Here is a 55,128-nt window from a genome sequence, read left to right on the forward strand (position 1 = left end):
GCCGACCCGATCACCGCCTACCTGGCATCGGGCTACTTCGAAAAGATCGCCGCCGAACGTGTCGGCGGCGACCAGGCCGGATGGGGAGCCTGAACCGTTCGGGGCATAATCGGTTCCGTGCGCGTGGGAATCGCCCACCATTTCGGCTGGGCCGTCGCCGTCACGGCATCGGACGATCACCGGGTCGCCGACCGCCGCCGGATCGAGCTGGTCGAGCCCGGCGTGCCCGTGGCGCCGATCCACACCGACGGCAAGTCGCTCGACGACGACGCGGCGTCCGAGTTGGTGGCCACGGTGCGGGCGTCGGCGACGCGGGCGGCGTCGGCCGCGCTGGACGAGCTCACGTCCGCGCTGCCCGCGCCGGTCGTCTCGATGTCGCTGCGCGCCTGGCCCGCAGGCTTCCCCGCCGACATCGCCGTCCAGCGTCGCGTGCCGTACGAGGCGCGCGCCGACTCGGTCATGTACCGCCAGGTGCTGGCCGAGCTCGCGCACGAACGCGGCTGGGACGTGCACCTCTTCGATGCCAGGACCGTCGAACGGCAGGCGGCCGGCATCCTGGCCGGGCGCGCCGACGAGGTCCTGAACGGCCCGCGGAAGACGCTCGGCCCGCCCTGGGGCAAGGATCAGCGCATGGCGCTGGCCGCCACGATCGTGGCGGCCGGGATCAGGACGCCGGCCTGACGGCGGGCCCGGGATCGCGGGGATCCCGGGCCCGGTCGTGCCGCCGTGGCCCCCGCGCCCGGGGGCCACGGACGTCTCGGTCAGTAGTGCGGGTTGTTGGTCACGGGGATCTGGATGCTGATCGGCAGGTCGCCTTCGGACAGGAACAGCAGGGCGCCCAGGCGGAGGATCTCGTCGAAGGCCCAGTAGGCCTTCTGGAGGGCTCCCGGCGCGTCCTCCAGCGAGAGCAGCCCCTCGCGGACGGCGACGAAGGGCTCCCAGGCCGTCTGGAAGATCGGGTCCCACAGCGGGTCCTTGCGGATCTTCAGCCAGCCGGCGATCTCGTCACCGAGCACGTAGCGGGTGAGCGAGCCGAGGATGGGCTTGGTGAGGAGCCCGCCGTCGAGGATGGAGCCGAGGTTGAGGAGCATGTCGGCGAGCTTGATGCCCTCCGGCGTCGGCGCCAGGATCGGGGTCAGGACCTGCTGGGCCTGGGAGTTGGCCTCGTCCCACGACTTGGGGATGTACTCGTCCCTGATGCCGAGCATGTGCGCGCACACCTGCCAGGAGTGCAGGAACGCCTCGGACTCGGCGGCGGGGATGGGCACCTTCCACTTGACCAGGTTCTGCATGACGGTCGTGGGCAGGCTGTGCCAGGTGACCATCATGTCCGCCTGGCTGATGGGGATCTGCTCGTCGGCGACCTTCGACCAGTACGCCGACTTGGGGAGCAGGTGACGCACCCCCGCGTGCGCCAGCCGGGTCTTGACGCAGGTGACGACCATCTCGCCGTCGGGCTTGTAGGCGTTCGACGTGCCGATGTCGTATCCGAGTTTGGCGGTCTTGGTGATGCGGTCCTTCATGTCCGCACCGCCCTTGGAGTAGTACACGGCGCGGGCCTCGCGGGGGATGACCGTGCTCATCATCCCGCTGGCGAAGCCGTAGGTGACGCCGAGGTAGAGGCCGCGCTTCTCGTTGAAGTCGACGGCGGTGGCGAGCTTGCCCTGGTCGGCCCAGGCGGGCATCTGCCTGGCCCGTTCCATGAAGTCGCGCAGGTCGGCGGGGAGCCCGGACGGCAGCGGCTGGCCGTTCTTGGTCCACTTCTTCAGTTCCTTGTTGACCTGGGGCACGACACCCCGGTCGAGGAGGGAAGCGACGAGCTGGTCGGCCTCCGGGTCCCAGACTCCGCGCGGGTCGGCGCCCACGCCTGTGCCCGCCACCGAACCCTTGGGTGACCACGTCCACGCCTGTGCGGGGTTCGCGACGCTCAGCGCGCCGACCGCGCCCAGCGTTCCGCCCGCCACCAGCACGTTACGCCTGCTGGGTTTGTCCATGCCTTCGCTCCTCCTCGGGGCCGAGAGCGTCGATCCTGATACGATGAAACGCATCTTGCGTCCGCGTATCATCGACAGCGAGTCCAATGACAGCACAACGTGTCGGGCATCACAAGACCTGATCGTCGAACCTGATCGTTTCGGCGGCCGTGCGATGGGCGAGGCAGAATGGGTTGGCTCTGGCGGAGAACGAGGAGGAGACCTTGGAACCGGCGCAGTCCTTCCTCATGACGGGCACGGGCCCCGAGTCGCTGCTCGAACGCGCGTACGTCGACGCGGTCGAACGGGTCGACGACCGGGACGAGACCCGCACGCGGATCCTCGACGCGGCCCACGAGCAGCTCTGCCGCATGGGCATCCAGCGGTCGACCATGGAGGACGTGGCCAAGCGGGCCGGGGTCTCGCGGATCACGGTCTACCGGCGGTTCGCCACCAAGGACGCGCTGGTCGAGCAGGTCGTGCTCCGGGAGTTCCGCAAGTACTTCGACGAGTTCCTGGACGACATCGAGCGGGCCAGCGACGCCGCCGAACGGGTGGTGCTGGGCTTCGTGAGCTCGTTGCGCGCCATCCGCGGCAACCCGCTGATCGGCGGCCTGATCACCGCGGAGCCGGATCTCGTCGTCTCCTCGATGATCAACGACGGCGGGCGGACCGTCGCCACCGTGCGCCAGTTCGTCGCGGGCCAGCTGCGCCACGAGCAGCGGGCCGGCACCGTGGCGGACGACCTGGACGTCGACTTCGTGGCCGAGATGATGGTCCGGATCTCCGCCTCCTTCCTCGTGATCCCCAGCCACCTCATCGACCTCGACGACGACGAGCAGCTGGCCGCGCTCGCCCGGCGTTTCCTCGTCCCCATGCTGGATCCCGGCGCCTCCGGCGTCCGCCCGCTCCAGACCTGACCGGCTCGCGGGCACGGCCGGGACAGGCCACCTCCGGCATGAAGTCCCGCGCGGGCAGGACCAGCATCCTGCGTTCGGCGACGAACGCGAGGAAGTCCTCGGTGCCGGGCTTCCTGGTCTCCGCCGGCGGGACGACCCGGGTCTCGATCTCGGCGCCCGGTTCGGGCTTGGGCTGCTGCCGGTGCACGAGCGCGCCCGCGTGCGCGAGCTCGTGGGTCGGCGTGCCGCGCGTGACGCCGTGGCCGAGCACCACGTCGTCCCCGATCGAGTAGGCCGCCGCGGCCAGCCGGACGGTCAGGGCCTCCGCCGCGGGCCCGGAATGCACCCGCACCCGCACCCCCGCGAGCGAGGCGCCGACCGCGGCCCCGCGGTGCGCTCCATGGGCACAGACGCTGCCGCAGGCCCGTCACCACCGCGTCACCGGCCACCGGCGGACTCGGACGTCCGCCTGACCGGGACGGACGTCCCCGAGCGACTTCCAAGGTGGAATGCACGTGCATTCGTCCGTGCATCTGCTCTTGCATATGCAAGTTTGGTCCAGGATGATACATCTCGGACGCCGACGCCTCACCCCGCGCGCGCCGTCCGCAGATCCTGCTTCGTCGGTCGCCAGGAGAGCCGGGACATGGAGATGTCGCCCGCAATGCATCGCACGATCGTGTGCGTCGACGTGGAGGGGTTCGGAGATCGGCGCCGTACGAACTTCGACCAGTGCGCGGTCAGGGCGGCGCTGTACCAGGCGCTCAGCGACGCCTGCGCCGGCTCGGGGGTCGTCTGGCGGGAGTGTTACCGCGAGGACCGCGGCGACGGCGTCCTCGTCCTGGTCCCGCCCGAGGTGCCCAAGAGCTTCCTGGTGGCCTCGTTCCCGGACAAGCTCGCCAAGGCCCTCGCCGCCCACAACCGGACGTCCACCCCGCAGACGCGGATCCGGCTGCGCATGGCCGTCCACGCCGGCGAGGTGCACTACGACACGTACGGCGTGGTCGGCAGCGCGATCAACCTGACCTTCCGCCTGCTGGAGGCCGCCGAGCTGAAGGCCGTCCTCGCCGCCTCCTCCGGCGCCGTTGCGCTGATCGGCTCCGAATGGTTCTTCGAGGAGGTCATCCAGCACAACCCGGCGGCCCAGGCCGAGCGCTACCGGCCCGTCCACGTCCTGGTCAAGGAGACCCAGGCACGTGCCTGGCTGCGCCTGGTCGACGGCTCGTCCGGCGGGCACGCCGCACCCGGAAAGCCGGGACCCACGGTCGCGCGCATGGTCCTCGGCGACCGGCGGCGCGAGCCCGAGCGCGCGGGCCCGGCCTTCCCCACCGGGCAGACCGGGGCGCCGACCTGGACGCACGACTACGAGGACCTCCTGTCGCCCAGGGCCAGGCTCTGCCTGGAGCTGGAACAGTCCGCCGCCCTCATCCGCGGCTACGAGGTGCACGCCGTCCCCGAGCTCCTGCAGACCCCGGACTACGCGCACGCCGTACTCCGGTTCGAGCATCCGCACGATTCCCCGGCGGGCATCACCCGCCGCGTCGACCTCCTGATGTCGCGCCAGCGCACCCTGTACGGCCCCGAACCCTGCCGCCTCTGGGTGATCATCGACGAGGCGGCCCTGCACCGCCGACGAGGCGGCACCGCCGCCATGCGCGAGCAGCTCGTCCACCTCGTCAAGGCCGGTGAGCTGCCGCACATCTGCATCCAGATCATGCCGCTGAGCACGGGCGCCGCCGCCGACGGCACCCTCACCCTCCTGCGCCTCCCCGACCCCGGGCTCCCCGACGCCGTCTATCTCGAAAAGCTCACCCGCGGCCTGCACCTCGACCGTCCCGCCGACGTCGAGCACTACCAGCAGGTCGTGCACCGCCTCTGCATCCTCGCCACGCAGCCAGCCGCCACCAACGAGATCCTCCATCGGATCCTCCAGGACCTCTGACCGCGAGGCCGGGTCATCCAGAGTGCGGACGGGGACGAATCAGCGGCGATGACAAGGAGGTCGCCGATGACCCATGAGCAGATCCCGGCCGTCTCCCTCGACATGGCCGACCACCACTTCGGGGCCGTGCTGCGCGACGGGGCGGCCGAGTTCGGGGCGCTGGAGCTGCGCGACATGGCGGCGCTGCGCGTCCACGCCGCGCACGTGGAGGCGCGGCTGGCGGCGTTCTTCGCCGGCGACGAGGCGGGCGGACGGCGCGCGGACGGCCCCGCCGGGCACCGCGACCGGGGCTGGACCCGCCACCGCGACGACGACGGCGGGCTCGGCTTCGAACGGATCGGCCTGGCACGCTTCGACGACCCCCGGCAGGCGCGCGCCGCGGGCGTCGCCGACCGGTACCTGCCGCTGTTCCAGGACGTCAACGCCTGGCCCGGCGAGCCGCTGCGCGGCGTCGTCCAGCGGTACCGCGACGTCGCCGTCGAGATGTCGGGCGTGCTGCTGGGGAGGCTCACCCGGGCGTGGGGGATGCCGCGGGGCGCCCTGTCCGGCGACGGCCCCGACCACACCCACCTCGCGCTCACCCAGTACTACCCGCGCGCGGACGTCTCCCCGGACGACCCGGCGTTCGCCGCGCGCCGCGACCGCAGCCTGTTCACCCTGTTCACCGAGAACGGCGAACCGGACTGCCTGCGGATCGAGCGGGCCGACGGAGCCTGGCTGACGTACCGGCCCAAGCCGAACGCGGTGCTGCTGGTGTTCGGCACCACGGCCGAGAACCGCACCGGCGGGCTGGTGCGCGCGTGCCGGTACCAGGTCCTGCCGCCGCGTCGCATCACCCGCGTGTCCACCGAGGTCTCCTACCTCCCCAGCCTGGCCGCGCCGGCGCGGGACGGCGCCGCCGAGACGGTGGGCGACGTGCTGCTGGAGGCCATGAGCACCTCGCTGCCCTGACGCCGGGGGCGTGGCCGGGTCAGGGGCGGCGGCGGGCCGGTTTCCGGCGGGTGGCGTCCAGGAGGGCCTGGGCCTGGACGGTCGGTTCGGCGGTGGGGCCGAACGCGCGGAGGCAGGACTGGTGGGCGTGGGCGGCGGCCGCCTCGGCCTCGGCGTTGCGGCCGAGCATCAGCAGGATCCAGCCGATCAGCTGCCGGGTGTCCAGGGTGTCCTCGTGGTCCTCGCCGAGGGCGGTGGACTGGTAGGCCGCCAGCTCCTGCGCGACGTTCATGGCCTCGGCGTTGCGGTCGAGCATGTGCAGCGTCCAGGCCAGGGTGCTGCGGCTCAGCAGCGTCGCGGGGTCGTTCGGGCCGAGGGCGACCTGGCGGTCCGCGGTGACGCCGGTGGCGATCGGCAGGGCCTCCTGGTAACGCTCCAGCATGTAGAGCGTGCGGGAGAGCAGGTGCCAGCTGTCGAGCGTGGCGGTGTCGCGCTGGCCGAGGACGCGGGTCCTGGCGTGCGCGACCGCGGAGACGATCGGGAGCGCCTCGATCTCCCGGTCGAGGTCGTAGAGGGCCTGGGCCACCAGGTGCTGGGCGGCCAGCGCGTCCGGGTGCTCGACGCCGAGGAGGCGGACACGTTCGCGGGCGACGTGGTCGGCCAGCGGGAGCGCCAGCTCGGGGCGCTGCCGGTCGAGGTGCTCGGAGGCGACCTGGTACTCCTGCGCGAGCGGGGCGTCCAAAGCCTGCGCGGGCGGGGGCGCGGGTGCGGGCGCGTCGCCGCGCAGGGCCTCCAGGGCGCGGGTGACGGTGTCGGCGTCGGCGGGGCGGTCGGCCGGATCCTTGGCGAGCAGGTCGAGGACCAGCCGGTCCACGTCCTCGGGAACGGCGGGGTTGACGGCGCGGGGCCCGGACGGGGCGAGGTTGAGGTGCGCGTTGATGAGCGCCGGGACGCCCTTGTCGGTGAGGAAGGGCGGCCGGCCGCACAACATCTGGTGGAGCAGGCAGCCCAGGGCGTACAGGTCGGTACGGCCGTCGATCTCGCCGGTGGAGATCTGCTCCGGGGCCATGAAGATGGGGCTGCCGACCACGGCGCTGCCGGTGAGGCCGGTCGCCGACTGCATGAAGCGGGCGATCCCGAAGTCGCAGATCTTGATCCAGCCGCCGGTGGTGAGGATGAGGTTGGCGGGCTTGATGTCGCGGTGCACGATGCCGCGGGCGTGGGCGGCGGCGAGTGCGCCGCTGATCTTGGCGGCGTGCGCGAGGGCCTCGTCGACCGGCAGGCCCTGCGGCCGGCGGGCGAGCACCTTGACCAGGTCCTCGCCGTCGAGCAGCTCCATCACCAGGTAGAGAAGCCCGTCGTCCTCGTCGATGTCGTGCACGACGGTGATGCCGGGATGCTGGAGCGCCGCGGCGAGCTGGGCCTCCCGGCGGAACCTGGCCACCGCGTCGGGGGCGGCGTCCGCGGCCACCGGCAGGAGCTTGACCGCCACGGGCCGGTCGAGGCGCAGATCCACGGCCCGCCAGACCTCGCCCATGCCGCCCCGGCCGATTCGCACCTCGAGCCGATAGCGGTCACCCAGCACGCGCTGCTCGTACACCACCACTCCTTTCGCGTCCGCACCCAGCATTGAACACGCATGGCATTGAACACGCATGGCATTGAACACGCATGGCGGGGGCAAGGGCGATTCGGGTCCTCAGGCGCGGTGGAGGCCGGGGTGGGTGTCCCAGTGCAGCAGCGCCAGGTGGCGCCAGGTGGTCTCGTTCGCCTGCGCGAGGGTCAGGCGGCCGTCCCGCCGGTGCTGGTGGTCGGCGGCCTGGATGAGGGCGCGCATGCCGGCGATGCCGATGAAGTTCATCGCCCCGGCGTCGACCGTGACGTCGGTGCCGGGCCGGTCGCTGGTCAGGTCCACCAGGGCCCGTGCGAACAGCTCGCTCGTCCGGGCGTCGACGTCGCCCTCCACGTGCAGGAGGGGCGGCGGGCGGCTCATGTTGAGGTGCAGATCACGGGCAGTGGCGCGGGGTTGCCTCACGGGTTCCTTTCACCGGTGGTGGCGCACCGGACGCGGTCGCTTCATCGACCAGCGTGACAAGCGTCCGGCGATGACGCAACGCCCGTGGACCTGACCAGCGCGAACGTGACGGCTAGGTCCGGCGGAGCCAGATGGAGCCGGGCTCCTCCGCCTTCAGGGAGGCGGGGATCAGCGCGTGGTGCTCCTTCCAGAGCCAGGAGGAGAACAGCAGGATCTCCCAGTCCCCGTTGCCGGCCAGGAAGGCGTGCAGGAGGTAGTCCTCGGTCCAGTCGCGCCCCTCCCGCAACCAGGCCGCCGGGTATTCGAACGGCCAGAACACGTCGTGAACGTGCACGACGACGCCCGCGGCCAGCCGGGGCAGCACCTGGAGGAAGAGCCACACCACGTCGGAACCGGCCTTGACCACGTGCGTGGAGTCGATGAACAGGATGTCGCCCGCGCCGAGCGAGGCGTACGACTCCAGCGGAACGTCCTGGACCGGCCTCTCCACGATCTCGACCCGGTCGTCGTCACGGAGCACCGAACGCAGCCGGTCGGCGTACGGCTCCACGCAGGTCAGCTCGACGTCCTCGACCGTGTCGAGCAGCAGCGCGGTCGAATGCCCCGAGCCGATCTCCATCACCCGCCGGGGGCGCAGGTGCCGCGCCATCGCCCGGTAGACGGCCGCGTCGGCGGCGTCGTACATGCCGTTGCCCGGCGCGTAGCGCGGCCCCTCGAACGGCGCGTCCAGCGACGGCAGGAACTCCTCGGCGAGCGCGAGCTGGGCCTCGGCGCGCAGGTCGACTCCCGGCGTCCCGTCGTTCCGGACCGACGGGTCGTCCCGGGCCGACAGCGCGCGTTCGACGTCGCCCGCCGCCGTGAGCGGCGAGTAGAAGTGCCCCGGCGGCACGTAGGGCGGCCTGCTGATCGTGGCGGGCAACGTGCGGGCGACCCGCTTGACGTGGCGCGGCAGGGAACTCCTCATCAACGCTCCTCATCAGGTCGATGCGATCACGAACGCGGGAGCGGGGGAGATCGCCTCACTCTCCCACAGCTCCCCGGCCGTACCCGTGGCCACTATCTGCCGGTAAGTCCGAATCAGAAGGGCCTTGACTTCTTCCTGACTCCCCGCTTCACTGCCTGGCTCGCACACTGGCCGAACTAGGCCAGTAATCACTGGCAAGATTTGTGGGAGGGTGGGAGCCGCGGGGGCCTCCCACGAAGGCGGTCATCACATGCGTTCACGTTTCCGCAGGCCAGGAATCATCGCCGCGCTCAGCCTGGCGCTCGCCGGCGTGATGGTGGCGGCGCCCGCGCCGGCGTCCGCCGCGACCGGTACCGCCACCTGCCAGGGCGGCGCCGCCGAATGGCGGGTCGACTACCAGGTGGTGGACTCGGCGTACGGGCCGGTCCTCACCGCCACCGCGTTCCAGCGCCGCGCGCTCCCGGGCGGGAGCTGGACCGACGCCGCCGCCCAGACCTGGTGGCTGCGCCGGGACAACCTGCCCACCGAGTCCCTCGGCGGCTTCACCCAGCACACCGGCGGTCTCGCGGCGCTCCAGGGCGTCCCCGTGGTGACCTACCTGTCGCCGCGGTTCGTCGCCCCCGACGGGGCGTGCACCGTCTACACCCATCCGTTCGCCAACGGGACGGCCGGGCAGCCCAAGGTCGTCGCCGTCGGCGACAGCCTGACCGCCTCGCTCAACGACGCGAGCTACAACCAGACGCACCTCCAGGGATACATCCAGGGCAACCTCAACGCCGCCGGCATCAGGACCGAGGTCGAGGGCCAGAGCGGCCGCTACTGGCTCGCGCCGCCCGACTCCGGCGGCCAGCCGCGCACCGGGCTCGCGAAGGCGGACCTCGAGCTCCTCGACGAGATCCGCGGCCTCCTCCCGCACGGCCCGCAGGGGTACGTGATCGCGCTCGGCGCCAACGACGCCGGCCAGGTCGCCTGGATCGGCGACGCGGCCCAGCGGCAGGCCCGCATCGACGCCGCCAAGGCCGCGATCGGCCAGTACGTGTCGACGCTGACCGCGGCGGGCAAGTGCGTGGTGTTCATCACGCCGCCCGACAACCTGGCCCACTACTGGGGCTCGGACCCGTGGCTCTACGCCTGGGCCGCCCAGCAGCTGACCGCGGCGATGCGGGACATGGCGAACGCCTCGGCGACCGACCTGATCAAGCTCCAGGACTTCGCCGCGCACTCCTGGAACCATCACAGCTACTCGCCGGGCGATCCGCAGGTCTGGTTCGGCGGCGACGACATCCATCTGAACGAGATCGGCAGGCTCGCCTACACCGGCGAGTTCACCCAGGCCGCGCAGCAGTGCGCCTGACGGGCGCCGTGCGGCGGAGTCTGACGGGCGCCTCCGGGGCGGGGACGAAAGGCGGTCCCTGAGGCGCCGGGGCTGCGGCGGAACGCCGGGCCGGGCGATACTGGCGGCGTGATGTCGGAGAACCAACCAAGCGAGGACCGTGCCCGGCTGGTGCTTCCCCATCTGCGGCTCGATGACCTGCTCGTGGAGCTGCAGACCCGGCTGGAGGCCGTGCGCGGCACGCGCGACCGGGTGCACGCGCTGCTGGAGGCCGTGGTCTCGATCGGCGGCGAGCTGGAGCTGGCCACGGTGCTGCGGCGCATCACCGAGGCGGCCACCACGCTCGTCGACGCGCGCTACGGCGCGCTCGGCGTGATCTCCGAGGAGGGCGAACGCCTGGTCGAGTTCATCACCGTGGGCGTCTCCGACGAGGAGATCGACGCGATCGGGCACTGGCCGCACGGGCACGGCATCCTGGGACTGCTGATCAAGGAGCCGCACGCGCTGCGCCTGCCGGCCATCGCGGCGCACCCGGAGTCGCACGGCTTCCCGGCCAACCATCCGCCGATGCGGCGGTTCCTGGGCGTGCCGATCCGGGCGCGCGACGAGATCTTCGGCAACCTCTACCTGACCGAGAAGAACGGCGGCGGCGAGTTCGACGAGGAGGACGAGGTCGTCCTCATCGCGCTGGCCACCGCCGCGGGCGTCGCGATCGAGAACGCCCGGCTCTACGAGCAGACGCGGCGCCGGGAACGGTGGCTGGAGGCGTCGGCGGAGGTCTCCACGGCGCTGCTGTCGGGGACCGACCCCGGACGGGTCGCCGAGCTGGTGACCAGGCGGGCGCGCGAGGTCGCCGAGGCCTCGCTGGCGACGATGGCGGTCGCCGACGAGGCGCGCGGTGAGTTCGTCGTGGTGGCGGCCGAGGGCGAACGCGCCGCCGACCTGCGGGGACTGCGCGTCCCGATCGAGTCGACGGCCTCGGCACCGGTCTTCCGGGGCGGCGGCTCGCGGCGCCTGGACGACGGCCGGGAGGAGGCGGCGCGGGCGGGCGGCCTGCCGGACCTGGAGGTCGGGCCGCTGCTGATCGTGCCGCTCGGCGTCGGGACGGCGGCCCGCGGCGTGATCTCCGTGGCGCGGGCGCCGGGCCAGGTCCCGTTCGACGAGGCCTCGCAGCGGCTGCTGGAGGCGTTCGCGGGCCAGGCGGCCATCGCGCTGGAGCTGGGCGAGCGGCGCAACGACGCCGAGCGCCTGGTGCTGCTGGAGGACCGCGACCGGATCGCCAAGGACCTGCACGACACGGTCATCCAGCGGCTGTTCGCGACCGCGATGATGCTCATGAGCGCCATCAAGATCACCGAGAGGCGGGACGTGGCGGTCCGGGTCCAGCGCGCCGTCGACGACCTGGACGAGACGATCCGCCAGATCCGTTCGTCCATCTTCGCCCTGCAGACCCCGCCCGAGGCCAGGCAGACCCTCCGCGGCCGGCTGCACGAGGTGGTCGACAGCGCCGCGGGGAGCCTGGGCTTCGCGCCCTCGGTGCGGCTGGACGGCCTGCTCGACACCGCCGTGCCCGACCACGTCGGCGAGCACCTCCTCGCGGTCGTCCAGGAGGCGCTGTCCAACGTCGCGCGGCACGCGCGGGCCCGCCGCGCCTCGGTGGCGATCGACGTCGCCGGCGAGCTGACCCTGCGCGTCGAGGACGACGGGACGGGAGTCCCCGAGGGCGGTCGCCGCAGCGGCCTGGCCAACATGGAGGCCCGCGCCGCCGACCTGGGCGGCACGTTCTCCATCGGCCCGCGCGAGGGCGGCGGCACCGTTCTGACCTGGCAGGTCCCGCTCCCCGGCGCCTGATCCGGCGACCGACGCCGTACTCTCCCCAAGGCCGCCGGGGCCGGCGACCCGGCCACGTTCGCCGACCCGTCCGAGCCGACGCCGGCCTAGGTCAGGGTGAGCTCGGGCGGCGGCGCGTCCTCGTGCGGGCGGATGCGGGTGCGGACCACCAGCCCGTACGCGCACACGGCGAGGCCGAGCGCGCCGACGACGGCGAACGGCGCGGCCGGGCGCCAGTGGTCGAACAGGTAGCCGCCCAGCAGCGAGATGCTGAGGATCCCGGCGCTGCCGCACAGGGCGAAGACGCCGTACGCGGAGCCGCGCACGTCCTTGGGCGCCTGCTGCGCGAGCAGGGGGCCGCTGGAGACGATCCCGGCGACCTCGCCGAGCCCGATCGCGACCGCCACCGGGATCATGCCGGGACCGAGCGGGTCGGAGATCAGCAGCGCGGACAGGTAGGCGCAGCCGGCGATCGCCAGCGCCATGACGACCGCGTTCTGCCGGCTCATCCGGTCGCTGAGCCGGCCGAAGATCGGCGCGCCCACCAGCGCGGCGGTCTGGGCGATCGCGACCGTCAGGCCCGCCCGGGCGACCGCGTCGGCGTTGCTCATGCCCGCCACGTCCCGGGCGTGGTCGTGCACCCAGAGGGCGAGGAAGCTGCCGACGATGGCCAGGTCGGCGCGGGACACGAACGCGGCGCCGTACGCCAGCGCGACGCCGGGGTCGCGCGCGGCCCGCACGCCCTGGCCGACCAGCGTGGTCAGCGGGACGCGCCGGTCGACGGCGCTGATCCGCAGCGGTGACAGGGTGCGCGCCAGGATCACCGCGAGCGCCAGGATCAGGGCGCTCACCAGGGCGAAGGCGACGCGGGCCGCGTTCACCTGGTCGAGGCCCATGCTCTCGAACGCCGACGGCAGCCGGACGAGCAGCAACACCGAGCAGACCGCCCCGAGGCCGTTCATGATGCCGTTGAGGCCCGCCGCGCGGCCCCGGAACGCGGGCGCGGCGTAGTCGGCGATGATCGTGCTGAGCATCCCGGTGAGCGCCGCCGCCCCGAGCGCGAAGACGACGCGGAACGCCAGCAGCACCATGACGTGCCCCGCGAACGGCATCAGCAGCAGGCCGGCGGCGCAGATCGCGAACCCCGCGACCATCACCGGCCGCCGCCCGACGCGGTCCGCCAGCGCCCCGTAGAACGCCATGGTGCAGACCAGCACCGTCTCGGCGGCGACGTTCAGCCAGCCGACCACCACGCCCCGGCCGTCCTCGGAGTACCCGAACAGGTCCGACAGGAGGTAGGGCGTGACGGCCGGCACGAACGTCAGCGTCGCGATGACCGCGAACGAGGCCAGGAGGCACGCGGCCATGTTGGTCCGGGTGATCCCGTCGGCGAGCGTGAGGCGGGCGAGTCGGGCGGGCCGGTCGGCCGTCTCATGGGACAACGTCGCCTCCAGGCGTCACGGTCAACGTGTTCCGTATATGGAAACAGTGTTTCCCTTCGTAGGCAAGGGGTGGGACGGGGGCGACGTCAGAGATCGCGGGCGGCGACGTAGCCGAACGTCATGGCCGGGCCGATCGTCGAGCCCGCCCCCGCGTAGCTGCGGCCCATGACCGCGCTGGAGCAGTTGCCCGCCGCGTACAGGCCCGGGATGACCTGGCCGGAGGTGTTGAGCACGCGGGCACGGGCGTCGGTCACCATGCCGCCCTTGATCCCCAGGTCGCCGGGCACGATCTTGAGCGCGTAGAACGGCGGCAGCAGCGGTGCCAGGCAGGAGTTCGGCCGGATCGCGGGATCGGTGAAGTAGTGGTCGTACGCGCTGTCACCGCGCTTGTAGTCGGTGTCGCGGCCGGTGACGGCGAAGCCGTTGAAGCGTGTGTAGGTGTTCCAGAACGCGGCCCTCGGGACCCCGATCTTGTCGGCGAGGGCCGGGATGGTGCCCGCCCTGAAGGCCGCCCCCGCCGAGTACCACGAGTCGGGGAACGGGAAGGTGGGCGCGAGGTCCTTGAACAGGTACCGGTTGCGGTAGTTCTGGTCGACGATCAGCCAGCACGGGATGGCGTCCTTCTCGTACATCACGTGGACGACGTCGCTGTAGGGCGCGGCCTCGTTGACGAACCGCCGTCCCTGCCGGTCGACGATGAACCCGCCGGGGAGCGTGCGCTCGGACAGGCAGAAGTACGGCTCTCCCGGCGTCGGGATCGCCGGGCCCCACCACGCGTCGTCCATCAGCGACAGCCGGGCGCCGGCCGCGAGCCCGGCCAGGATGCCGTCGCCGGTGTTGGAGGCGGCGCCGACAGTCCAGTCGGTGCCGATGGGCTGCTCCTGGTACTGGTCGCGCATCGCGTCGTTGTGCTCGAAGCCGCCGGAGCACACGATGACGCCCCGGGTGGCGGTGATGGTGACGGGCGTCCGGTTCCGGTTCACGGTCACCCCGGTGACGCGGCCCGCGCCGTCGTGGAGCAGGTGCGTGAGCGGGGCGTTCAGCCAGACCGGCACGCCCGCGTTCGCCAGGCCCACTCGCAGCCCGCCCGCCAGCGCCTGCCCCATCGTGAGCGGCTCCTTCCCCGCGAGGACCGCGTTGGTGTAGCGGGCCACGGTGCCGGCGGAGACCGCCGTGCCGCGCGCGTTCACCGCCGCGATGTTGAGCCACCGGTACTCGTGGCTGTAGATCGAGACGCCGTCGGGCGTGGGGATGTACGGCGGTCATCCCGGCCGCGCCCGAGCCGACGACGACCACGTCGTACGACTCGGCGAGCCGGGCACGGGAGGAGGTGGACGCGTCCGCCGGATGCGGGGTGATGACGACGCCGGCCATCGAGGCCAGCGCACCGCCGAGGACCTGACGCCGGGTGGGCTGAACGGGCATGAGCGGCTTCCCTTCGACGCGGGGTGGGGGTCGGCACCTCGCGCCCAGTGCCACTCGCCACGACGGCCACTCATGTGACCGCCGTCACACCCGTGAGTGTGGGGCCGGGAGATCTCGTTGTCAACGAGCGCTCCCGGACGCCGGAAGGCCCTCTTCGCGCGCCATTCCGGCAGATGCCGAACTCGCCCGCGAAGAGGACCCATGGGGCCCGCTCAGGCGGGGCCGTAGTCCAGCGTGTAGAGCGCGTCGTCGAGGTTGAAGACCAGGGTGCCCCGGTCGCCCTCGATCGTGTCGGAGCCGAGGTGGTCGTCGGCGTCCGGGAAGTCGGAGTCGTACAGGGAAATGGTGTCGCCCGTCTTGGCGAGGCGGTTGACCGGCCGGGTGGCCGGCGCGTTGTGGTCGCAGTCGATGGAGTCCGCGGACGACCACACGGTCTGCCCGTTGATCTGGATGTAGACCTCGTCACCGCCCGAGGTGTCCTCGGTCTCGTAGCAGGTCAGCGTGTGCATGTTGACGCTCGCTGCCCGGACCGCGGCCGGTGCCGCGGCCGCCGGCACGGCGCCGCCGAGCAGGGCCATGGTGAGGGCGAACGCGCCGAGGGCCGAACGGCTGGCGGAATATCTCAATTCCCGACCTTTCCATTTTGGTGAGCTGGTTCGAGCCTTTCAATGCTCGCCATCGCGCACGATGGTGTCAACCATTGAATTGCCGCCTTCGCTGCACTTCACGGAAATGTCATAAAGGTCAGATACAAGGAATTTATGCTCTTTGTATGGCGCTCACGCCGGATTGGAGTAGACGCGGGTGGGGGAGACGAGGACGGCCGTCCGGCGCTCGTCGCGCATCGCCCGGTCGTAGGCGTCCCAGTCGTCGTGGGTGCCGCCGGCCGCGGTGAAGATCTCGCGGAGAAGGAGGCGGAACCGCTCGCCGTCGACGTCGGGGTGGGGGTCGTCGGGCCCGATCAGCTGCGCCGGACCTTCGGCGGTGGTCCACTGCCAGCCGGCTCGCACGACGACCGCGATGGTGGGATCGGCGCGCAGGTGCGCGAGTTTGCGGGTGCCGCCCGCGGCCACGAAGGCGACCGCCGGGGCGCCGGTGAGGGGGTGGGGGAGGACGCCTGCGTTGACGACGGTGGTGTGGGGCGTGCCGTCGGCGCGGAGCGTGACGACGACGCTGAGGCCGTGATCGAGCGTTACCAGCTCGGTGAACGTTGCCAGATCGGTCATGGTCGTATTCTCCATCGGCCGGCGCCGAGCGCCACGTCCCGGCGAAAGCCGGGGTCACCGGGACGTGGGGCGGTCGTGGGGGATGGATCAGGACGGGGCGTGGTCGTGCGACCGGGGGCGGCCGGGGGTGAGCGCCGCGGCGGCGAGGGCGCCGGCGGCGGCCGCTACGGCGGCGACGGTGAACCCCCGCGTGAAGCCGTCCAGCGTCGTGCCGATCAGGCTCGCGGCGGCGACGCTGGACACGACCGCGGCGCCGAGGGAGGCGCCGAACTCGTGGAAGGTGCTGACGATGCCGGAGGCGATGCCCGCCTCGTGCGGCGCCACCTGGCCGAGCGCGGTCGCCGAGGCGACGACGAACAGGGCGCCGGTCCCGGCGGCGGCCACGGACACGCCGGCCACGACGCTCACGGTGTCCAGCGTGAGCGCGGGCACGGTCATCCCGGCGGTGGCGACCACCAGGCCCGCGACGGCCAGGACCCGCCCGCCCCAGCGGGCGATCAGGCGCCCGGTCAGGTCGGCGCCGGCCATCGTCGCCAGCGCCACCGGCAGGAACAGCAGGCCGGTCTGCCAGGCGCCGTAGTCGCGGGCGTGCTGGAAGTAGAACGTGCCGAGGAAGAACACCGCGATCATCAGCGCGGTGGCCATCACGATGAGGAACGCCCCGGTCGCCACGGGCCGGCGGACCAGCAGCCGGACGTCCATCCGCGGCGAGCGCGCCCGCCGCTGCCACAGCACGAACAGCAGGTAGCCGACGGCGGCGGCCAGCACGAGCCATCCGGTGAAGGCGGTGAGCCACCCCCGTTCGCCCGCGGCGATGAGGCCGTAGATCAACGACGTCGAGGCGGCCGTCACCAGGACCGCGCCGAGCACGTCGAGCCGGGGCCGGCCGGCGGGCCGGGGCGAGGCCGGCAGCAGCACGGTGAGCACCGCGGCGATCGCCAGCCCGATGGGCACGTTGACGTAGAACACCCAGGGCCAGCCGGGGCCGGCGGTGAGCAGCCCGCCGATGAGGACGCCGAGCGCGGCGCCCCCGCCGCCGAGCGCGGACCACACGCCCAGCGCCTTGTTCCGTTCGTCGCCGTCGAAGAGCGCGACGACCAGTGACAACGCTGCGGGCGACAACAACGCCGCGCCGACGCCCTGGGCGATGCGGCCGCCGATCAGCATGCCGCCGGAGCCGGCCAGCCCCGTGACCAGCGACGCCGCGCTGAACAGCAGCAGCCCGGCGAGCACGACGGGCTTGGCGCCGATCAGGTCGGTGAGCCGGCCGCCGAGCAGCATCAGGCCGCCGAAGGCGAGCGTGTACGCGCTGACCGTCCAGGCCAGCGCCTCCCGGCCGAGTTCGAGGTCGGTCTCCATGTGCGGCAGCGCGATGGCCACGACGGTGACGTCGAGGATCAGCATGAGCTGGGCCACGCCGAGGAAGCCGAGGATGCGCCAGCGCGCCGGGTGTGGGGACGCGAGCGGTCCCGCCTGGTGGGTCATGGTCCCTCCAAGACCTTAATTCGTACATCGATGTACGAGTTGTGACCCACTATAAGCCGTATTCGCGTGTACGAGTTAAAGTGCCGTCATGGCCGCACCCGAAGCCCGTCCCCGACGCCGAGCCGACGCCGAGCGCAACATCGCCCGGATCGTCACGGCCGCGCGCACCCTGCTGGGCTCCAACCCGAACGCGACCACCGACGACATCGCGCAGGCCGCGGGCGTGGGCCGGATGACCCTGTACGGGCACTTCCGCACCCGGGCCGACCTGGTCGAGGCCGCCCTGATGGACGCGCTGAGGGTGGGGGAGGAGACGTTGTCGTCGATCGACCTGAGCGGCGACGCCGACGCGGCCATGATCCGCCTGCTGGCGTCGAGCTGGCGGCTCGTGGCGGAGTCGGCGTCGCTGCTGACCGCCGCCGAGGACGTGCTGCCGCCCGGGCGGGTGCGCGAGCTGCACGCCGCGCCCGCCGAGCGCATGACCGAACTCGTCCGCCGCGGGCAGGAGCAGGGCGTCTACCGCACCGACCTGCCCGCCGAGTGGCTGGTCAGCGTCGTGCACTACGTCCTGCACGGCGCGGCGGCCGAGTCGAGGGAGAAACGCCTGGCCGCGCCGGACGCCGCGGACGTGGTGACCAGGACCGTCCGCCCGATGCTGATCGGCTAGCGGCGGCGCGGCGCCGTGCCCGCCGTCAGCCGGCGGCGTCGAGCGTGCGGCACTGCTCCGGCGTCAGTTCCAGGTCGACGGCGGCCAGGCTCTCGTCGAGCTGCGCCACCGAGGAGGCGCCGACCAGCGGGATCATCGGGACCTCGCCGCCGGCCATCCAGGCGAGCACGACCTGCCCGGCGCTGCCCCGGTCTCCTCGGCGACCTGCCGAAGTGCCGCCCGCCTCCACGGTCAGCCCGATGGTGCGGTGTCTCATCGACCGAAAGGCTAGACCACGGGCGTCTCGTCGGGGGTGCGGGCGGCCTGGCGGTCGCGGACGACGCGCAGGGCGGGGACGGCGACGACGATGACGAGGAACGCCGCGAAGAGGGACGCCGACAGGGGGCGCTGGAAGAAGCCCAGGACGTCGCCGTCGAAGACGCGCATCGAGCGGCGGAACGAGGACTCCAGCAGTTTGCCCAGCACGAACGCCAGCACGAACGGGCCGGGTTCGAAGCCGAGCTTCTTCATGCCGTAGCCGAGCAGGCCGAGCCCGATCACCAGGAACATGTCGAAGGCGTTGTTGCGGAGGCTGTAGACGCCGATCATCGTGACGAGCACGGTGAGGGGCGCCAGGATGCCCGGCCTGACCCTGAGGACCCGGACGAAGAGGCCGATGAGCGGGATGCTCAGCAACAGCAGGAGGACGTTGCCCAGGTACATCGAGTTGACGACGCCCCAGAACACGTCCGGATGGTCGTTGATGAGGGCGGGGCCGGGTGCGATCCCCTGGAGCAGCAGTGCCCCGTACAGGATGGCCATGGTCGCGTTGGCGGGCAGCCCGAGCGTGAGCAGCGGGATGAACGAGGAGGTCGCGGCCGCGTTGTTGGCGCTCTCGGGACCGGCGACGCCCTCGATGGCGCCCTTGCCGAACCGGGACGGGTCCTTGGCCGAACGTTTCTCGACGGCGTAGGCGACCAGCGACGACATGGTGGCGCCGCCGCCGGGCAGCACCCCCAGCACAAAGCCGACGACCGAGCCGCGCAGGATCGCCCAGCGGGAGGCTATCCATTCCGGCCGGCCGGGCACGGCGCGGCCGAACGGCAGGACGCCGCCCTGGGCGCGGTGCCGGTGCTCGAGGTTGTAGAGGATCTCGCCGACGCCGAACAGCCCCATCGCGACGATGACGAAGTCGATGCCGTCGGCGAGCTGGTCGCTGCCGAAGGTGAAGCGGGGCGTGCCGAGCAGGGGGTCGAGCCCGACGGTGGCGAGCAGGAGGCCGGCCGCCGCGGCGGCGACGCTCTTGACCAGCGTGCCGCTGCCGAGCGTGGCGACCATGAAGATGCCGGTCAGGGCCAGCACGGTGTACTCGGGCGGCCCGAACTTCAGCGCGAACTCGGCGACGACGGGCGCGACCAGGGTCAGCAGCACGATGGACGCGGTGCCGCCGATGAACGAGCTGATCGCCGCGATCCCGAGCGCAGGGCCCGCCTTGCCCTGCCGGGCCAGCCGATGGCCGTCGATCACGGTGACCGCGGTGGAGGCCTCGCCGGGCAGCCGCAGGAGCACCGAGGTGATCGTGCCGCCGTACTGGGCGCCGTAGAAGATGCCCGCGAGCATGATGATCGCCGAGGCCGGCTCGATGTCGTAGGTGATCGGCAGCAGGATGGCGATCGTCGCCGCCGGTCCGAGGCCGGGCAGCACGCCGATCAGCATCCCCAGCGTCACGCCGAGCAGGCAGTAGAGCAGGTTCTGCGGCTCGAAGACGACCCCGAAGCCGGAGATCACGGGATCCAGGTCCATGCGCGTCTCACGATCCGATCAGGTGCGGGAGGGGCACCCCGAGGGCGGTGATGAACAGCAGGTGGGCGGCCACGGTGGCGAGCACCGCCACGACGGCGGTGGTGATCCACTTCTCCCCGCCCAGGAACCGCAGCCAGCCGGCGAGCAGCAGGACGGTGGGGATCTCGAAGCCGACCAGCTCGAAGAGGAACGTGTAGGCGGCCAGGCTCGCCGCGCCCAGGGCGACGGCCGCGGTCCCGCGCGTGAACGCCTCGGTGTCGGCCGTCCCCCGGGCCGTCAGCGCGCCGCGGACGATGACGGCCCCCGCCGCGACGAGGAGCACCGCGACGAACGCGGGCCACAGGCCGGGGCCGGGCTCGGTGAGCGAGCCGAGCCCGAGCCCGACCGCCGGCCACAACGCCGCGAGGCCGATCAGGGCCGGGACCGCCCCGGCCGCCACCGCCAGGGCGGGGCCGCCCTGGCGGGGCTCGTCAGCGGGGAGGCCGTCCGGGTCCCGCCCGTCCAGGTCCGCCGTCACTGGGCGGCACCCAGCTTCAGGCCGTACCGCTGGGCCAGCGCGGCGTACTGCGCCGCGGACTCCTTGATGTGCTGGCGGGCCGCGTCGTCCGAGACCTCCCAGCGCTCCATGTAGTTGTCCTGGAGGAACCTGCCGTACGCGGGGTCCTTGCGCGCGGCGGTGAACGACTCGTCCAGCTTGGTGGAGACGGCGGCGGGCAGCCCGGCCGGGGCGATGACGAACCGGCGCTGGTCGACGACCACGTCGTGGCCCTTCTCCTTGGCCGTGGGGACGTCCGGCAGGAACGGGCTGCGCTGCGCGGAGAAGATGGCCAGCGCCCGGAGCTTGCCGGCCTTGATCTGCTCCATGGTCTCGGCGAGCGAGCCCGAGACCGCGTCGACCTGCTTGCCGAGCAGGGCGGTCACCGCGGGCGCGCCGCCGTCGAACGGCACGTCCCGCGCGTTCGCGTTCGCCGCCTTGAACAGCAGGGCCTGCGACAGCTGCCCGCCGGTGCCGACGCCCGCGGTGCCGTACTTGATCGAGGGCGCCTTGAGCAGGTCGTCGAGGGTCCTGTGCGGCGACGCGGAGTTGACGACCAGGACGTAGTCCTCCTCGGTCAGCGTCGCGACGACCTCCATCTTGTCGGGCTGGATCGCGGTCGCGTCCTTCACGGCCAGGGGAGTGATCGCGAACAGCGACTTCACCGACAGGGAGATGTTGTAGCCGTCCGGCGGCGACGCCAGGACCTCCTTGTTGCCGACCGCGCCGTTGGCGCCCGGCTTGTTGGTGATGACGACCGACTCGCCGAGCGGCTTCTCCGCGGCCTTGGCGACGGCGCGGCTGATCAGGTCGCTGCTGCCGCCCGCGGCGAACGGGACGACGAACGCGACCGGGCGGGTGGGGTAGCCGTCGCCGGCCGCCTCCTTCCCGCCCTTCACGCCGCCGCAGGCGGTGGCCGACAGGACGGGCAGCACGAGCAGGGTGAGCAGCGTCCGCCGGCGCGGGACGCGGGGGAGTCGTGGGGACTGGTTCATGACGGCTCCTCAGGGGGTGAGGGGTGGGTGGGACGTGCCGTCCGCGAGCGCGGCGCGCGGCCGGGATCAGCTCCGCGACAGGCAGGCACGTTTGGGGTCGAACGCCCAGCCGGGCATGAGGTACTGCATGGCCAGGGCGTCGTCACGGCCCCCGAGACCGTGTTCCAGATAGAGCTCGTGCGCCGCCTCGACCCGGTCGAGGTCGAGGTCGCAGCCGAGGCCCGGGGTCGCCGGGACCTCGATGGCGCCACCGGAGATCGTCAGCGGCTCGCGGGTGAGCCGCTGACCGTCCTGCCAGATCCAGTGCGTGTCGATCGCGGTGATCGCGCCCGGCGCCGCCGCGGCGACGTGGGTGAACATCGCCAGTGACACGTCGAAGTGGTTGTTGGAATGGGAGCCCCAGGTGAGACCCCAGGCGTCGCACATCTGGGCGACGCGGACCGACCCGTTCATCGTCCAGAAGTGCGGGTCGGCGAGGGGGATGTCGATCGCGCCGGCGCGCAGCGCGTGGGCGAGCTCGCGCCAGTCGGTGGCGATCATGTTGGTCGCGGTGGGCATCCCGGTGGCGCGGCGGAACTCGGCCAGCACCTCGCGGCCGGAGTAGCCGCCCTCGGCGCCGCACGGGTCCTCGGCGTATGCCAGGACGTCCCGCAACCCGCGGCACAGCCCGATCGCCTCGTCCAGCGACCAGCACCCGTTGGGGTCGAGGGTGATGCGGGCGTCGGGGAAACGCGCGGCGAGGGCGGTGACCACGGCGGCCTCCTCGGGGCCGGGCAGCACGCCCCCCTTGAGCTTGAAGTCGCGGAACCCGTAGCGGGCCCGGGCGGCCTCGGCGAGCGCGACGACCGCGTCCGGCGTGAGCGCCTCCTCGCGGCGCAGCCGCAGCCAGTCGTCCTCGGCGTCCGTCTCGCCCAGGTACGGAAGGTCGGTGCCGGCGCGGTCGCCGACGAAGAACAGGTAGCCGAGCACCGGGACGGACGTGCGCCGCACGCCGTCGCCGAGCAGGGCCGCGACGGGCACCTCCAGGTACCGGCCCAGCAGGTCCAGCAGCGCGGCCTCCAGCGCGGTGACCACGTGGACCGCCGTGCGCCCGTCGAACGTCTGCGCGCCGCGCCCGGCGCCGTCCAGGCCCGCGTACCTTCGCCGGACGTCGCCCAGGACGGCGTTGTAGTGCGCGACCGGACGGCCCACGACGAGGTCGCGCGCCTCCTGGAGGGTGCGGGTGATCGCCGTTCCGCCGGGCACCTCGCCGACGCCGACGCGGCCGTCCGCGTCGGTGAGGACGACCAGGTTCCGGGTGAAGAACGGCCCGTGCGCGCCGCTGAGGTTGAGCAGCATGGAGTCGTGCCCGGCGACCGGGACGACGCGCATGCCGGTGACGATCGTCATGGCCGCCTCCCCAGGCCGCCCGCCGGGTCGTCGCCGGTGAGCTCGGGCGGCAGGAGCGCGGCGGGCACGTCCTGGTAGCAGACCGGGCGGAGGAAACGTTCGATGGCAGACGTCCCGACCGAGGTGGAGCGGGAGTCGGACGTCGCGGGGAAGGGCCCGCCGTGGACCATGGCGTGCCCCACCTCGACACCGGTCGGCCAGCCGTTGACGATGATGCGGCCGGCGAGCGGTTCCAGGAGCGGCAGCAGCTCGCGCGCCCGCTCGTGGTCGCCGCCGGACGCGTGCACGGTCGCGGTGAGCTGCCCGTCCAGCCGTTCGAGGATCTCGGCGAGCCGCGCCGGAGAGGCGACCCTGACCACCAGCGCGACCGGCCCGAAGACCTCCTCGTGCAGCGCGGGCTCGGCGAGGAACGTGGCCTCGTCGGTGACGAACAACCCGGCGCGTCCCGCGGCGGCGATCGCGCCGTCCTCCTCGCCGAGGGCCGCCGTGCTCACCCCCGGGTGGCCGCGCAGCCGGTCCAGCCCGGAGGTGAACGCCGCGCGGACGCGACCGGTCAGCATGGGCGCCGCCGCGACCTTCCGCATCTCCGCGGAGGCGGCGGCGACGAACTCGTCGAAGCCCTCGCCCTCCGCCGCGAACACCAGCCCGGGTTTGGTGCAGAGCTGCCCGGCCCCGGTCGTGACCGACGCGACCAGGCCCCGGCCGATCTCGGCGGCGCGCTCGGCCAGCGCCCCGGGAAGGACGATCACCGGGTTGACGCTGGACATCTCGGCGTGGACGGGGATCGGCTCGGGACGGGACGCCGCGGCCGCCACCAGGGCGAGCCCCGCCGTGCGCGAACCGGTGAAGCCGACCGCCTTGACGCGCGGGTGGCGCACCAGCTCGGTCCCGAGGCCGGGGCCGTCGCCGTACAGCAGGGCGAAGGTGCCCTCGGGCAGCCCGTGCCGCCGGACCGCGTCCTGGATCACCCGGCCGACGAGCTCGGACGTGCCGGGGTGCGCCTCGTGCGCCTTGACCACGACCGGGGCGCCGGCCGCCAGCGCCGAGGCGGTGTCGCCGCCCGCCACCGAGAACGCCAGCGGGAAGTTGCCCGCCCCGAACACCGCGACCGGCCCGACAGGGATCCGGCGCCTGCGCAGGTCGGGGCGCGGCAGCGGCGTCCGGTCCGGCAGGGCCGGCTCGGCGCGCACGCCGAGCCAGGTGCCCTCGCGGACGAACGACGCGAACAGGCGCAGCTGGCCGCAGGTGCGGGCCCGCTCCGACACGACCCGGGCGCGGGGGAGCCCGGTCTCGGCCTCGACCCGTTCGACCAGGACGTCCCCGAGGGCCTCGACGCCGCCGGCGATCGCGTCGAGGAAGGCCGCCCGCCGCTCCGGCCCGGTGGCGCGGTAGCGGGGGAACGCGGCCCAGGCCAGCTCGGCGGCCCGCCCGACCTCGGCCGCGCCGCCCATCCCGTAGGCGGGCTCCAGCTCCCGCCCGGTCCGGGGGTCGGTCGCGCGGAGCGTGCCGCCGGTCCCGCGGACCTCGCCGCCGCCGATGAGCATCGAGCCGGTGAGCCCCTTGCCGGTGAGCCCCTTGCCGGTGAGCGCCGTGCCGGTGAGGGAGGTCATGCCGCCACCCCGGCCCGCTCGATGAGCGCGGTCAGCGTGGCGAACTCCTCCGCGGTGAGGTCGGTCAGCGGCGGCCGCACCGGCCCGGCGGGGCGGCCGACCGCCTGCATCCCGGCCTTGACGATCGACACCGCGTAGCCGGGCTTGCGGTTCCTGATCTCGACGTACGGCAGCACGAAGTCGGTCATCTTTCCGTAGACGGCCGCGCTGTCCCCGGCCCGCACGGCGTCGTAGAAGCCGAGTGCGAACTTCGGCGCGAAATTGAAGATCGCAGAAGAGTACGTGGTGACGCCCAGCTCCAGGTAGGGCAGGGCGAACGTCTCCGCCGTAGGCAGCCCGCCGACGTAGAGCAGCCGGTCGCCGAGCGTCGCGTACAGCCGGGTCATCAGCTCGATGTCGCCGACACCGTCCTTGAAGCCCACCAGGTTGGGGCACGAGCCGGCGAGCCGTTCCATGGTCGGCACCGTGAACGCCGCGTTGGCCCGGTGGTAGACGATGACGCCCAGCGAGGTGGCCGCGCAGACCGCCTCGATGTGCGCGGCCAGCCCGTCCTGGCTGGCCTCGGTCAGGTACGGCGGGAAGAGCAGGATCGCGTCGGCGCCCGCCCGTTCCGCGCCGGCCACCATCTCGGCGGCCTGCGCGGTGCCGTACCCCGCCGGGGCGACGATCGGGATGGCGCCGGCCATCTCCTCCACGCCGGCCCGCACCACCCTGCCGACCTCCGGCGGCGTCAGCGAGAAGAACTCGCCGGTTCCGCCGGCCACGAAGAGCCCCGCGATCGGGAACGACGACAACCAGCCCAGGTTGGCGCGGTAGGCCGCCTCGTCGAACTCCAGCCCGGCGGTGAAGTGAGTGACGGGGAAGGACAGCAGCCCGTTCCCCAGGACTCGCCGGATCTCCGACGGGGTGTGTCGCGTCATGACCTGAACTCCGTTTCAAGAGGTGAGCGGTACGTTAGATCCCTTCGCGATGCTGATCCAACACACCTTTGGCATTGTTCGATACCTTCCGTGCATCACCTCCCGGAGGCCGGATGTACACCCTCGACCAGTTGCGCGGATTCGTGGCGGTCGCCGAGGAAGGGCACGTCGGACGTGCGGCCGCCCGCCTGCGGATGACCCAGCCGCCCCTGAGCCGCCAGGTGCGGCGGCTCGAACGCGCCATCGGCATCACGCTCTTCGAGCGCACCGCCACGGGCATGACGCTCACCCCCGCCGGGCGCACGTTCCTGATCGAGGCCCGCCGCCTCCTCGAGCACGCCGCCAGCGCCCCGCTGACCGCCCGCCGCGTCGCCACCGGGACCGCCGGGACGATCCGGATCGGCTTCACCGCCGTGTCGGCGCTGACCGTCCTCGGGCAGTGGATCGCGACCGCCGCCGAGCATCTGCCCGACGTCGACCTCGTCCTCAGCGAGATGGTCACCCACGCGCAGCTCGACGCGCTCATGGCCGGTGAGATCGAGGTCGGGCTCGTCCGCCAGGTGCCCGAGACCGACGTGCTGTCGGCGCGGCTCGTGCACACCGACTCGCTGATCCTGGCCGCGCCGCGCGACCATCCGCTCACCCGGCTCGGCCGGCCCCCGGCCCTGGCCGACATCGCGCGTCACGACGTCGTGACGTACTCGCCGTCGGACGCCTGGTACTTCTACGAGAAGGTCGTGGCCGCCTTCCACCAGGCCCGCCTCACGCCCCGCTACGTTCAGCACATCAGCCAGGTCCACACGGTCCTGTCGGTGGTCAACGCCGGCCTCGGCGTGGCCCTCGTGCCCAGCTCGGCCGCCGCCCTGCGCCTGGAACGCCTCGTCTTCTCCGAGGTGGACGGCATCGACGAGGACACCGTCGAGCTCTACTGCGTCTGGCGCAACTCCAACGACAACCCGGCCCTGGCCGCCCTCCTGGCCCGCGTGGCCCCGCCCTGATCGCCGCCGCCGTGCCCTAGGTGCGCGGCGGCGCGTCGGCGGGGTCGCCGCGCGGCGAGATCCGCGGCGCGGCCTCGGGCTCGACCCCCTCGCGCACCGGACGCACCGGCGGACGCCCGGCGTCCTGCCGCCAGGTCTCGAACGCGGCGGCGGTGGCGAGCACGATGCCGGCGCCGAGCAGCCACCCGGCCAGCACGTCGCTGACGTAGTGCACGCCGAGCGCGACCCGGCAGACGCCGGAGGCCAGCGAGACCAGCACCGCCGCCGTCCACGCGACGTACCGCCAGGCGCCGCGCAGCACCGGGAGCAGGATCAGCACGATGGTCGCGCTCCCCGCGACGGCGGTGAGCGCGTGCCCGGACGGGAACGACCCGCCGGGGAAGTGCGCGATGGGGGTGGGCAGCTCGGGGCGCGGCCGGTCCACCACCACCTTGAGCAGCAGGCCCAGCAGCCCGGCCACCAGGAGGGTCACCGCCGCCCAGGCGGCGAGGCGCCGGGCGCCCCGGTACACCAGCCAGCAGATCAGCACGATGCCGGTGCCGCGGAACACCCACGCGTGGAAGATGTGCGAGGTCGCCTTGAGCGGCGGGACGACCTCGTCATGGCGCAGCACCCAGGCGTTGAGGTCCCGGGTGGCGTCGCGGTCGAGCGAGGCCGACGGGCCCCACTCGGCGGTCACCGCCGCCAGCACCAGGGCGAACGGGACCAGGGCGGCGAACACCGCGAGCGCCGCCAGCGTGAGCCTCAGACCGAGCGTGACCCTCATCGCCTTTGTCTGGCCGCGAGGCGCGGGTCCAAACCTCCGGCCGGTGAACCCCGGCCGTCCCGGCGCGCGTAGTACCCCGGGGCGGATCTTCACCTGCCCCGGAACGGAAGGAGGTGCGTCGCAGATGGGGTTCTTGGGCCGGGTGGCCGGAGCGATGCCCGTTCGGACGCTGCCGGTGGTGGGCGCCGGAGCCCTGCTGCTCACCACGGGCACGGCGGCCTCCGGGGCCCCGGCCGCGGCCGCGCCCGGGGACGCCGAGCGGGTCGCGCGGCTGACCCGCCAGATCAAGGCTCTGGAGAAGGCGTCCGGCGGCCGGCTGGAGCAGCTGCGCGACGCCCGGCTGGACGCCGGCCGGTCGCTCCGGCAGGTCCAGTCGCTCGGCGCCGACCTCGAACAGGCGCGCGGCGAGGTGGCCAGGCTGGCGGCCGACCAGTACATCAACAACGGCGTCGATCCGTCCGTGCAGGTCCTGAGCGTCGACGATCCGCGCCAGATGCTCGACGGCGCCACGCTGGCGGCGCGGTTCGCCGAGGGCAGGGCGGCCCGGGTCAAGCAGATCCAGAGCCTGCGCGCGCGGCAGGACCGGACCCGCCGCGAGGCCGAGGTCAAGATCCGGAAGCTCGAGTCCGACATCCGGGAGATCGCCGGCCAGAAGCAGCGGGTGCGCGCCCTGCTCCAGAAGTACAAGCCGGAGTCGCCGCTGGTCGGCAGCGGTGGCATGACGGCGCGCATGGTCGCGGTGCGCAACGAGATCGAGACCGAGTTCGGGCCGTTCCTCACGATCGGCTGCACCAGGCCCGGCGACCCGCAGGACCACGGCACCGGCCGCGCCTGCGACTTCATGGAGAGCACCGGCGGCAGGATGCCGACCGCGGACCGCGTCGCGCACGGCGACGCGGTCGCGGCGTACGCCATCAGGCACGCCGGCCAGCTCGGGATCAAGTACATCATCTGGAAGCAGCGCATCTACGACATGCGCAACCCCGGATGGCGGGCCATGTCCGACCGCGGCAGCATCACCCAGAACCACTTCGACCACAACCACATCTCGGTCTTCTGACCCGAGCCGCCCGGCGCGCGGATCGGACGGGGACCGTCAGAGGCGGGGGCCGAGGAAGAGGCCGCCGCTGGCGTCGATGACCTGGCCGGTCACCCAGCGGGCGCCGTCGGAGGCCAGGAAGGCCACCACGTCCGCGACGTCGGAGGCCCGGCCCACGCGGCCGAGCGCGCTCAGCCCGCCGACGGCGTCCCACGTCTCGGGCGGGAAGACGGACTCGTTCGCCTCGGTCCTGGTCCCGCCGGGGGCCACGGCGTTCACCGTGACGCCGCGGCCGCCGAGCGCCTGGGCGAGCGTGCGGCTCATGGTCTCCAGCGCGCCCTTGGTCATGGCGAACGAGGTCTGCGTGGGATTGGCCATCCGGGTCGCGACCGAGGAGAGCGTGATGATCCGGCCGCCGTCGGGCAGCAGGGGCAGGGCCCGCTGGACGATGAAGTAGGGCGCCCTGACGTTCACCGCGAAGAGGCGGTCGAACGCGTCCGGGGTGTCGGTCTCGATCGGCCCGCCGGGGGCCGCCGCGGCGTTGTTGACCAGGACGTCGAGCGGGCGCCCGGCCAGTTCCGCCTCCAGCCGCGCGAAGAGCGCGTCGACGCCGTCGGGGCTCGCCAGGTCGGCCCGTACGGGGAACGCCCGGCCGCCCTCGTTCTCGATGCGCCGGATCGTCTCCTTCGCCGCCGCCTCGCCCGTGCCGTAGTGCACGGCGACCCGCGCGCCGTCCGCGGCGAGGCGTTCGGCGACGGCGCGGCCGATGCCCTGCGACGCCCCGGTCACCAGCGCGGTCCTGCCGGACGTTTGTTCCATGACCCCTCCAGAGTGTTAGTGACTAACAGGTTGGTAGTGTCTATCACATGTCCGGAAAAGGGAAGAGCCTCCGGGACCGGCGCAGGGCGGAGACCCGGCGCATGATCCAGGCGCACGCGATCCGCCTTTTCGTCGAGGTCGGCTACGACGAGACGGCCGTCAACGACGTCGCCGAGGCTGCCGGGGTGTCGGCGATGACGGTGTACCGGCACTTCGCCACCAAGGAGGACCTCGTCCTGTACGACGAGTACGACCCGCTGACGGCCGCCGCGATTTTGGCCCGGCCCGGCGACGAGCCGCTGGTGCGCCGGATCGGGCGGGCGCTGGTCGACACCGCCGCGGCGGCGGACGTGAGCGGCGACCCCGCCGCCAAGGCCCTGCTGCTCGACCGGCTGCGCTTGATGATCTCCACCCCGGCGTTGCGCGCCCGCCACCTCGACAGCCAGTACGCCACCCAGTCCGCCATCGTGGACGCCCTCTGCGGGCCCGCCGGTGACCCGGAGCTGGAGTTCAGCGTGCGCGCCGCGTCCGGCGCGGTCCTGGGCGCGGTCCACGTCGCGCTCACCCGCTGGGCGGAGCACGACGGCCGGGACGACCTGCCCGGGCTCATGCGCGAGTCACTGAACCGCGCGTTCGGGATCTCCTTCGGCTGAACGAAGCCAGACCTGGAAACGGCGGGCGACACCCGGCATGGTCAGCCCGGTCCGCGGTGGCACCGGGTCGCCCATGGCGCCGACGACATGGACCAGGGCGGGCCCGTCCGCCGCGGCGGAACGGTCGAGGGCGGCGCCCAGCGTCGCGGCCTCGGTGACGACCTCGGTCGTCGCGTACCCGAACGCACGGCCGATGTCGTGCACCCGGCCGGGCCCGAAGACGCGCTGGCCGCCGGTGCTCTCCCAGCCCCCGTTCCAGTGCACGACGTGGGTGAGGCGCACACCCGTGAGACCGATCGTCGCGGTGCCCGGCAGGCCCATCAGGTGGTTGCCGTCGCCTTCGAGGGCGACGGCCCGGACGCCGCGCGCCAGGGACAGGCCCGCCGCGACGGCGGGGGCCAGGCCCATCCCGGCCAGCAGGTAGAGGACGTGGTCGCCGTCCCCCGCGGCCATCACCTCGCGCGAGAGGAAGCCGTTGCCGACGACGAGGGGATGCGCGCCGCGCGCCGTCCAGCCGAGCACGGTGCCGGCGAGCTCCGCCCTGGTGACGTGACCGGCCGCGCTCATGGCTCCACCAGCAGCGCGTACGGGCGGCGCGCCGCGCGGGCCGCCGCCGATCCGGCCAGCAGCCGGGACGCGTCGCCGCCGTCCGGGCCGACGATGTCGTGGCCGACGCCGGCCGCGGTGAGCAGCGGCACGGTGCGGCACCCCATGACCACGTGGTGCGGCAGGGTGTCGCTCCCGGCGCCCGCCCATCCCACGACGAGCGTGAGCGGGACCTCGGCGCCGGCGGCCAGCGAGATGATCGCGTCCAGCGAGGTGCCCAGCCCCGCGTTCTTCATGAAGACGGCGAAGTGCTCGCCGGCCAGCCCGGCGCCGACGGCCATCGCGACCGCGACGTCCTCGCGCGCGGCGAACGTGACCGGCAGCCGGCGGGAGACCGCGGCGAGGACGCCGGCGAGCTGGGAGTCGGGGACGCCGACGGCCCGCCGCACGCCGATCTCCACGAGCACCGAGACGACGGTGCCGCCGGCGGCGGTGCCGTGCAGGGGCGTCGCCGTGCCGTTCACGAGAGGTTCGCCCACCAATCCCACTGGAACGGGCCGAGGCCGACGGCCTTGCGCAGGTGCTCCAGCGTGGCCGCCACGCGCAGGGAGGGATAGAACCCCTCCGGGGTGCGCATCGGCAGCACGTCGATCGGGATGCGGGAGCGCACGTGCGCGTCCGCCGTGGCGAGGCAGGTCAGCGCGGCCTCCGCGCAGGCCCGGCCGACGTGCGGCCCGGCCTCGGCGCGCAGCCGGTGGAGCTCGCGCAGGCCCCGCGTCGCGGGCGTCGGCTCGCCGTCCAGGGCGAGCAGCAGCTCGATCTCGCGCGGGGACGCCGCCCGGCCGTCCAGGACCATCTCGCAGAACGCCAGCCGCTCGACCGTCAGCAGGCACGCGAGCAGGCAGGTCCCCCAGTCCTCCACCTCGGCGGCGACCTCGGCGTCCTCCAGCCCCGGCTGGACGAGCAGCGCGTGGGTCCACGAGGCGGCGGTGCCCTTGTCGGCGAACCAGCGGGCGTCGATCGCGGTCATGACAGCCTCCCGTCGACCGCCGCCGGGTCGGGGACGAGCTCGGCCGCGTGGTGGACGAGCGCCTCGCTGAGCGCGTCCGCCCCGAGCGTGCCGAGGGCCTCGCCGAGCGACTCCGACGGGAGCTCGAAGCGGGGGATGAGATGGTCGCCGGCGAGCTGGAACGTGCTGTCGCCGAAGGTGAACTCCGGCGCCTCGTTCCGCCGGACCCTGACCAGGGTGGCCGGCTCGGCGATCGGCAGGCCCAGCCGCGCGGTGAACCGCGCGTGCTCGGCGGCCGAGCCGACCCGCCGGGCCTCCGCCAGGACCTCGGGGGAGAGGCCGCCGCGGCGCGCCTTGGCGGCCAGCCACTTGTCACCGACGAAGATCTCGCCCTGCGCGCGAACGAGCACCTCGACCGCGGTCTCCGCGGCGCGCGACCAGGCCAGGCCGGCGAGCGGGGCGTTCCGCGCCGTCATGACCGTGGCCAGGGCGGCGGCCCGCACCGCCACGTCGAGGGCGAGCCGGACGAGCGCCGCCGAGACGCGCGCGGTCTCGTCCTCGTCGAGGATCGGCCGCGTGCCCTCGTACATGGCGAGCGCGGTCGCCCAGCGGCTGAGCCGCTTCATGTCCGTCATCGACGGGACGGCGCCGAGCGCGCAGCGCCCGCCGAACAGGCCGGTGCTCCGGACGGGGACGCCCGCCAGCGCGGCGGCCGGCGCCCCCGTCCGGTAGTGCACCACGTCGAGGCGGGTGCGGCCGGCGAAGAAGAGCATCGGGACCACGCCCGCGACGTCCTCGTCGACGAAGACATGGAGGTCGACGTCGCTGCCGGTGTTGCCGAGCCCGGCCGCCAGCGACCCCACGAGGTGGACCTCGTCGCCCTCGAGGCAGCTGCCGAGGACCTCGATGACCTCCTCCGGGCCCAGGCCGACCGGCTTGAGCGCGGCCCGGATCCCGTCCGTGCAGACCAGCGCCTTCATACCGGCTGCCCCGCCCTGCGGAAGTCCTCGCTGAGCTCGAGCAGCTCGGCCATGGGCGCGATGCGGTGCTCCAGCTGCGCGAGCCCCTCGCCGCTGCGGATCGCGGCCAGCGCCTGGTCGAGCGTCCACACCGTGGCGCGCAGCAGCTGGTTGGCGTAGATCGCCATGCGGTAGCCGAGCAGGCCCAGCGCCCGCAGCGAGATGTGCGGGTACGCCGTGGGGATGCTCACCAGCGGGGCGGGGTGGTCCCACCGCCGGGCGACCTCCAGCGCCTCGCCGCCGTCCTTGCCCCTGGTGTGCAGGAGGACGAGGTCGGCGCCCGCGCCGGCGTACCGCTTCCCCCGTTCCAGCGCCGCGTCCATCCCCTCCTGGGCGATCAGCGCCTCGGTGCGGGCGATCACCAGGAAGTCGGGGTCGACCGCGGCCCGCCGCGCCTCCGCGATCTTCTCGGCGAAGGACTCGACGTCCTCCAGGTCGCGCGGGCCGCCGCCGAGGAAGCTGTTGCGCTTGGGGAAGGCGCTGTCCTCGATGCACACCCCGGCGATCCCGCTGGCGCTGAAGTCGCGCACGGCGCGGATCGTCGTCTCGATCGTGCCGTAGCCGTTGTCGGCGTCCACGACCAGCGGCAGGTCGGAGGCCGCCGCGATCGAGCGGGACGCGGCGAGCATCTCCGCGAACCCGAGCAGGTTGCGGTCGGGCAGGCCGTGCACGGCGGAGACCTCGAGGCTGCTGGCCCACCCGCCGTCGAATCCGGCGCGCTCCGCCAGCCGGCTGACCAGCGCGTTGTGCACGCCGACCAGCGCCACGGGGAGCTCACCCCCGTCCATCACGGCCCGGCGCAGCCGCGTCGTCGCTCTCGTTGCCATGGTCGTCTCTCCTCATTCGGAACCCGGTGGTGGTCGTCGGCGCTCAGGCCGCCCACGGGCGGGGCTCGGCCAGCGCGGCGCGGGGGTTGGACTCGGCCCAGAACGTGAAGGCCCGGCCGAGGATCTCGTGTACGGGGGGAACGATCATGGTCGGCTTCGGCGGATCGGCCATGGACATGTAGGGGACGAACTCGCTCAGCAGCTCGATGACCCTGAGCTGCCTGCCGGTGAGGGTCGTCCGCGCGAAGGGCAGGAAGAACCGCTCCCAGCGTTCGGTCGAGATGATCGGCGGCGGCGCCAGGCGGGACGCCCCGTTGCGGGCGCGCCAGCCGTTGAGCGCCCGGTAGGACACGTCCACCAGATCCTCGGTCGACAACGCCCGCGGGCCGGCGCCGAGCACGATCGGGGCGGCGCCCGCGGGCGGCCCGGCTTCGAGCGCCGCGTTCACGGCGGTCGCCACGTCGTCCACCGCGACCATCTCCACCGTGCCCTTGGGCTCGCCCACGAGCGCGGGCGCCAGCCCGGACAGCGCGGCGCGGGCGAAGGTGTACAGACCCGAGAACCGCGCGACGCGGCCGTCGGCCCGGCGGCCGATGATCAGCGGCGGCCGGATGACGGTGCACCGCCCGTGGCGGGCGACCAGGCGTTCGGCCGCGGCCTTCGACCATTCGTAGGAGTTGCGGTAGTCGGCGGGCCGGTCCGAGGAGGTGTCGCCGCGCAGGCCGATGGCGAAGGCCGTGGAGATGTGCACGAGGTGGGCGTCCGCGGCCACGTCCAGCACCGCCTCGGTGCTGCGGACGTTGGCCTCCCACGCCTCCTCGGGCTCCTGGTTCCACCGCGTCGAGGCCGCCGCGTGGACGACGGCGTCGAACCGGCGCCCCAGCCCCTCCGGTGGCGGCTCGGCGCCGAGCCGCCACCGCAGGACCCCCCTTCCCGGATCCCCCCGGCGGCTGATGGCGACCAGCTCGACGCCGGGCCGTGCGCGCAACGACGTGAGCAGCTCCGAGCCGAGCACGCCGGTCGCGCCGGTGAGCAGCACCCGCGTCATCCCGCGACCGCCCTGCGTTCGAGCCCGTACAACATCTGCTCGCTGTTGTCGCGGATCGCCCTGACCGCCACCGGGTCGAGCATCTGCGCGAGCAGCGGGATGCCGATCTCGAAGACGATGTCGAGCTCCACATGCGTGCGGCCGCCCTCGCGGGCGGTCACCTGCCAGAAACCGTCGAACCGGTCGAGGTCGCCGTCGAGCTGGTTGAACTCCAGCCGGCGGCGGACGTGGTCGATCCGCTCGGTCTCCGACCACTCCAGGATCGATCCCTTGAGCAGGACCGACCACGCCGTGGTGCGCGTCGTGCCGTCGTCGCGGAGCACCGTGAGGCTCCGCACGTTCTCCATGTACTGGGGGTACGCCTCCACGGCGCACACGGTCTCCCAGACGCTGTCGACATCCGCCTCGATGTCGAGGTCAACCCGAACCTGGGGCATGCCGCCCTCCTTGTCGCCCTGCGGTGCGCGTCCGGCGCGTGTGCATCCGGCGCGTGTTCATCCAGTGCGTGTTCATCCAGTGCGGGGTCATCCGGTCCACGCCTCCCAGTCGAAGAGCGGCAGGCCGAGCCGGTGCCGGAGCCGTTCGAGCTGCGAGACCACTTCGGCCGCGGGCCGGTGGCCGGTCGGCGTGCGCCGCACCGGCAGGCGGAACGGCAGCTCGGCGCGGAGCCTGGTGTCGGCCGCCGCGGCGGCGTCCGCCGCCCGCTCCGCGTCGCCGCGGGTCGCGGCGGCCCCGGCCACCATGGTCCGCATCGCCTCGAGCGGCTCCGCCCTCCGGCTTCCGGCGATGACGAGGTCGACCTCGACCCCGGTCCGCGCGGAGCAGCGGCCGGCCAGCATCTCGTGGCAGACCGCGATCCAGCGCAGGCACTCGACGGCCGCGGCGACGGCCCGCGGCCAGTCGCCCCGTTCGATCGCCGAGGCCACGTCCTCGCGGCCCGGCTGCACGAGCATCGCGTGCGCGACCGCCGCGGCGATGCCCTCGGCCGCGTACCAGTGCGCGTCCAGGCCCGCGGTCTCGTCCGGGAACGGCGTGACGGCGCTCATCGGTCCTCCTCGAGCCGCGGCACGATGCCGCCGACGTCGACCGTCCAGCGCAGCGTGCCGCCGGCCAGCGCGGAGAACACCGCGGCGGCGTCGCCCTCCAGCGCGCCGGCCACCGTCTCCGGCGCCGAGCGCAGCGCGGGGACGAGCCGGCGGCTCGCGACGAGCAGGAACGGCTCGCCCGCGAGGGTCCACCGCTCGGCCTCCGGGTTGAGGTGCAGATGGACCCGGCCGGGCGTCCCGGCGGGGTCGATGCCCAGCCGCCGCTGGACGGGGTCCAGGTCGGCCGCGCGGACGGCGGCGCGGGCCAGCTCGGCGACGGCGGCCACCTCAGGTGCGGCCGAGCGCGCGGGCAGCCAGCGTTCGCCGAGGTAGTGCCGGCCCGCCAGGGTGGCGGCCAGCTCCCACGCGGCGGTGCCGGCCCGCCGCGCGAGGTACCACGCGCGGTCCGCGCCGGCCCGTTCGGCCAGCGCCGCGAAGGCCGCCAGCGCCGTCAGGTCGGACGCGAGGGACATCGTGATCAGGTGGGCCGCCGTGCGGCGTTGCCCCGCGTCGAGCAGCGGGGGAGCGCCGTCCCGCAGCGGCACCGCGGTCAGCCACCGGCTGAGCAGCCACGCGTCGCCGCGGCCCGTGCGCCGTGCGGCGCCGCCGTGCTGCGGGCCGTCCTCGCGGCGCCGGCCGAACGGGCGCGCCCCGACCACGCGGTCGATGGCGGCCCGGTCGACGTACCGCACGTCGACGCAGGCGCCGCCGGGGGTGAACGCCAGCACCGGGCCGTCGAGCGGCGGGCGCTCTCCGGCGGACACGACGTGCACGTCGATGTCGGAACGGTGGTCGCCGAGCCCGGCGGCCAGCGAGCCCACCAAATACGGCTCGCCGCCATAGAGCGTGACAGCCTCGACGACCTCCTCGACACGGGCGCCCACCACCTTGAGCGCGTCGCCGGGGGTCACGGCGGAGACCTGGGTCATCGCGGCCGCCCCCCTTCGCGCCGCAGCGTCCGGCAGGTGGCGTGCAGCGCCTCGCGCAGCCGGTCCTCGGCCGCCTCCAGATCGGCGTCGGAGAGGACCGCCGGGGGCAGCAGCCGGATCACCTCCGGCCGCCCGAGGCAGGGGGAGACGACGACCCCGGCGGCGGCGAGCTCCAGCAGGAGCACGCCCGCCGTGTGGGAGTCGTTCAGCTCGACGCCCCACAGGTGACCCCTGCCGCGCACGTCCGCGATCAGCTCGGGGTGGGCGCGGCGTAGCCGTTCCAGGATCGCGGCGAACGCCGGACCGCGGTCGGGCAGGTCCGCGACGGCATCCAGGGCGCTCAGGGCCGCGGCCGCCGACAGCGGATGGCCGCTGAACGTCGTGGTGTGCAGGAACGGGTCGCGGACCAGCGGGCCGAACAGCTCCTCGGTGCCCACGACGGCGGAGATGGGCGCGACCCCGCCGCCCAGCGCCTTGCCGAGCAGCACGGCGGAGACCTCCGCGCCGGAGTCCAGCGCGACCGACATGCCGCCGCACCGGTGGAACCCGGTCTGCACCTCGTCGGCGATGAGGTGGCTGCCGTGCCGCCGGGCCAGCTCGCCCCAGCCGACGAGGACCTCGCGCGGCACCGGCCGGACGCCGCCCTCGCCCTGGACGGGCTCGACGATGAGCGCCGCGACGTCGCCGGCGGCCAGCTCGCGCTCGACCGCGTCGAGGTCGGTGACCTCGACATGGGTGGTGGCGGCGAGATGAGCGGCGAACACGTCACGGTACCGCGCGTACCAGGTGGCGCTGAGCGCCCCGAGTGTCTTGCCGTGGAAGGCGCCCACGGCGGCGAGCACGCGCGGCCGTCCCGTCGACGCCCGCGCGAGCTTGAGCGCGAGGTCGACCGCGTCCGCGCCGTTGCAGCCGAACCAGCAGCGCCGCAGCGGCGCGTGCCCGAGCGCCTCGATCAGGCGGTGCGCCAGCCGCGGCGTCACGTCGTTGGCCAGCGACCGCGAGCTGGTCGGGAGCCGCGCGAGCTGGGCGGCGACGGCGGCCGTGACCGCCGGATGCCGGTGGCCGAGCAGCGTGACCCCGTAACTGCCGAGGTCGAGCATGCGGCGGCCGTCGGAGAGGGTGATCCAGGCGCCGTCGGCCGACGTCTCCCAGGCGCCGCCGCCGGCCATGCGGTGCGCCAGGGCGAGCCCGGGCGACAGGTGGTGGCGTTCGGCGAGCAGCGGGTCGAACGGCTCGCCCGCCGCGCGGTCCGGCGCGGCGAAGGTCGGTGTGGTGCTCATGGGCGCAGGTCCAGGGACAGCGGCCGGCCGGTGCCGGCGGCGGTGATCAGTGATTCGCACAGCGGGAGCGACGGCGGATGGTGATGGGCCGCCATCGCGTCGAGCACGCGTCCCGCCGCCGGGGTGCCGTCGGTGTACGCGGCCGCGCCGAGCAGCGGCCGGAGGTCCGACAGGACACGGTCGGTGGTCGTGCTGAGCCGGAGGCGCAGCGCCGCCGCCGACACCAGGGCGGCGTCGCCGGCCACCAGGCCGCGCGTCCAGGTGTCGCCCAGCCCCTGGCAGGCGGAGCCGAAGGCGACCAGCTCGGCGGCCGCGGCGGTCAGCGCGGCCTCCCGGGTGGGCCGGGGGAGGCGGGGCGGCGCCGCGGCCGTGAGCTCCACCAGCGCGCTGAGCACGCCGTGGTAGGTGGCGCTGATCAGCACGACGAACCAGACCAGGCCGCCGATGACGACGTCGTCGACGGTGCCGGCCGGCGCCTCGTGGAAGACCAGCCGCCGGTCGATCTCGACGTCGGTCAGCTCCAGGCGCGCGGTGTCGGACGCGCACATGCCCAGTGACGGCCACCCCCCGGTGACCTTGAGGCCGGGCGCCTCCGCCGGGCAGAGCGCGACGATCGTCCGGTCCTCGTCGACGACCTGGGCCGAGAGGCAGAACAGCTTGGCGGCGCTGGCGAGCGAGCAGGGGAACTTCACGCCGGTCAGGCGGAACCCGCTGCCGGTGCGCACCGCCCTGGTCGTGCTGCGCAGGATGTTGGGGCTGCCGCCGGGCTCGGCGAACGCGGATCCGACCAGGTCGTGCCCGCCCGCGATGGCCTCCAGCAACATCCAGGAACCGTCGCGCTCGCGGCGCCAGTGCTCGGCCATCAGGCCGATCGACAACATGTGCATGTTGAGCGCGACCGCGACCGACGGGTCGGCGAGCCCGAGGTTGCGCTGGGCGGAGGCGGCCCGCGGGAGGTCGCCGCCGCCTCCGCCGAACTCCGCCGGGATCGGCAGGACGGCCAGGTCGCCGGCCGCCGCGGCCAGGATGCGCCCGGCCGCGCCGACGCCCGCGTCGAGCGGCGGCAGTTCGGGCGGCGCGGGCGCCGTCGGCCAGCCCGCCGCCAGCACCTCGCCCCATCCACCGGACGGCGGTGCCTGACCCCCGGCGTGCCGTTCGCGCTGGTCTCGCGTCAGTGATTCGCTCATGAGCTCGGCCTCTCGTGCCCGGCCGGCACGGCCTCGCCGGTGAGGCCGACGTCCGCGAGCGGCTCGACCCGCTTGGCGCCGGGGGTGGGCAGCGCCGACACCTCCGTGCACAGTTCGAGCATGTCCCGCCAGAGGGTGCGGGGGAGCCGGGCGCCCTCGACGTGCCGGGCGAACGCCGCCTTCATGAGATGGACGCGCCGCCACAGGGAGTCGCCGGGCTCGCAGACCGGGCCCACGCCGGGGAGGGCGTCGTCGACCCTGGCGGCGTCGGCGGGCGTCGCGAGGTCGAGATCCAGGCGCGCCGGTTCGGCCTCCAGGGTGCTCGCGAGCAGCCGGACCAGCTCGCCCGGCTCCAGCAGCACCGACAGGTCGCGGATGATGTCCGCCGGCTCGTCGGGGATGTGGACGTAGGTCACGATGCGGCACGGCGCCCGGAGCTCGTGGCGCAGCTGGCCCGGGACCTGACGTTCGGACAACGCCGGGCCCTTGATCCGGGCCAGCCGCACCGAGGCGGGCACCCCCTCCACCGGAGCCGTGTCACGGAGCAGGAACCCGTAGGTGGGGCCGAGCGACAGGAGCAGTTCGCTCAGCTCGATCCGCTCGACCGCGGCGACGTTCCAGGAATGCCGCCAGATGTCCCTGATCATGATGGGCGTGAGCTGGCTGCGGAACGTGCCGACCACCTCGAACCCGTTGCGCTCCAGGAAATCCGTGACGCGCGGGAAGACCCCGTCGATCCAGCCTTCCGGCTTGATCGTCAGGACCGCGTACCCCCGCAGCGATTCGAACACGGAAGGGCCGATGGCGGTCATCAGCCTGGAGCAGGCGACCTTGAAACCCGGCTCGTCCCGGTAAAGCTCCCACTTCTGCGGGCTCATCGTGAGCGCCGTGCTGAAGTGGTCGGCCGCGGTCCAGTCGACCGCGATGTCCACCATGGCCGTGTCTGCGGACACAGTGCCCCCTTGTTGGTCTCAGTGAATGGACGTGACCCGCCGGTGCGCGGTCCCGTCGCCCCCGTGACGCCGGGATCCGGAGCCCTTCAGCCCTCGTCCAGGCAGTCCGGTTGCGTTGCGATGACCCAGTCGAAGATCGGCTGTGCGCTGTACCACCCGGCCAGCGGGAAACCGACGTGCCCGCGAATGGCGCGCGCGGTCTCCGGCGGGATCAGCCGCGGCTCGCCGGCCGCCGTCGCCATCAGCTCGGCCTGGCACGAATGCTCCATGCTGACGAACCAGAAGGCCGCCTCGTCCACCGACTCGCCCACCGTGAAGATGCCGTGGTTGCCGACGATCGCGGCCTTGTTGCCGCCGATCGCCTCGGTGATGCGCTTGCCCACCTCGGCGTTGTTGGCGACGCGGCCGGCGTCGTCGGTGCCGACCCCGTGGTCCTCGAAGAAGATGCAGGCGTCCTGGGTGATCGGCTGGAGCGGGCGGTGCAGCGAGGCGAACGTCTTGCCGTACATCGAGTGCGCGTGGGCGACGCAGACCACCTCGGGGCGGGCCGCGTGCACCTGCGAGTGGATCATCAGTGCGGACCGGCTCACCGGCCAGTCGCCCACCAGGACCTCGCCCGCGGAGTCCACCAGCTGCAGATCGCGCACCCGGACCTGCCGGAAGCTCATCGGGAACGGGTTCACCCAGAAGCAGTCCGTACGTTCCGGATCGCGTGCCGTGATGTAGCCCGCGGCTCCCTCGTCGAAGCCGTAGTGCGCGAAGACGCGGTATGCGGCGGCCAGCCGCTGTTTGCGATGGAGCCGTTCCTCCGCCGGTGTGCGCGCCGCGAAAGGTTCGTGCGGAGTCCGCTCTCCGACGTGTGAGGTGCTCATATCGCTTCCCCCGATTTCTGCCGTTGGAAGGTGTTGCATGGCGCAAGCTAACTACTCCCAAACAGTGGGGTCAATGTCGCTTGAAACGTGTGCGAAGAAGTGTTGAACGGTCCGGTTTCCGGGCACTCCAATGAGGTCCAAAACCACCTACTCAGCTATGACGCCCAGTCATGTTCCAGTGCTTGTTCAGCGGACCTCAACGGTGCCGCGCAAACAGAGAGTGACCATCCCCATAAGTGCCGTCCGAAACGTGGCCAAATGCGGCAGGTGTCGTCCCTTATCGTGCAGTCACACAAGTCACATATGCGTTGTGGATGCACCCAGGAATTGCTCAGGTGTCCGGCTGCGGCCAGCGGAAATCGGCAGTTGGACAACTGTCGCTGAGCAGAATTAGCCAGTTCGCGAGTTCGCCTGTGAGTTCTGTGTGCGCGCGAATACCGCGAGCGATCCTGATATGTGAGTACGGTGCGCGCGTTCGACGCGGGAAGGGCGCGCGTTCAGCGCGGGGTGAGGTGTCCCTGGGACGCGGCCGGCTCGTCGCCGGGTCCGCCGGGGTCCGGGCCGCCGGTGGAGCCGCCCTTCCGCCCGCGGAGGAACCGCGGCAGGCGCGGCCGGGGCGGCGTCCACCAGGCGGCGTGGCCGAGGAGCCGCATCGTCGCGGGCACGAGCAGGCCCCGCACCAGCGTCGCGTCGATCGTCACCGTGATGATCATGGCGATGCCGATGAGCTTGACGAACGTGATCCCGGAGAGCGAGAAGGTCGCGATCACGGCGATGAGCAGCAGGGCGGCACTGGTGATGATGCGGCCGGTATGGTCCAGGCCGACCGCGATGGCGTCCGCCGGGTTGCGGGTGAGCTCGTACCGTTCGCGCATCCGTGACAGCAGGAAGAGCTCGTAGTCCATCGACAGGCCGAAGACGATCGCCAGCACCAGGATCGGCTGGGTGGCGTCGAGCGTTCCGGTCGGCGTGAAGCCGAGCACGCCGGAGAGATGGCCGTCCTGGAAGATCCAGACCAGTGCCCCGAAGGACGCGCCGAGCGAGAGCACGCTCATCGCCAGCGCCTTCACCGGCAGCAGCGGAGCGCGGAAGGCCAGGAAGAGCAGCACGAACGTGGCCGCCGCGATGATGAGCACCATCCAGGGCAGGCGCCGGGCCAGGTCGTCCAGCAGGTCCGCCATCTCGGCCGGCTTGCCGCCCACCAGCACGCGGGCGCCAGGTGGCGGCGGCAGGTCCCGGACCTCGCGCACGAGGGCGCGCGAACGCGGCGAGAGCTGGTCGGCCCGGTAGGTGATCGTGATCCGGGCGGTGTCGCCGGACGCCCCGGTGACCCCGGCCGCCCGGACGTCCGGGAGGCGGCCCGCCCTGGCGGCGTACGAGGCGAGGGCGACGCTCGCGGACGGCGAGCGCGCGTCGCCGGGGAGGACGACGATCACCTCGATCGGGGCGGACGCGCCGCCGCCGAAGTCGCGGTCGATGCTCTCGGCGACCTGCCTGCTCTCGGTGGACGCGGGGAGCGCCCGGTGGTCCACCCCGCCGAACTCGGCGCGCAGGAACGGCAGCCCGAGCGCGGCCAGCGCGGCGCCGACGAGGACGACGACCAGCAGCGGCCGGCGCATCACGGCGCGGGCCGTCCGGTACCAGCCGCCGTGGTCCGCGGCCCGGCCGTTCCGCCCGGCGCGCCCGGTGAACGGGAGGCGCACCGCGAGCCGGTCGACCCGGTGGCCGAGCGTTCCGAGCAGCGCCGGCAGCAGGATCGAGGCGGCGAGCACCGCGATCAGGACCGCCGCGAGCCCGCCGAAGCCCATCGACCTGAGGAACGGCTCGGGGAAGATGAGCAGCCCGGCCAGCGAGATCGCCAGCGTGATCCCGGAGATGGTGATCGTGCGTCCCGCGGTCGCCGACGTGCGGGCGACGGCGTCCTCGACCGACGACCCGCGGTGCAACTCCTCGCGGAACCTGCCGACTATGAACAGGGCGTAGTCGATCGCCAGGCCCAGCCCGAGGATGGTCACGATCTGGATGGAGTAGACCGAGACCGAGGTGACGTGGGTGAGGCCGCGCAGCGCGGTGAAGGCGCCGAGGATGGCGACGGTCCCGATCACGAGGGGGAGCGTGGCCGCGACGAATCCCCTGAAGATCAGGATGAGGAGCACCAGCAGCACCGGGGCCGACAGCAGTTCAGCGCGCGCGATGTCGGCTTCGACCCGTTCGTTGATGTCGCGGTCGACGGCGGTGAGCCCGCCGACCCGGGTCTCCATCCCGGGCGGCCGCAGGCTCGCCTCGATCCGTTCCAGGCCCTCCTCGCGCCGGTCGTCGTCGCCGCGCAGCGTGAGCACGACGTAGGTGGACCGGCGGTCGGCGCTCACGAGGTCTTCCGAGCCGCTGTTCCAGTACGTGACACCGCGCTGGACGACGTCCGCGGGCAGGGCCTTCACCGCGGTCGTGACCGCGCGGCGGTAGCCGGGGTCGTCGACGGTGGTCCGCGCGCTGCGGTAGAGGACGAGCACGTCGGCGTCGTCGCGGCCCAGCCGTTCCTCGTTCAGCCGCGCGGCCCGGGTGCTGTCGCTGCCCGGATCGTCGAAGCCGCCGCTCTGCAGCGCGCCGAACACCTGGGTGCCCCAGGCGCCCGCGAAGACCACGAGGACGAGGGCGCAGCCGAGCACCCAGCGGCGGCGCCGGTAGACCCATCTCCCCAGCCGCTCGAACATCGGGTCCCTTCGGTGGAGGCACGCCTAGATGGCGTAGCGCTCCTTGCGTGGATCGAGCCGGACGGCGGCCAGTGCGGTGAGCGCGGCCCCGAAGAGGAACAGCAGTGCCGAGCTCTCCAGCACCACGCTCCAGTCGCCGGTCCCGAGGGTCGCCTCGTCGACGGCCCGCATCGCCCAGAAGTGCGGCGTCACCAGCCCGGCGGCCTGCGACCACCCGGGCAGCTGCGGGGAGGCGACGATGGCGCCGCCCAGCGCCCCGAGGACCATGAGGATCAGGTACGTCAGCGAGAAGTACACCTCGGCCCGGCGGATGACCGTGTAGAGCAGCGCGCCGGTCGCCACCCCGGTGATCGCGAACGGGACGAGCACCAGCATGAGCTGGGCGATCCCGGCAGCGGCTCCCGCCCGCAGGGGCAGCCCGAGCACGGTGACGGCGAACGTGGCGAACACCAGCAGCTGGCCGAGGCCCACGGTCAGCACCGGAAGGCACTTGCCCAGCAGGTATCCGGCCTTCGGCGGCGCGGCCGTGGCCGTGCGGCGCCAGGTGTGGGTGTCGAACTCGCGGTAGAGCGCGCGCCCGACGTAGTTGACGGTCATGTAGGAGAACATCACGCCGAAGCCGACCGTCACCCGGCCGGTCGCGCCGGCCTCGCTGAGCCCGGCCACCGCGGGCCCGAGGATGGCACTGGTCACCGCGGGCAGCACCAGGAACCACACGAACGGAAACCGGGCCCGTACCAGAGCCCGGTATTCGATCAGTGCGAAGGTGCCGATGACGGCGATCACGGGGTCTCCTCGGTGACGGCGGCGCGCAGCGACGGGTCCCTGCGCAGCAGGTCGCGCAGGGACGGAGGCTTCACCTCGACCGCGCGCACGACGTCCTGCCCGCCGATGCCGGCGTCCTCGGCCGCGCGCAGGAAGTCGTCGATGGAGCCCAGCGGGCTGCACAGCTCGGTGTGCTTGACGATCCCGTCGCCGGTCACGTGCTCGACGTAGCCGAGCCGCCGCTGGCGGCCCAGGTAGTCGCGCAGCGAGCCCAGGTCGTACGTCCGGCCCTCGCTCAGCACCGTGATCGACGAGCACAGCTCCTCGACGTCCTCCGGGTAGTGCGCCGTGACCAGCGTCGCGATGCCCTCCGCGCGCCAGTCGCCGACCAGGGTGATCAGCTTCTGCCGGGTCGCGAAGTCGAGCGCGGTGGTCGGCTCGTCCAGCAGGCGGACGGCCGGGCGGTGCACGAACGAGCAGGCGATGTGGACGATGCGCCGCTGGCCGCCGGACAGGAACCGGGCCGACCGGTCGCGCAGCCCGCCGAGGTCGAACTCCTCGATCGCTTGCGCCACCAGGCCGCCGACACGCCATCGGCGCGTCGCCAGCCGGGCCGCGTGCGTGAGGTTCTCCTCGACGGTCAGGTGCGGGTAGAGGGCGACGTCCTGGGTGGCGAAGCCGATCGGCCCCGCCGTGCCCGGGTCGACCCGGATCACGCCGTCCCGTTCGCCCTCGATCGAGCCGGTCACGGCGCCGAGCAGGGTGGACTTGCCGCTGCCGTTGGCCCCGAGGAGCCCCACGGCCAGCCCTGCCTGGAGGCGCAGCGAGGCGCCACGCAGGACGGGCGTCCCGCCCGGGTAGCGAAACCAGAGATCCTCGACGGCCAGCATGGAGTCAGGCTAATCCGTTGACCGACCGTCGGTCAACGAAAATTCCGGCGCTATCCTGAACCCGTGCGCCGAAAGGAACAAGCCGAGGCATCGAAGGCCGGACTGGTCGAGGCCGCCCGCCAGTGCTTCACCGAGCACGGATACGACGCCACCACGGTGGCCGCGATCCTCGACCGGGCGGGGATGGCGCGCGGCGCCCTCTACCACTACTTTCCCGGCGGCAAGCGGGAGATCTTCGCCGCCGTCTTCCGGACGGTCGACGACGAGTTCCACCGGCGCCGCGACGCGCTGTTCGAGATCACCTCGCCGCTCGCCCGGATCAGGGCGGGCTTCCGCCTGTTCCTGGAGTTGTGCGTCGAGGACGACTTCGCCCGGATCATCCTCATCGACGCCCCCGACGTCTTCCCCGGCGAGGCGGACCGCGGCAGCTCCTACGAGCTCCTGCGCGCCCAGCTCAAGGAGGCCGCCGCGGCCGGCGAGGTGCACGCGTTCCAGATCGAGGTGATGGCGGTGTCCCTCTACGGGGCGATCCGCCGCGCCGGCGAGTTCGTCATCTCCGCGCCCGACCGCGGCCAGGCGGCGACCGAGGCGGCCCAGGCCCTGGACCTCATGCTGAACGGCCTGTCCCTGCGCGGCTGAGGAGCACAACTCCGAGGGGCGGCGCTCGCGGGCTACGGCGGCCACCGGCCGCGCCGCCGCCCGGCTCGGAGTTGTGCGGCGCGGCGGCCCAGGGAACGTGAGCCGCCGCCTCCCCCCGGAGCCGGTTCTCCATGCCGGATCTCCGCGCCCGCCCGGACCCGCGGCACCCCGGCGGCCGGCAGGTGTGGGCCCGGGCGCCGCTGGTCAGGCTGGGACAATGACGCTACTCCGCGAGGCGTGTCACGGGAAGTGACCGGATATTTACAGTTCTTCTCGGCGTCGGTCAGGAGTGCGGGGTGGAGAAATCACCCGCGCCCGGTGCGTGGCCAGGCGTTATCCGCGAGGTGGTTTCCCCCGGTCCCACCCGGGCAGATCGGTGATCCGCAGCCTCTCAGGGGAGACCTTCTTGTTCCGGAACGCCGTCGACATGATCGCCTTCGCCTCGGTGCCGGCGGCCGGGCAGGCCGAGCCGTCCGGCGGGATCGCCGGATGGGTGACCGATCTGATGGAGAAGCTGGGCGCGCCCGGGGCGGGCCTGGCGATCGCGCTGGAGAACATCTTCCCGCCCCTGCCCAGCGAGGGGATCCTGCCGCTGGCCGGGTTCACCGCCGCGCAGGGCGACATGAACCTGATCGCCGCGATCGTGTGGACGACGGTCGGCTCGGTCGTGGGCGCGCTGGCGCTCTACGGGATCGGCGCCGGGGTGGGACGGCGGCGGATGCGCACCGTCGTCGGCAAGATCCCGCTCGTCGACGTCGAGGACCTGGAGAAGTCGGAGGCGTGGTTCGCCAAGCACGGCTCGAAGGCGGTGTTCTTCGGGCGCATGATCCCGGTCTTCCGGAGCCTGATCTCGGTGCCCGCCGGCGTCGAGGGCATGGGCCTGAAGAAGTTCACCCTGCTCACCACGGCGGGCAGCCTCATCTGGAACACCGCGTTCATCATGGCGGGCTACCTGCTCGGCGACAACTGGCACAAGGTCGAGGGGTACGTGGGCACCTACTCCAAGGTCGTCCTGGGCGCGGCGGCCCTGGCGGTCGTCGTGTGGGTGGTCCTGCGGGTCAGGCGGGTGCGGCGCAGATCGCGCGAGGGCGGCCGGAACGACCCGGACGGCCGGAACGACCCGGACGACCGGGACGGTCGCGATGATCGGGAGGACAGCGCTACCCGGGCCAGGTGACCGGGAGCTGACGGAGGCCGCGGACGGCGAGCCCGTCCTTCCAGCGCAGCTCGTCCTTGGGGACCGCCAGCCGCAGCCCGGGGAGACGCGCCAGCAGGGCGCCGAGCGCGACCTGCAGCTCGAGCCGGGCGAGGTGGGCTCCCAGGCAGTGGTGGACGCCGTGGCCGAAGGCCAGGTGCGGGTTGTCCGCCCGGTCGAAGTCGAGGGTGTCGCCCTGCGCGAAGACCTCCTCGTCGCGGCTGGCCGCGGTCCTGGCCACCACGACGGTCTCGCCCGCACGGATCTTCACGCCGCCCAGCTCGACGTCGGCGGTGGCGACCCGGGGCAGCCCGGGCGTCGCGCCGAGGGGGAGCAGCCGCAGCAGCTCCTCGATGGCGGCGGGGAGCAGGTCCGGTTCGGCGACCAGCCGGTCCCAGTGGTGACGCTGGTCGAGCAGCGTGTAGGTGATGTTGGCGATCTGGCCCGCCGTGGTCTCGTAGCCCGCGACCAGCAGCGTGGTGGACAGGCTGAGCAGCTCCGCCTCCGACAGGCCGCCGCCCTCGTCGTCGGGCAGGTGGGCCAGGGCGGACAGCAGGTCGCCGGCCGGTTCTTCGCGCCGCTGCGCGATGAGCCCGCCCAGGTAGGCGTCCAGCTGCCGCCCCGATTCGGCCATCTGCTCGGGCGTGTGGGCGGAGACCGACAACCAGGCGTCCGACCAGGAGGTGAAGCGGTCCCGGTCGCCGGCGGGAACGCCGAGCAGCTCGCAGATCACGGTCACCGGCAGCGGCAGCGCGAGGTGCCCGACCAGGTCGGCCGGGGCGCCGTGGGCGGCCATGCCGTCCAGCAGCCCGGCCACGATCTGCTCGACCCGGGGCCGCATGAGCCGGACCCTGCGGTGGGTGAACGCGGTCAGCGCGAGCCGCCGGACCCGGGTGTGCTCGGGCGGGTCCATGTCGGCGATCGAGGGCGCCCTGTCCTGGGGCCCGAAGGGCATGCCGCCGGCCCGCGCCCGGCTGAACACCGGGTCGGCGAACACCCGGCGGGCGTCCTCCCAGCGGGTGACCAGCCACGCGTCCGCACCGCCGCGCAGGCGGATCCGGGAGACCGGGTGGTGTTCGCGCAACCAGCCGTAATGCGGGTCGAGGTCCAGCCGGTCGGTGGTGAACTCGTGTTCGGGAGTCATGCTCAGATCATGGGCACCGGTGCGCGGGTCCGGTCACCCCGCGGACCGGATCCGGCCAGTTCTGTCAGCAAGGTGTCACTTTCCGTTGACCTCAGAGGACGGGGATCCGGGCGCCCAGCTTGAGGGACACCCAGGGTCCGTCCGGGGTGATCTCCTTGACCAGCCAGGTCTTGGGCGGAACGTCGGTGCCGGCGGCGGTGGTGTGCTCCTTCACCGCCAGGACCGGGCTCTGGGGCGTCCCGTTCTCGGGCAGCAGGAGTTCGGCCGGGACCTCGACGTCGTCGGCGAAGCGCAACAGGAGGCCGCACGGCTCCACGCGGTGGCCGTCCGGGGCCTCCGCCACGATCACCGCGCCCGGGAAAAGGTGGGTGTGCGACGTGTGCGCGGCGCGCAGTTCGTCGGTGCTCATCTCACGTCCCCCGCTCGACGGTCGTTCTTGAAGGCCTAGCCGCACTCGCGGGTGGTGAAGCTCGTCGTACGGCCCATTTTTCGCAAAGGCGGCGGCAACCGCCGGTCACTCGCTGCGGGTGAGGCCGGGCCGGGCGATGCCGGACAGGGTTCGGGGGAGGCGTATCCGGCATGGAGGTGGCAGGAGATGCGGCGTACAGTCGTTCCCCTTGTGGTGGCCGTGTTGTTCGCGGCCGGGTGCGCGGACGGCGGGGGGACGACCGCCGAATCGCCGTCGGCGACCCGGAGCGCCGACCGGTCCGCGGACCGGAGCGTCACAGCCTCGCCGGGTCAGCGGACCCGGGAGGCCCAGCCGGCGCCCACCACCGAGGCTCCCCCCAGGGAGGAGCCCACCACCGAGGCCCCCGCCCCGCCGCGGGAGACCGAGACGGTGGAACGCACGGTGACGCGCACCGCCACCGCCACCGCCACCGCGACCGCGACGCAGACGACGCGGGAGGCGGAGACGCCCACCGTGAGCCCGTCGCCGGTCGCGTCGGAGGAGGAGACCTCGCCGCTGATGTGGCTGTGGATCCTGCTGGCGTGCGCGGTCGTCGGCCTGATCGTGTGGCTGATGGTCAACTCCCGGTCGCGGACGACGCCCGAGGACGCGTGGGACGCGAAGGTGGTCGAGGTGGCCGCGCAGGGCGCCGCCCTGCGCGACGCGATCGGCATGACCCGGGCGGAACAGGGGGCCGACGTCCGCCGGGCCGATATCCAGAGCCGTGCGGACATGCTGGTCCAGTCGCTCTACCTGCTGCGGGAGACCGCGCCGAGCCAGGGCGACCGGCTGCGGGTGAACGACGTGCTCGCGGCGCTCCAGTCTGTCCGGCAGGCGATGGAGGCGGGGCAGCCGGTCCAGGAACGGCTGGCCACGTTCGAGTACACGCTCAACATGCTCCGCGCCCCGGCCTCCCAGTACCCGTCAGGGTAGATGCGCGGGCAGGATGTCACGGGGGATGGGGCCCTTGTTGCGACGGCCCTGCTGGGTCTCCTCCCAGGCGTGGGCGAGGATGCCGATGCTGCGGCTGAGGACGAAGAGGCCGCGGGCCAGCGGGGCCGGGAAGCCCAGCTCGGCGTAGATGATGGCCGTGCAGCCGTCGATGTTCATCGGGACGGGCCGGGAGCGGGCGGCCAGGCGCGCCTCGACCGCGAGGCCCGCCCGCAGGTGGTGGCCGGGCACCACGCCGTCCCGGACCGCCCGGTCCACCAGGGCCAGCAGGGGGTCGCGGCGCGGGTCGCGCGGATGGAAGCGGTGGCCGAAGCCGGGCAGGTAGCGCGGCCATTCGGCGACGACCTCCTCGGTCGCCGCCGCGAGGCCCAGGCCGGTGGCCTCGCGCCGCAGGATCTGGTCCAGCAGCTCGACGCACTGCTCGCCGGCGCCGCCGTGGGAGTCGCCGAGGGTGTTGACCGCGCTGGCGACGGCGCCGTTGAGCCCGATGCCGCACGTCGCGGCCATTCGGGCGATCGCGATGGACGGTGCCTGCGGGCCGTGGTCGACGCCGGCGACCAGGGCGGCCTCCAGCAGGTCGGCCTGGGCGGGGGCCGGCGGCTCGCCCCGGAGCATCAGCCAGATCATCGTGCTGAGCCCGGTGGTGCCGATGAGGTCCTGGACGGGCCGGCCGCGCAGCTCGATGACGCCGGGCGCCATGCGGGAGACGGCGGTGCCCCACCAGCCGGCGACCTGTCCGGTCGGGTCGATCCCGGACGTCGGAGGCTCGGACGTCGGAGGCTCGGTCATCGGCTGCTCGCTCATGAGGTGACGGGGTTCTGCTGGCCCAGCAGGGGAGGCGGGGACGTGGGGGAGAGGGGCTCGCCGTCGTGCAGGACGCCGCTCCCGGCGACGCGCAGCGTGCGGTCCGATCCGTCCGGGAAGGGCAGGTCGGTGAAGAAGCGGCGGTGGCGCAGCTGGTCGAGCTCGACCGCCTGGGGAACGCTGGCGACCCGGGCGGCGGGGACGCCGGCGCGGCTGAGGATCTCCTCCCATTCGGCGGCCGGGCGCAGGCGCAGGGACTTGTTCAGCTCGTCGTTGAGCTCGGCCCGGTGCAGCTTGCGCTGCTCGCGGTCCTCGAAGCGCGGGTCGGCGGGGAGGTCGGGCCGCTCGACCAGCGCGCACAACGTCTCGAACTGCGTCTGCCGGTTGGCGGCGATGTTGAGCGGGCCGTCGGCGGCCTCGAACGTGCCCGAGGGGGCGGCGGTGGCGTTCTGCGTGCCCATCGGCTCGGGCTCGACACCGCTCACCAGGTAGTTGGAGACGGCCCAGCCCATCGCCGAGATCGCCGACTCCAGCATCGACACGTCCAGGAACGTGCCCTCGCCGGTGCGGTCGCGGCCCGCGAGGGCGGCGCAGATGTGCAGCGCCGCGGTGAGGCCGCCCACGGTGTCGCAGACCGGGAAGCCGACCCGCAGCGGCGCGGTCTCCGCGGTCCCGGTCACGCTCATCATCCCCGACAGGCCCTGGATGATCTGGTCGTACGCCGGTGCCTGGCTCATCGGGCCGGTCTGCCCGAAGCCGGAGATGGCGCAGTAGACCAGGCGGGGGTTGAGCGCCCGCAGCCGCGGCCAGCCGAAGCCGAGCCGGTCGAGCACGCCGGCGCGGAAGTTCTCGAGCACCACGTCCGCGTCGCGGACCAGGTCCTCGAAGGCGGCGCGCCCGGCGGCGTCCTTGAGGTCGATCTCCACCGACCGCTTGCCGGCGTTCTGGGCGAGGAACGAGGCGCCGAGCCCGGCGCGGTTGAGCTCGGGGTCGGGGCCCAGCCGGCGGGCCAGGTCGCCCTGGCCGGGCACCTCGATCTTGACGACCTCGGCGCCCAGCATCATCAGCTGGTAGCTGCAGTAGGGGCCGGCGAGCACGTTGGTCAGGTCGAGCACCCGGGTGCCACTGAGGGGTCGCGTCGGCACGGGCGTGGTCCTTCCGTCGCGGAACGGGAGCGGGGTCGGCGGGAGCGGCCGGCGGGCGGGCGCCGTCGGCCGGCGGATCAGCGGGCCGGGATCAGCGGATGGTCGAACCCCCGGTCGGAGATCTCCCGGGAGACCTGCTGGAGGTCCGCGGCGAAGGCCTCGACCTTGTCGTCGGTGAACCGCACCGTGGGCCCGCTCAGCGACAACGCCGCGACGACCGTGCCCGACCGGCCGGTGAGCGGGACGGCGACGGCCGACAGCCCGTCCTCCCGCTCGCCGTGGCTGACCGCCCAGCCCTGGTGGCGGGTCTCGTCGATCCACTCGCGCAGGCGCTTGACGTGGCCTTCCCCGTAGGGGGAGCCGACGGCGACGCGCGTGAGCAGGCTGTCGGGGGCGTCGCGCAGCAGGACCTTGGAGGACGCGCCGGCCCACAGCGGGAGCTCGTCGCCCACGTGCACCACGTGGCGCAGCGGCTGCGGGCTCTCCTGCTGTGCGACGCAGACCCGGTAGACGTCGCGGAGCATGTAGAGGTTGACGGTCTCGCGCCGGCGCCCGCCCAGGTCGCGCATGGCCTGGCGGGTCTCCGGCGGGAGCTCCCAGCTGCTGCGGGCCAGGTGCGCCCAGCGCCACAGGCCGGGCCCCGGCAGGTAGCCGTTGTGCCCGGCCCACAGCAGACCGAGGTTCTCGAGGGTCTGGACGAGCCGGATGACGGTGGTCTTCGCCAGGCCGGTCTCGTCGGCGATCTCGCGGATCGTCACCACCGGCCGCTCCTCGCTGAGCAGCGACAGGATGTCCAAGGCCCGCTGGACGCTGCGCACGCCCTGGCCGTCGGCGGCCGGCTCGTCTGCGGGCTTGTTCGCTGGACTCACGGGTGTCGGTCTCCTGATCTGGCCGGGCTGCGGGACGGTCCGTACGTTACACGTAGTCCACTGAGCGGTCTAGTAGGACCGTCAGACGGTCCATCGGGGTGTTTCGTCACGATTGGGGCACCGCTCTTCCCCTTGTGAGCTGCGTCACCTATAACTAACTCACTGGTTCGAACGTTAGCGACCGACTCCCGGCGACCGATCCCGCGAAGTTTCCCGAATCCGCTCTTGTCAAGGCCCGGTTCCGCCCCTTACGTTGACCCGAAGTCCGTATAGCGGAACACAAGGACCGCTAAGTGGTCCAGGAGGAATTTGATGCTGGAACCGGTGCTCGCCTCCGGATCCAAGGCCGAGGTGGTGCAATCGGCCGCTCTCCAGGCTGGGGAGTGGATCACAGGTGGTCCGCAGAGTGAACGAATAGGTCCATATTTGCGGCGCGTCGTCAGCCAGGCCCCGATCGCGGGCCCGGAGGCCGTCGCGACGGTCCGTGCCTACGCCGCCGCGTCGGCTCCGGCGGTGGCCGCCCTGGCTCCCGCCTTCCGCGCCGAGATCCTCGAACGGGCGTCCTTCGCCGCCGCCGAGAACCGCCAGGACCTGGCCCGGCTGCTCGCCCTGGAGCTCGGCAAGCCCCTCAAGGACGGCCTCGGCGAGATCGACCGCGTCGCCGACACGTTCGCGGTCTGCGCGGCCGAGGCCCGGCAGATCGGCGGCGAGACGCTGCCCGTCGCCGGCTGGGCCCGCGGCGTCGGCACCACCGCGTTCACCTACCGCGCCCCCGTCGGCGTCGCGCTGGCCATCACCCCGTTCAACGCGCCCGCCAACCTGCTGGCCCACAAGCTCGGCGCCTCGTTCGCGGCGGGCAACACCACCATCGTCAAGGCGCCGCCGCAGGCGCCCGCGATCTCGACCGCGATCGTCGCGCTGCTGACCGAGTGCGGCATGCCGTTCGAGGCCGTCCAGCTGCTGCACGGCGGCGGAGACGTCGGCGCCGCGCTCTGCGCCGCCGACGAGGTCGGCGTCATCAGCTTCACCGGCGGCGCCGCGACCGGGAACGCCGTCGCGCGGGCGGCCGGCGCCAAGCGGCTGGTCCTGGAGCTGGGCGGCAACGCCGCCACGATCGTGTGCGAGGACGCCGACGTCGCCGAGGCGGCGAAGGTGTGCGCGCGGACCGGCTACACCAACTCCGGGCAGAGCTGCATCTCGGTCCAGCGGGTGTACGTGCAGCGCTCGCGGTTCGAGGAGTTCGTGGAGCTCTTCACCGCCGAGGTCGGGACGCTGACCGTCGGCGATCCGCTCGACCCCGGCACCGACGTCGGGTCGATGGTCGACGAGGACGCCGCCGAACGGGTCGTCCGGTGGAGCGCCGAGGCCGCCGCGGGCGGCGGGCGTGTCGTCCTCGGCGGCGAACGGGACGGCGCCACCGCGCGGCCCACGGTCGTGGCCGATCCGCCCGCCGGCGCCTCGGTCGTCACCGACGAGGTCTTCGGCGCGCTGGTCGCCGTGCTGCCCTTCGACGACCTCGCCGAGGTCGTCGCCCGCTGCAACGAGAGCCGCTACGGCCTCCAGGCGGGCCTGTTCACGCGGGACTTCGGCCGCGTCATCGAAGCCTGGCGCGACCTCCAGGTCGGCGGACTCGTCGTCAACGGCTCCTCCAACTACCGGCTGGACCACGTGCCGTTCGGCGGGGTGAAGGACTCGGGCTTCGGCCGCGAGTCCCCGCGCTGCATGATCGAGGACTACACCGTCGTCAAGACGCTGATGGTGCGCGGCGTCTCCCTCTGGGGCGGTCGCCCATGATGGCGGTCGCCCTCGTGTCGCCCGACACCGTGGAAGTGGTCGACCACTGGCCCGAGCCCGTGTGCGGGCCGGACGAGGTCATCGTCGCGGTGCACGGCGTGGGCGTGTGCGGATCGGACCTGGCGGTCGTCTCGGGCCGCCGCGCCGTCCCCGCCCACCCGTGGGTGATCGGGCACGAGGCGTTCGGGGTCATCCAGACCGTGGGCCGCGACGTCACCGGCCGCCACGTCGGCCAGCGCGTCGTCGTCGAGCCCAACTACCCGTGCCTGGCCTGCGCCGCGTGCCGGTCCGGCGACACCTCCGGCTGCCGGCGGCGCCGGGTGGTGGGCATCTCCGAACCCGGGCTGCTGGCCGAGCGCGTCGCGGTGCCGGCCCCGTTCACCTGGCCGGTCCCCGCCACGCTGGACGACACGGACGCGGTGTGCGTCGAGCCTTTCACCGTCGCGCTCAACGCGGTGCGCATGAGCGGACTGCGGCCGGGCGACCCATGCCTGATCGTCGGCGCCGGGGCACAGGGACTGCTGGTGATCCTGGCGGTCCTGCACGCGGGCGGGGCGCCGCACGTCATCGAGCCGCACCCCGGACGGCGGGCGTTCGCGCTCCAGCTCGGCGCGGTGGACGCCGGTGTCACGGGCGCTCCGGAGACGGTGTTCCCCGCGGTGATCGAGACCTCCGGCGTTCCCGAGGCGTTCGAGCAGGCGCTGGAGCGGGCCGGCGACGGCGCCCGCGTCATCGTGGTCGGGCAGAGCACCCGGCCCGCGCGCGTCCCCACGTTCACGCTCGTGCAGCGCCGGCTCACCGTGCGCGGCTGCCTCATCTACGACCATCCCGGCGGCTTCCGGCACACGATCGCGACGCTGGCCGGGCACGACCTGAGGCCCGGCCGCGTGCTGCGCGAACGGTTCGACCTCGCGCAGGCGCCCGTCGCGTTCGCCAAGGCCCCCGACATCGCCGGCAAGACCTGGATCACCCTGCCCCGAATCGAGGAAACGCTGACATGAGCGTGGACATCCCCACCCGCAACGCCGCCGCGGCCGGGGCCGGACCGGCGACGGCGACCGCCGCCGAGGCGCTGGTCCGGCAGCTCGAACGCTACGGCGTGGAGTACGTCTTCGGGACCTGCGGGCACACCAACATCGCGCTGCTGGACGCGCTGGGCCGCAGCCCGATCACCTTCGTCATCGCGCGGCACGAGCAGGCCGCCGCGCACGCCGCCGACGGCTACGCCCGCGGGTCCGGCAAGCCGGGCGTCCTGCTCGTGCACGTCGGGCCGGGCATGATGAACGCCGTCACCGGCGTGGCCACCGCCGCGCTGGACTCGGTGCCGCTGATCACGATCTCCGGCGACGTGCCGTCCTATT

At 73.2% G+C, this 55,128-nt stretch carries 55 protein-coding genes and 1 pseudogene (1 of these 56 only partly in view); 16 read left to right on the top strand and 40 right to left on the bottom strand.

What is annotated here, in order from left to right; translation table 11 throughout:
• Window positions 1-117: 117 nt before the first annotated feature.
• Window positions 118-681: a hypothetical protein gene (locus ABZ810_RS33045; RefSeq protein WP_358409978.1), complete on the top strand. Its 564-nt coding sequence runs from the start codon at window positions 118-120 to the stop codon at window positions 679-681.
• A gap of 80 nt (window positions 682-761) precedes the next feature.
• Here ABZ810_RS33045 and ABZ810_RS33050 read toward each other — a convergent pair whose 3' ends face one another.
• Window positions 762-1,994 carry an oxygenase MpaB family protein gene (locus ABZ810_RS33050; RefSeq protein ID WP_358409979.1) on the bottom strand — a complete coding sequence of 411 codons (1,233 nt, stop codon included), beginning with the start codon at window positions 1,992-1,994 and terminating at the stop codon, window positions 762-764.
• 203 nt (window positions 1,995-2,197) lie between these two features.
• On the opposite strand from ABZ810_RS33050, the gene ABZ810_RS33055 reads away from it, so the two are divergent.
• On the top strand, window positions 2,198-2,893 hold the full coding sequence (locus tag ABZ810_RS33055; protein ID WP_358409981.1) for a TetR/AcrR family transcriptional regulator: 696 nt from the start codon (window positions 2,198-2,200) through the stop codon (window positions 2,891-2,893).
• Here the strand turns inward: ABZ810_RS33055 and ABZ810_RS33060 are convergent.
• Window positions 2,790-3,239, bottom strand: a pseudogene (locus ABZ810_RS33060) (DUF4157 domain-containing protein); the annotation flags it as partial. The gene ABZ810_RS33055 and the pseudogene ABZ810_RS33060 overlap by 104 nt on opposite strands.
• 297 nt (window positions 3,240-3,536) lie before the next feature.
• Here ABZ810_RS33060 and ABZ810_RS33065 point away from each other — a divergent pair.
• Window positions 3,537-4,814: a Scr1 family TA system antitoxin-like transcriptional regulator gene (locus tag ABZ810_RS33065; RefSeq protein WP_358409983.1), complete on the top strand. Its 1,278-nt coding sequence runs from the start codon at window positions 3,537-3,539 to the stop codon at window positions 4,812-4,814.
• Window positions 4,815-4,880: 66 nt separating this feature from the next.
• Complete coding sequence (locus tag ABZ810_RS33070) at window positions 4,881-5,765, top strand: 2OG-Fe(II) oxygenase family protein (RefSeq protein ID WP_358409984.1); 885 nt, start codon at window positions 4,881-4,883, stop codon at window positions 5,763-5,765.
• Window positions 5,766-5,784: 19 nt separating this feature from the next.
• On the opposite strand, the gene ABZ810_RS33075 is transcribed toward ABZ810_RS33070, so the two are convergent.
• The 3 genes from ABZ810_RS33075 to ABZ810_RS33085 all read right to left on the bottom strand — a co-directional run bounded on the left by ABZ810_RS33075 (window position 5,785) and on the right by ABZ810_RS33085 (window position 8,743).
• Window positions 5,785-7,344, bottom strand: coding sequence for a serine/threonine-protein kinase (locus ABZ810_RS33075; protein ID WP_358409985.1), 1,560 nt, complete (start codon window positions 7,342-7,344; stop codon window positions 5,785-5,787).
• A gap of 99 nt (window positions 7,345-7,443) precedes the next feature.
• On the bottom strand, window positions 7,444-7,779 hold the full coding sequence (locus ABZ810_RS33080) for an STAS domain-containing protein (protein WP_358409987.1): 336 nt from the start codon (window positions 7,777-7,779) through the stop codon (window positions 7,444-7,446).
• Between the two features lie 112 nt (window positions 7,780-7,891).
• Entirely contained in the window at window positions 7,892-8,743 is an 852-nt protein-coding gene (locus ABZ810_RS33085; protein WP_358409989.1) for a class I SAM-dependent methyltransferase, read from the bottom strand.
• Between the two features lie 250 nt (window positions 8,744-8,993).
• On the opposite strand from ABZ810_RS33085, the gene ABZ810_RS33090 reads away from it, so the two are divergent.
• Complete coding sequence (locus ABZ810_RS33090; protein WP_358409991.1) at window positions 8,994-10,097, top strand: SGNH/GDSL hydrolase family protein; 1,104 nt, start codon at window positions 8,994-8,996, stop codon at window positions 10,095-10,097.
• A gap of 111 nt (window positions 10,098-10,208) precedes the next feature.
• Window positions 10,209-11,927: a GAF domain-containing protein gene (locus tag ABZ810_RS33095; protein WP_358410379.1), complete on the top strand. Its 1,719-nt coding sequence runs from the start codon at window positions 10,209-10,211 to the stop codon at window positions 11,925-11,927.
• 86 nt (window positions 11,928-12,013) lie between these two features.
• Here ABZ810_RS33095 and ABZ810_RS33100 read toward each other — a convergent pair whose 3' ends face one another.
• The 5 genes from ABZ810_RS33100 to ABZ810_RS33120 all read right to left on the bottom strand — a co-directional run bounded on the left by ABZ810_RS33100 (window position 12,014) and on the right by ABZ810_RS33120 (window position 17,484).
• A complete protein-coding gene (locus ABZ810_RS33100) occupies window positions 12,014-13,348 on the bottom strand; it encodes an MFS transporter (protein WP_358409993.1) in 1,335 nt (444 codons plus the stop codon).
• An 86-nt stretch (window positions 13,349-13,434) separates the two neighbouring features.
• The gene (locus tag ABZ810_RS33105) at window positions 13,435-14,538 is read right to left on the bottom strand and encodes an FAD-binding protein (RefSeq protein ID WP_358409995.1); all 1,104 of its coding nucleotides are present in this window, start codon (window positions 14,536-14,538) and stop codon (window positions 13,435-13,437) included.
• A 447-nt stretch (window positions 14,539-14,985) separates the two neighbouring features.
• Window positions 14,986-15,399, bottom strand: a complete 414-nt coding sequence (locus tag ABZ810_RS33110) for a hypothetical protein (RefSeq protein WP_358409997.1) — start codon at window positions 15,397-15,399, stop codon at window positions 14,986-14,988.
• Window positions 15,400-15,552: 153 nt separating this feature from the next.
• Window positions 15,553-15,999 carry a TIGR03618 family F420-dependent PPOX class oxidoreductase gene (locus ABZ810_RS33115; RefSeq protein WP_358409998.1) on the bottom strand — a complete coding sequence of 149 codons (447 nt, stop codon included), beginning with the start codon at window positions 15,997-15,999 and terminating at the stop codon, window positions 15,553-15,555.
• An 87-nt stretch (window positions 16,000-16,086) separates the two neighbouring features.
• Complete coding sequence (locus ABZ810_RS33120) at window positions 16,087-17,484, bottom strand: MFS transporter (protein ID WP_358410000.1); 1,398 nt, start codon at window positions 17,482-17,484, stop codon at window positions 16,087-16,089.
• An 88-nt stretch (window positions 17,485-17,572) separates the two neighbouring features.
• Here ABZ810_RS33120 and ABZ810_RS33125 point away from each other — a divergent pair, with 88 nt between their 5' ends.
• Complete coding sequence (locus ABZ810_RS33125; RefSeq protein WP_358410001.1) at window positions 17,573-18,151, top strand: TetR/AcrR family transcriptional regulator; 579 nt, start codon at window positions 17,573-17,575, stop codon at window positions 18,149-18,151.
• Window positions 18,152-18,176: 25 nt separating this feature from the next.
• Here the strand turns inward: ABZ810_RS33125 and ABZ810_RS33130 are convergent, their stop codons facing one another.
• The 7 genes from ABZ810_RS33130 to kdgD form a co-directional block, all read right to left on the bottom strand.
• Window positions 18,177-18,407, bottom strand: a complete 231-nt coding sequence (locus ABZ810_RS33130; protein WP_358410003.1) for an aldo/keto reductase — start codon at window positions 18,405-18,407, stop codon at window positions 18,177-18,179.
• Window positions 18,408-18,418: 11 nt separating this feature from the next.
• A complete protein-coding gene (locus ABZ810_RS33135; protein WP_358410004.1) occupies window positions 18,419-19,933 on the bottom strand; it encodes a tripartite tricarboxylate transporter permease in 1,515 nt (504 codons plus the stop codon).
• Between the two features lie 7 nt (window positions 19,934-19,940).
• A complete protein-coding gene (locus ABZ810_RS33140) occupies window positions 19,941-20,450 on the bottom strand; it encodes a tripartite tricarboxylate transporter TctB family protein (RefSeq protein ID WP_358410006.1) in 510 nt (169 codons plus the stop codon).
• Window positions 20,447-21,463: a tripartite tricarboxylate transporter substrate binding protein gene (locus tag ABZ810_RS33145; protein WP_358410008.1), complete on the bottom strand. Its 1,017-nt coding sequence runs from the start codon at window positions 21,461-21,463 to the stop codon at window positions 20,447-20,449. The genes ABZ810_RS33140 and ABZ810_RS33145 overlap by 4 nt, the downstream gene beginning before the upstream one ends.
• A 66-nt stretch (window positions 21,464-21,529) precedes the next feature.
• Window positions 21,530-22,852: an enolase C-terminal domain-like protein gene (locus ABZ810_RS33150; protein WP_358410009.1), complete on the bottom strand. Its 1,323-nt coding sequence runs from the start codon at window positions 22,850-22,852 to the stop codon at window positions 21,530-21,532.
• On the bottom strand, window positions 22,849-24,462 hold the full coding sequence (locus ABZ810_RS33155) for an aldehyde dehydrogenase (NADP(+)) (RefSeq protein ID WP_358410011.1): 1,614 nt from the start codon (window positions 24,460-24,462) through the stop codon (window positions 22,849-22,851). The genes ABZ810_RS33150 and ABZ810_RS33155 overlap by 4 nt, the downstream gene beginning before the upstream one ends.
• Entirely contained in the window at window positions 24,459-25,382 is a 924-nt protein-coding gene (gene kdgD / locus ABZ810_RS33160) for a 5-dehydro-4-deoxyglucarate dehydratase (RefSeq protein WP_358410012.1), read from the bottom strand. Before kdgD ends, ABZ810_RS33155 begins: the two co-directional genes overlap by 4 nt.
• A 113-nt stretch (window positions 25,383-25,495) precedes the next feature.
• On the opposite strand from kdgD, the gene ABZ810_RS33165 reads away from it, so the two are divergent.
• Complete coding sequence (locus ABZ810_RS33165; protein WP_358410013.1) at window positions 25,496-26,380, top strand: LysR family transcriptional regulator; 885 nt, start codon at window positions 25,496-25,498, stop codon at window positions 26,378-26,380.
• Window positions 26,381-26,396: 16 nt separating this feature from the next.
• Here ABZ810_RS33165 and ABZ810_RS33170 read toward each other — a convergent pair whose 3' ends face one another.
• Window positions 26,397-27,146, bottom strand: a complete 750-nt coding sequence (locus ABZ810_RS33170; protein ID WP_358410014.1) for a phosphatase PAP2 family protein — start codon at window positions 27,144-27,146, stop codon at window positions 26,397-26,399.
• A 124-nt stretch (window positions 27,147-27,270) separates the two neighbouring features.
• Between ABZ810_RS33170 and ABZ810_RS33175 the strand changes: the two genes are divergently transcribed.
• Window positions 27,271-28,206 carry a hypothetical protein gene (locus ABZ810_RS33175; protein ID WP_358410016.1) on the top strand — a complete coding sequence of 312 codons (936 nt, stop codon included), beginning with the start codon at window positions 27,271-27,273 and terminating at the stop codon, window positions 28,204-28,206.
• 36 nt (window positions 28,207-28,242) lie between these two features.
• On the opposite strand, the gene ABZ810_RS33180 is transcribed toward ABZ810_RS33175, so the two are convergent.
• Entirely contained in the window at window positions 28,243-29,004 is a 762-nt protein-coding gene (locus tag ABZ810_RS33180; RefSeq protein WP_358410018.1) for an SDR family oxidoreductase, read from the bottom strand.
• A gap of 47 nt (window positions 29,005-29,051) precedes the next feature.
• Between ABZ810_RS33180 and ABZ810_RS33185 the strand changes: the two genes are divergently transcribed.
• A complete protein-coding gene (locus ABZ810_RS33185) occupies window positions 29,052-29,657 on the top strand; it encodes a TetR family transcriptional regulator (protein ID WP_358410019.1) in 606 nt (201 codons plus the stop codon).
• On the opposite strand, the gene ABZ810_RS33190 is transcribed toward ABZ810_RS33185, so the two are convergent.
• The 16 genes from ABZ810_RS33190 to ABZ810_RS33265 form a co-directional block, all read right to left on the bottom strand.
• The gene (locus tag ABZ810_RS33190; protein ID WP_358410021.1) at window positions 29,622-30,224 is read right to left on the bottom strand and encodes a thiamine pyrophosphate-dependent enzyme; all 603 of its coding nucleotides are present in this window, start codon (window positions 30,222-30,224) and stop codon (window positions 29,622-29,624) included. The two genes, ABZ810_RS33185 and ABZ810_RS33190, sit on opposite strands and share 36 nt — an antisense overlap.
• Complete coding sequence (locus ABZ810_RS33195) at window positions 30,221-30,742, bottom strand: thiamine pyrophosphate-binding protein (RefSeq protein ID WP_358410022.1); 522 nt, start codon at window positions 30,740-30,742, stop codon at window positions 30,221-30,223. Before ABZ810_RS33195 ends, ABZ810_RS33190 begins: the two co-directional genes overlap by 4 nt.
• The gene (locus ABZ810_RS33200; protein ID WP_358410023.1) at window positions 30,724-31,233 is read right to left on the bottom strand and encodes a hypothetical protein; all 510 of its coding nucleotides are present in this window, start codon (window positions 31,231-31,233) and stop codon (window positions 30,724-30,726) included. Before ABZ810_RS33200 ends, ABZ810_RS33195 begins: the two co-directional genes overlap by 19 nt.
• Entirely contained in the window at window positions 31,230-32,192 is a 963-nt protein-coding gene (locus ABZ810_RS33205) for a nucleotidyltransferase domain-containing protein (protein ID WP_358410024.1), read from the bottom strand. Before ABZ810_RS33205 ends, ABZ810_RS33200 begins: the two co-directional genes overlap by 4 nt.
• Window positions 32,189-33,058 carry an isocitrate lyase/phosphoenolpyruvate mutase family protein gene (locus tag ABZ810_RS33210; RefSeq protein ID WP_358410025.1) on the bottom strand — a complete coding sequence of 290 codons (870 nt, stop codon included), beginning with the start codon at window positions 33,056-33,058 and terminating at the stop codon, window positions 32,189-32,191. The genes ABZ810_RS33205 and ABZ810_RS33210 overlap by 4 nt, the downstream gene beginning before the upstream one ends.
• 43 nt (window positions 33,059-33,101) lie before the next feature.
• On the bottom strand, window positions 33,102-34,106 hold the full coding sequence (locus ABZ810_RS33215; protein ID WP_358410026.1) for an SDR family oxidoreductase: 1,005 nt from the start codon (window positions 34,104-34,106) through the stop codon (window positions 33,102-33,104).
• Complete coding sequence (locus ABZ810_RS33220) at window positions 34,103-34,543, bottom strand: SRPBCC family protein (protein ID WP_358410028.1); 441 nt, start codon at window positions 34,541-34,543, stop codon at window positions 34,103-34,105. The genes ABZ810_RS33215 and ABZ810_RS33220 overlap by 4 nt, the downstream gene beginning before the upstream one ends.
• Before the next feature lie 87 nt (window positions 34,544-34,630).
• Window positions 34,631-35,152, bottom strand: coding sequence for a hypothetical protein (locus tag ABZ810_RS33225; RefSeq protein WP_358410030.1), 522 nt, complete (start codon window positions 35,150-35,152; stop codon window positions 34,631-34,633).
• A complete protein-coding gene (locus tag ABZ810_RS33230; RefSeq protein ID WP_358410032.1) occupies window positions 35,149-36,120 on the bottom strand; it encodes a hypothetical protein in 972 nt (323 codons plus the stop codon). The genes ABZ810_RS33225 and ABZ810_RS33230 overlap by 4 nt, the downstream gene beginning before the upstream one ends.
• Entirely contained in the window at window positions 36,117-37,400 is a 1,284-nt protein-coding gene (locus ABZ810_RS33235; RefSeq protein WP_358410033.1) for an aspartate aminotransferase family protein, read from the bottom strand. Before ABZ810_RS33235 ends, ABZ810_RS33230 begins: the two co-directional genes overlap by 4 nt.
• Window positions 37,397-38,587: an acyl-CoA dehydrogenase family protein gene (locus ABZ810_RS33240; RefSeq protein ID WP_358410035.1), complete on the bottom strand. Its 1,191-nt coding sequence runs from the start codon at window positions 38,585-38,587 to the stop codon at window positions 37,397-37,399. The genes ABZ810_RS33235 and ABZ810_RS33240 overlap by 4 nt, the downstream gene beginning before the upstream one ends.
• Window positions 38,584-39,540, bottom strand: a complete 957-nt coding sequence (locus tag ABZ810_RS33245) for a hypothetical protein (protein ID WP_358410037.1) — start codon at window positions 39,538-39,540, stop codon at window positions 38,584-38,586. The genes ABZ810_RS33240 and ABZ810_RS33245 overlap by 4 nt, the downstream gene beginning before the upstream one ends.
• An 86-nt stretch (window positions 39,541-39,626) precedes the next feature.
• The gene (locus tag ABZ810_RS33250) at window positions 39,627-40,412 is read right to left on the bottom strand and encodes a class II aldolase/adducin family protein (protein ID WP_358410039.1); all 786 of its coding nucleotides are present in this window, start codon (window positions 40,410-40,412) and stop codon (window positions 39,627-39,629) included.
• A gap of 497 nt (window positions 40,413-40,909) precedes the next feature.
• A complete protein-coding gene (locus tag ABZ810_RS33255) occupies window positions 40,910-43,123 on the bottom strand; it encodes an MMPL family transporter (protein ID WP_358410040.1) in 2,214 nt (737 codons plus the stop codon).
• Window positions 43,124-43,147: 24 nt separating this feature from the next.
• Entirely contained in the window at window positions 43,148-43,909 is a 762-nt protein-coding gene (locus ABZ810_RS33260; protein ID WP_358410041.1) for an ABC transporter permease, read from the bottom strand.
• Window positions 43,906-44,778 (bottom strand): ABC transporter ATP-binding protein, encoded by an 873-nt coding sequence (locus tag ABZ810_RS33265; protein WP_358410043.1) that lies wholly within the window; start codon window positions 44,776-44,778, stop codon window positions 43,906-43,908. The genes ABZ810_RS33260 and ABZ810_RS33265 overlap by 4 nt, the downstream gene beginning before the upstream one ends.
• 63 nt (window positions 44,779-44,841) lie before the next feature.
• Between ABZ810_RS33265 and ABZ810_RS33270 the strand changes: the two genes are divergently transcribed.
• Window positions 44,842-45,417: a helix-turn-helix domain-containing protein gene (locus tag ABZ810_RS33270; protein WP_358410045.1), complete on the top strand. Its 576-nt coding sequence runs from the start codon at window positions 44,842-44,844 to the stop codon at window positions 45,415-45,417.
• A 427-nt stretch (window positions 45,418-45,844) separates the two neighbouring features.
• Window positions 45,845-46,594: a DedA family protein gene (locus tag ABZ810_RS33275; protein WP_358410381.1), complete on the top strand. Its 750-nt coding sequence runs from the start codon at window positions 45,845-45,847 to the stop codon at window positions 46,592-46,594.
• On the opposite strand, the gene ABZ810_RS33280 is transcribed toward ABZ810_RS33275, so the two are convergent.
• Window positions 46,578-47,756, bottom strand: coding sequence for a cytochrome P450 (locus ABZ810_RS33280; protein WP_358410047.1), 1,179 nt, complete (start codon window positions 47,754-47,756; stop codon window positions 46,578-46,580). The genes ABZ810_RS33275 and ABZ810_RS33280 overlap by 17 nt on opposite strands.
• Window positions 47,757-47,847: 91 nt before the next feature.
• Window positions 47,848-48,165 carry a hypothetical protein gene (locus ABZ810_RS33285; protein ID WP_358410048.1) on the bottom strand — a complete coding sequence of 106 codons (318 nt, stop codon included), beginning with the start codon at window positions 48,163-48,165 and terminating at the stop codon, window positions 47,848-47,850.
• 186 nt (window positions 48,166-48,351) lie between these two features.
• On the opposite strand from ABZ810_RS33285, the gene ABZ810_RS33290 reads away from it, so the two are divergent.
• Complete coding sequence (locus ABZ810_RS33290; RefSeq protein ID WP_358410049.1) at window positions 48,352-49,137, top strand: hypothetical protein; 786 nt, start codon at window positions 48,352-48,354, stop codon at window positions 49,135-49,137.
• Here ABZ810_RS33290 and ABZ810_RS33295 read toward each other — a convergent pair.
• The 3 genes from ABZ810_RS33295 to ABZ810_RS33305 all read right to left on the bottom strand — a co-directional run bounded on the left by ABZ810_RS33295 (window position 49,129) and on the right by ABZ810_RS33305 (window position 51,973).
• Window positions 49,129-49,959: a citryl-CoA lyase gene (locus ABZ810_RS33295; RefSeq protein WP_358410050.1), complete on the bottom strand. Its 831-nt coding sequence runs from the start codon at window positions 49,957-49,959 to the stop codon at window positions 49,129-49,131. The genes ABZ810_RS33290 and ABZ810_RS33295 overlap by 9 nt on opposite strands.
• Window positions 49,956-51,104 carry a CoA transferase gene (locus ABZ810_RS33300; RefSeq protein WP_358410051.1) on the bottom strand — a complete coding sequence of 383 codons (1,149 nt, stop codon included), beginning with the start codon at window positions 51,102-51,104 and terminating at the stop codon, window positions 49,956-49,958. Before ABZ810_RS33300 ends, ABZ810_RS33295 begins: the two co-directional genes overlap by 4 nt.
• A 77-nt stretch (window positions 51,105-51,181) precedes the next feature.
• Window positions 51,182-51,973 carry an IclR family transcriptional regulator gene (locus tag ABZ810_RS33305; protein WP_358410053.1) on the bottom strand — a complete coding sequence of 264 codons (792 nt, stop codon included), beginning with the start codon at window positions 51,971-51,973 and terminating at the stop codon, window positions 51,182-51,184.
• A gap of 312 nt (window positions 51,974-52,285) precedes the next feature.
• On the opposite strand from ABZ810_RS33305, the gene ABZ810_RS33310 reads away from it, so the two are divergent.
• The 3 genes in view from ABZ810_RS33310 to ABZ810_RS33320 are tightly spaced (each overlapping or abutting the next) and all read left to right on the top strand, a layout consistent with a single transcriptional unit that may run on beyond the window.
• Entirely contained in the window at window positions 52,286-53,767 is a 1,482-nt protein-coding gene (locus ABZ810_RS33310) for an aldehyde dehydrogenase family protein (protein ID WP_358410055.1), read from the top strand.
• Window positions 53,767-54,768 carry an alcohol dehydrogenase catalytic domain-containing protein gene (locus tag ABZ810_RS33315; RefSeq protein ID WP_358410056.1) on the top strand — a complete coding sequence of 334 codons (1,002 nt, stop codon included), beginning with the start codon at window positions 53,767-53,769 and terminating at the stop codon, window positions 54,766-54,768. Before ABZ810_RS33310 ends, ABZ810_RS33315 begins: the two co-directional genes overlap by 1 nt.
• On the top strand, window positions 54,765-55,128 hold the start of the coding sequence (locus ABZ810_RS33320) for a thiamine pyrophosphate-binding protein (RefSeq protein WP_358410057.1). 1,442 nt of this gene lie beyond the right edge of the window; only the first 364 of its 1,806 coding nucleotides appear in the window; it begins with the start codon at window positions 54,765-54,767; its stop codon lies off the right edge, out of view. Before ABZ810_RS33315 ends, ABZ810_RS33320 begins: the two co-directional genes overlap by 4 nt.

Origin of the sequence: Spirillospora sp. NPDC047279, assembly GCF_040643285.1 — a bacterium.
Lineage (GTDB): Bacteria > Actinomycetota > Actinomycetes > Streptosporangiales > Streptosporangiaceae > Spirillospora.

Bases quoted from the DNA above. Each gene is read 5' to 3' on its own strand.
- ABZ810_RS33050 (WP_358409979.1), bottom strand. From the start codon at position 1,994: ATGGACAAACCCAGCAGGCGTAACGTGCTGGTGGCGGGCGGAACGCTG.
- ABZ810_RS33065 (WP_358409983.1), top strand. From the start codon at position 3,537: ATGCATCGCACGATCGTGTGCGTCGACGTGGAGGGGTTCGGAGATCGG.
- ABZ810_RS33070 (WP_358409984.1), top strand. From the start codon at position 4,881: ATGACCCATGAGCAGATCCCGGCCGTCTCCCTCGACATGGCCGACCAC.
- ABZ810_RS33085 (WP_358409989.1), bottom strand. From the start codon at position 8,743: ATGAGGAGTTCCCTGCCGCGCCACGTCAAGCGGGTCGCCCGCACGTTG.
- ABZ810_RS33090 (WP_358409991.1), top strand. From the start codon at position 8,994: ATGCGTTCACGTTTCCGCAGGCCAGGAATCATCGCCGCGCTCAGCCTG.
- ABZ810_RS33095 (WP_358410379.1), top strand. From the start codon at position 10,209: ATGTCGGAGAACCAACCAAGCGAGGACCGTGCCCGGCTGGTGCTTCCC.
- ABZ810_RS33115 (WP_358409998.1), bottom strand. From the start codon at position 15,999: ATGACCGATCTGGCAACGTTCACCGAGCTGGTAACGCTCGATCACGGC.
- ABZ810_RS33120 (WP_358410000.1), bottom strand. From the start codon at position 17,484: ATGACCCACCAGGCGGGACCGCTCGCGTCCCCACACCCGGCGCGCTGG.
- ABZ810_RS33125 (WP_358410001.1), top strand. From the start codon at position 17,573: ATGGCCGCACCCGAAGCCCGTCCCCGACGCCGAGCCGACGCCGAGCGC.
- ABZ810_RS33130 (WP_358410003.1), bottom strand. From the start codon at position 18,407: ATGAGACACCGCACCATCGGGCTGACCGTGGAGGCGGGCGGCACTTCG.
- ABZ810_RS33135 (WP_358410004.1), bottom strand. From the start codon at position 19,933: ATGGACCTGGATCCCGTGATCTCCGGCTTCGGGGTCGTCTTCGAGCCG.
- ABZ810_RS33145 (WP_358410008.1), bottom strand. From the start codon at position 21,463: ATGAACCAGTCCCCACGACTCCCCCGCGTCCCGCGCCGGCGGACGCTG.
- ABZ810_RS33150 (WP_358410009.1), bottom strand. From the start codon at position 22,852: ATGACGATCGTCACCGGCATGCGCGTCGTCCCGGTCGCCGGGCACGAC.
- ABZ810_RS33155 (WP_358410011.1), bottom strand. From the start codon at position 24,462: ATGACCTCCCTCACCGGCACGGCGCTCACCGGCAAGGGGCTCACCGGC.
- kdgD (WP_358410012.1), bottom strand. From the start codon at position 25,382: ATGACGCGACACACCCCGTCGGAGATCCGGCGAGTCCTGGGGAACGGG.
- ABZ810_RS33165 (WP_358410013.1), top strand. From the start codon at position 25,496: ATGTACACCCTCGACCAGTTGCGCGGATTCGTGGCGGTCGCCGAGGAA.
- ABZ810_RS33170 (WP_358410014.1), bottom strand. From the start codon at position 27,146: ATGAGGGTCACGCTCGGTCTGAGGCTCACGCTGGCGGCGCTCGCGGTG.
- ABZ810_RS33175 (WP_358410016.1), top strand. From the start codon at position 27,271: ATGGGGTTCTTGGGCCGGGTGGCCGGAGCGATGCCCGTTCGGACGCTG.
- ABZ810_RS33180 (WP_358410018.1), bottom strand. From the start codon at position 29,004: ATGGAACAAACGTCCGGCAGGACCGCGCTGGTGACCGGGGCGTCGCAG.
- ABZ810_RS33185 (WP_358410019.1), top strand. From the start codon at position 29,052: ATGTCCGGAAAAGGGAAGAGCCTCCGGGACCGGCGCAGGGCGGAGACC.
- ABZ810_RS33190 (WP_358410021.1), bottom strand. From the start codon at position 30,224: ATGAGCGCGGCCGGTCACGTCACCAGGGCGGAGCTCGCCGGCACCGTG.
- ABZ810_RS33200 (WP_358410023.1), bottom strand. From the start codon at position 31,233: ATGACCGCGATCGACGCCCGCTGGTTCGCCGACAAGGGCACCGCCGCC.
- ABZ810_RS33205 (WP_358410024.1), bottom strand. From the start codon at position 32,192: ATGAAGGCGCTGGTCTGCACGGACGGGATCCGGGCCGCGCTCAAGCCG.
- ABZ810_RS33210 (WP_358410025.1), bottom strand. From the start codon at position 33,058: ATGGCAACGAGAGCGACGACGCGGCTGCGCCGGGCCGTGATGGACGGG.
- ABZ810_RS33215 (WP_358410026.1), bottom strand. From the start codon at position 34,106: ATGACGCGGGTGCTGCTCACCGGCGCGACCGGCGTGCTCGGCTCGGAG.
- ABZ810_RS33220 (WP_358410028.1), bottom strand. From the start codon at position 34,543: ATGCCCCAGGTTCGGGTTGACCTCGACATCGAGGCGGATGTCGACAGC.
- ABZ810_RS33225 (WP_358410030.1), bottom strand. From the start codon at position 35,152: ATGAGCGCCGTCACGCCGTTCCCGGACGAGACCGCGGGCCTGGACGCG.
- ABZ810_RS33230 (WP_358410032.1), bottom strand. From the start codon at position 36,120: ATGACCCAGGTCTCCGCCGTGACCCCCGGCGACGCGCTCAAGGTGGTG.
- ABZ810_RS33235 (WP_358410033.1), bottom strand. From the start codon at position 37,400: ATGAGCACCACACCGACCTTCGCCGCGCCGGACCGCGCGGCGGGCGAG.
- ABZ810_RS33240 (WP_358410035.1), bottom strand. From the start codon at position 38,587: ATGAGCGAATCACTGACGCGAGACCAGCGCGAACGGCACGCCGGGGGT.
- ABZ810_RS33250 (WP_358410039.1), bottom strand. From the start codon at position 40,412: ATGAGCACCTCACACGTCGGAGAGCGGACTCCGCACGAACCTTTCGCG.
- ABZ810_RS33255 (WP_358410040.1), bottom strand. From the start codon at position 43,123: ATGTTCGAGCGGCTGGGGAGATGGGTCTACCGGCGCCGCCGCTGGGTG.
- ABZ810_RS33265 (WP_358410043.1), bottom strand. From the start codon at position 44,778: ATGCTGGCCGTCGAGGATCTCTGGTTTCGCTACCCGGGCGGGACGCCC.
- ABZ810_RS33275 (WP_358410381.1), top strand. From the start codon at position 45,845: ATGATCGCCTTCGCCTCGGTGCCGGCGGCCGGGCAGGCCGAGCCGTCC.
- ABZ810_RS33280 (WP_358410047.1), bottom strand. From the start codon at position 47,756: ATGACTCCCGAACACGAGTTCACCACCGACCGGCTGGACCTCGACCCG.
- ABZ810_RS33285 (WP_358410048.1), bottom strand. From the start codon at position 48,165: ATGAGCACCGACGAACTGCGCGCCGCGCACACGTCGCACACCCACCTT.
- ABZ810_RS33290 (WP_358410049.1), top strand. From the start codon at position 48,352: ATGCGGCGTACAGTCGTTCCCCTTGTGGTGGCCGTGTTGTTCGCGGCC.
- ABZ810_RS33295 (WP_358410050.1), bottom strand. From the start codon at position 49,959: ATGAGCGAGCAGCCGATGACCGAGCCTCCGACGTCCGAGCCTCCGACG.
- ABZ810_RS33310 (WP_358410055.1), top strand. From the start codon at position 52,286: ATGCTGGAACCGGTGCTCGCCTCCGGATCCAAGGCCGAGGTGGTGCAA.
- ABZ810_RS33315 (WP_358410056.1), top strand. From the start codon at position 53,767: ATGGCGGTCGCCCTCGTGTCGCCCGACACCGTGGAAGTGGTCGACCAC.